Below are 57671 nucleotides of genomic sequence, written 5' to 3'. Positions count from 1 at the left end.
CGATGTCGATGAAAACCCGCTGGCAGGAGGGGAATGAGCAGCGCGAAATGACATCGCCGCTGTCGCTGGTGATCACCGCTTTTGCTCGCATAGAAGATGTTCGCCGCACCGTGACACCACAATTGCGTATAGATAAAGGCGATAACGCGCTGTTGTTGATCGATTTGGGCGCGGGTCATAATGCACTCGGTGCAACTGCGCTGACGCAAGTTTACCGCCAGTTAGGTGATAAACCCGCGGATGTCCGTAACGTGCAGCAACTGGCTGGCTTTTTCAACGCCATGCAGCGTTTAGTGGCTGATCAACATTTGTTGGCGTACCACGACCGCTCCGATGGCGGCTTGTTGGTTACGTTGGCCGAAATGGCCTTTGCTGGTCATTGTGGTGTAGAGGTTGATATTCAGTCCTTGGGTAACGATGCCCTGGCTGCATTGTTCAACGAGGAGTTGGGGGCGGTGATTCAGGTACGTGCTGAGCAGTGTGCCGAAGTGGAAAAACTGCTGGCAGACCACGGTCTGGCAAATTGTGTTCACTATCTGGGGCGTGCGGTTGCGGGCGATATCTTTGATATTCGCAGCGGTACTGACGTGGTGTATAGCGAGAAACGCAGCACTCTGCGCTTGTGGTGGGCAGAAACGAGCTGGCAAATGCAGCGTCTGCGTGATAATCCGGATTGTGCGGATCAAGAACATCAGGCTAAACAGGATGAAAGTGATCCCGGCCTGAATGTGAAACTGACTTTCGATCCCGCTGAAGATATCGCAGCACCATTCATTCTCAAACAGGCGCGGCCAAAAGTTGCTGTGCTGCGGGAGCAGGGGGTTAACTCTCACGTTGAGATGGCTGCTGCTTTCCACCGTGCCGGGTTTGATGCTGTCGACGTGCATATGAGTGACCTACTGGCGGGTCGCACTGATTTGCAGTCCTTCCAAACATTGGTTGCTTGTGGCGGGTTCTCTTACGGTGACGTCTTGGGGGCCGGTGAAGGTTGGGCGAAATCCATTCTGTTCAATGCTCGTGTTCGTGATGAATTCGAGGCTTTCTTCCATCGTCCAACAACATTGGCGCTTGGGGTTTGTAACGGCTGTCAGATGATGTCTAACCTACGTGAATTAATCCCAGGTGCGGAACATTGGCCACGGTTTGTACGTAACTTATCCGATAGCTTTGAAGCACGGTTCAGTCTGGTTGAAGTGGCAAGCAGCCCGTCACTGTTTATGCAGGACATGGTTGGTTCACGTATGCCAATTGCTGTTTCACATGGTGAAGGGCAGGTCGAAGTCCGTGATGCGGCACATTTGGCTACTCTGGAACAGAGCAATCTGGTGGCGTTACGCTTTGTGAATAACCGCGGGGTTGTCACCGAGCAATATCCGGCTAACCCAAATGGTTCCGCTAATGGTATTACGGCGGTGACCAGTGTTAGTGGGCGAGCCACGGTAATGATGCCACACCCTGAGCGGGTGTTCCGTACGGTTAGTAACTCGTGGCACCCAGAAGAGTGGGGTGAGGATAGCCCATGGATGCGTATGTTCCGTAATGCGCGTAAGCAATTAGGCTAATAAGTTAGAGTGAGAAGGGTATTGAACGATACCCTTCTCTTTATTAATTTACGATGTTATCAATTTACGATGTTATCAACTCACTATGCGATTAACCCATAATAGCTAATTGGGAACATTGACTAACATAATGTTAAAGCTTTTAATCGCACTTTGCTGGTCAGGCGTTAATGCTGTAATGATTAATCGATAATTCCCTGCCTGGATGTTATTTAAATTCAACGTAACATTAATTGTCTGATTATCAATTACATTCGCTACTTTTACTTTCTCATTACCATCCAGATCAAAGAGGTAAGCGGTAACTATTAAGTCGTTTTGGGTTGTTATTACCAACTCAATCTTCCCTTGGTTGTTCTCAAGTAAATAATGTTTTTGGACTCCCTGTACGATAAAGTTATTAGATATATCATGGGTGCTATTTATTTTTTTTAGCGATGAAAATTCTGAGATAGCACTGTTTTGGATTAGGCTAAAGGGGAGTGAGTCGTCGTTTTGGGCCAAAACTGATAAACTCACTAGCATGGTATAAGAAATTATCATTCGATTTATTATCATATAAATACTTCCCTTGTTAAGATGAATTAGAATAGTGAATAGACATTAACTGTATATGGCTTGATTTTGTTTTTATTTAGACTTGACGATATTTATTTTATTACATGCTACTTTACATTGATCTGATATCTCTTGGTCATTGAATTCTGTACATTATTACAGGCCTCAATAACTAGGTTATAATTCCCCGCAGGGATATCTTCAATTTCCAGAGTAATATTTTTATGAGTTATTAATAAATCCAGAGGTTTCATGATAAATAATGTTTGTGCTATTGAATATAATAATTTGTTACTTGTTCCAAGCACATAGTAAAATCTATTTTTACTTTATTTTCATATCATTTTTCAAATGTTGAACTTCAACAAAAGGGGGCGTTCCATTTGCAGAGGCTAGGAGAAAAAGGGAGTTAATAGGTTGCAGGTCACCCGATTTTTGGCTCAATGTTATTATTCCATATTCTGTAGCGCGAGTATTGAGAGCGATAATGGTGGCACTGAGAGTAACAAGGAGGAATACGCTATTATATTTATTCATCATAGTACCTTGGCTGAGGGTTAATAATATATACCGGCCATACTTCAAGCTGCATGTGTGTTGGCTGCTTTCGTTACTCGGCCCATCCATGGGCTCACCTCTGGGAGGGCGCTGCAAGCAGAGTCCAAATCTGCTGCAGCGCTTAAGTGTTAATAACAGTTGTTACCCCAGTGACTGACTTATTGTTGACCTTAAAATAAATAATCTCCTGAGGATTTACTCAGTTACCGCCTTCCTGCAACCCGAATTATTTGGGGTATAATAGCATTAATAATGTTTTTTTATAAGTGCTGTTGTTTGACATTTAATATTTTCTCAAAGAGTAGCTCTCTCAGTAAATATTATTGTTTGGTTGTGGGTGATAGATATATTTAGTACGGATCCATTAAATAGGAAGAACTCTCCTGTTAGGTATGAAATTTGTATATAGGTGGCACGCTGTCTTTTTAGTTAATGACTAGCGTATCAGGGGAACGATGTCGGCTAAGGTTATATGGAAGGTTTTAATGGCGGTTTGATGGTCAGTGGCTAACGCTTTAATAACCAGTCGATAATTCCCTGCCACGATATTATCTAAGAGTAATATCAGATTTTTTGTTCGATTATTAATTAATGTTGCGGTTTGTGATTTTTCCTGGCCATCCATATCAAAGAGATAAGCGGTTATCAATAAATGTTCACGGGTTGTGATGGCCATCTCGATTTGTCCCTGCCCGCGAACAAGCGAATAACTCGTTTGGACTCCCTCTATTGAAAAATTGCCAGATATGACGTTATTACTGGTTATTAATGCCAGATCTGTTCGTTGCTGGGCTGAATTGTCAGGCTGTGTAAACCCAAAGGAGCTTGTCATCAAACAGAGTGGGTTAAATTGATTTTCAAGCTTAAGCCAAGTGGCCTCTGTGGGGGAGTTATATACCCAATAAATGGGAGAGGATGATGAGAAAAGGGGATTTTGTGCCAGCGATGATGAGCTAAACAGCACAGCATAGGCAATATGGATTGTTTTCATGTGAATATCCTTCTTATAAGGGGCGAAATTTGCAGCAGGCACTCACAGAAATCTTGTATCAATGAACGCTTGTGGATGCCACTTTTTCGCGATCTGCTCTTTGGCTGTGTTTTAAATCAGCACCAGAGTCAGGTCTACAGAGTTACTTATTCTTGATGGTTATGAAATCTCATAATTTATAGCGTAATGGTGATTTTAGTAGTCACTCAAGAGGTCGCGTTGCGAGAGGGGGATAGATAACACTAATATTAAAAATCAGGAAATAATTTTTTTAATTATTTGATTTAAAATGGTTTTTTATGTTTTGTCGGTAAGTTGCGACAAGAGGTAAAGTTTTTGTCTCAAATGGGAGACACTTAACAAATTGATTTCTATGTCTTTTTATTTTATAGCGATTAAGTGTCGGGGAACAGCGACAAAACATCAGTTAATGACACCTTATTCTGTTTTTTATTGATAATAACCTTAATGAATATTTTTATTTTACTTTAAAATCAATAAATTAATATTTTTAATTTAAACTTGGCACGCTAACTGCATTATCAATACCAGTTGCTCATTCACCTTTTTATGATAGCCCCGCAGTTATGCGGATTATGCGCTTCATAAGCCTCCGAATGATGCCTAAGACTGGTGCCTATCGTCCACCTAAACCGACATTGTGTGAAAACACATTATCAAACATCGGACGACACGTTGAGTGAGGCACCGCCTATGTCCTGCTGTGATGAATTGTTCATCAATTTTGGACATATCTGGATGCTATTCGTCTCATCCTCCCGATGATTGCTTAGGCTTCATCAAACTGGAGACGATGCTTAAGGGCATCCACATATTCTTGCAACGGGGCAATTTATTGCCCCGTTGATCAATGTTTAGTTATCTATCCCCATCGAAACACACTATAACAAGCAAGTTTAATACAATAACAAGCAGGTCTGATGATGATGCTGACGGTTTGGGATCAACAACCTTTAAAAAAGCACTTTGCTCTCAGCAAGTGCTTTTTTTGTTATTTCAACCAAAGGATGCTGTGATAGATATGGCAGCATAAATTGGGGAGCAGGCATTGTAATCTTGGCTGAGTCAGTTAGCATCACATCAAAGTGATAGGTAATGAGATGATTTCGTTGAAAAGATGGCGTTTATTCCCCCGTTCTTTACGTCAATTAGTACTTATGGCATTTCTATTGGTGCTGCTACCTTTATTGGTGCTGGCATATCAGGCCTATCAAAGCCTTGACCATCTGAGTACTCAAGCCGCCGATATTAACCGTACAACGCTTGCAGATGCTCGCCGTAGTGAGGCAATGACCAGTGTCGCGCTTGAGATGGAGCGTAGCTATCGTCAATATTGTGTGTTGGATGATGCAACACTGGCGACGTTATATCAGCATCAGCGTAAGCAATATACTCAAATGCTTGTGGCCCACGCCCCTATACTCCCGGATGCCCGCTATTATCAAACGCTGCAAGGGTTATTGAATCAGCTTACTGATATTAAATGTAAAAACAGCGGCCCTGATAAAGAGGCATCAATTCTATTAGAGCAGTTTTCTCGCTCAAATGCCGAAATGGTACAAGCCACTCGTGATGTTATTTTTTCTCGTGGTCAACAGTTACAGAAAGATATCGCCGAACGTGGGCAATTTTTCGGCTGGCAGTCCCTTTTACTGTTTCTGGTCAGTGTGCTGCTGGTGGTTCTTTTCACCCGCATGATTATCGGCCCCGTCAAAGGCATTGAGAGAATGATTAACCGCCTTGGCGAAGGGCGTTCTCTGGGCAATACGGCGCTGTTTAAAGGGCCTCGAGAATTACGCTCATTGGCACAGCGTATCATCTGGCTTAGTGAGCGTTTAGCCTGGCTAGAGTCACAGCGCCATGAATTTTTGCGCCATATCTCTCATGAATTGAAAACCCCCCTCGCCAGTATGCGTGAAGGAACGGAACTCTTGGCCGATGAGGTTGCCGGGCCATTAACACAAGATCAAAAAGAAGTGGTGGCAATCCTTGATCACAGCAGCCGCCATTTGCAGCAATTGATTGAACAATTACTGGACTATAACCGTAAATTAGCCGATGGCCCCGGTGAACCTGAACATGTTGATCTGGCCGAAATGGCCGGGAATGTGATTTCTGCCCACAGTTTACCCGCACGGGCGAAGATGATTCGTACCGAGACTGAGCTAGATGCGAGCATTTGCTGGGCGGAGCCTACATTATTAATGCGGGTATTGGATAATCTCTACTCCAATGCGGTGCACTATGGTGAGGAATCCGGTACCATTTGGATTTGCAGCCGTCAGGTGAATGATCGGGTACAGATTGATGTTGCGAATACTGGGGCACCAATCCCAACTTCAGAAGAAATAATGATATTTGAGCCTTTTTTCCAAGGAAGTCATCAGCGAAAAGGGGCTGTCAAAGGTAGCGGGCTAGGGCTGAGCATTGCTCAGGATTGTATCAGGCGTATGCAAGGTGATTTGCAACTGGTAACCGTTGACTACGCAGCAGTCTGCTTCCGTATTGAATTGCCATTAACCGCCGAGAATGAATGAATAATGTACAAATGGTCTATACGCTGTGTGATTAAAAAGACCGTCTCTTTGTCATATCCGATATCTGGTGGAGCCGTGAAGCATACCGGTCTCTCTGGCAGAGGGATTTTTTGGGGAGCGTTATTACTGACTCCGCTATTGCTCACCGGGTGTACTGATAACCGGGCTACTAGTCGCTTTTCCCAAGCGGTTCAGTTAGTGATACCAGAAACAAAAATCGTTGATTATCGTACGTTATCCTGCGATGTATTGTGGGGTCTGGATGACAAAGAGACACTGGAAAATTCCCTTTACTGGCTAAGATCGATGGATTGTGCTGAACGCCTTGGCTCGCCACAGGCGCGGGCGATGGCTAAGACATTGCCCGTGGCAACCTGGTCCTCAGCGTTTAAACAAGGTATTTTGATCGGCAGTGCTGAACCGTCAATGGCAGAGCGGCGGCAGGTGGTTGAACGTCTGAATAGTTATAGCCAAACCTTCCCTGTCTCAGTACGGCCACTCATTCAATTGTGGCGTGAGCAGCAGGTCTTGCGGATTTCCTTAGCGGAAGAGCGCCTTCGTTACCAGCGGCTACAGGATGAATCAGATTCTCAAATTGATCGTCTGCGGGAAAATCAGGTCCGGTTGCAATATAACTTATTGGACACCACCCGCAAACTGGAAAACCTGACCGATATCGAACGGCAGCTTTCATCGCGTAAGCAGTTACAAAATGAAATTCCAGAAACGGATGCAGAGGCGAAGTCAGCGTCAGAGGTTAAATCCGCTGAAAATCAGCCTGCAGCGGCTAAATCAGTAGAAATAAAACCGGCAGAAGCCAAACCTGTAGAGGCTAAGCCGAGTGAAAGTAAACCCGCTGAAACCAAATCGCCTAAAACTAAGCCGATTGAAACTAAGCCGATTGAAACTAAGCTGATTGAAACTAAGCCAGCAGAAATCAAACCAGCAGAAACCAAGCCAGCCGAAGCTCAACCTGTCGCCCCTAAGCCAACCGGAGTGAAGCCGGCAGAGACCAAACCTGAGGCGGCTCAGCCTGACAGTAAATCAGCACCGCACACGGTAGAAAAACCGGCTGAACCTCATACACCGCCTGTGGTTCGGCCAGCAGATGTACCACCTGCGTCTAATAAGGAATCTCATGACACCACGCAAACCGGCCAATCTACTGCTGGTTGACGACGATCCCAGCTTATTGAAATTGCTGGGGATGCGTTTAACCAGTGAAGGGTTTAATGTCACGACGGCTGAGAGCGGTCACGAAGCATTACGTTTGTTAATACGTGAGAAAATTGACATTGTAATCAGTGATCTGCGAATGGACGAGATGGACGGCATGGCGCTGTTCGCTGAAATTCAAAAATATCAACCGGGGATGCCTGTGATTATCCTCACGGCTCACGGTTCGATCCCTGATGCGGTTGCCGCGACCCAGCAAGGGGTCTTCAGTTTTCTGACCAAGCCTGTTGATCGCGATGCTCTATATAAGGCTATTGATGCGGCATTAGAACTTTCGATTCCTGCGGGTGATGATACCTGGCGTGAAGAGATAGTGACCCGCAGCCCGGTCATGTTGCGTCTGTTAGAACAAGCGAAAATGGTCGCGCAATCCGACGTCAGTGTGCTGATTAACGGGCAAAGTGGTACCGGTAAAGAGGTACTGGCACAGGCTATCCATGCTGCCAGCCCACGGGCCAAAAAAGCCTTTATTGCCATCAACTGTGGTGCCTTACCGGAGCAGTTGCTGGAGTCTGAATTATTCGGCCATGCTAAAGGCGCGTTTACCGGCGCAGTCAGCAGCCGCGAAGGGTTGTTTCAGGCTGCTGAAGGGGGCACGTTGTTCCTGGATGAGATCGGCGATATGCCGCTATCATTACAAGTAAAATTACTGCGGGTATTGCAAGAGCGTAAAGTTCGTCCATTGGGTAGCAATCGTGATTTAAGTATTAATGTGCGGGTGATTTCAGCGACTCACCGTGACTTGCCCAAAGCGATGGCGAAGAATGAATTCCGTGAAGATCTCTACTACCGTTTAAATGTGGTCAACCTAAAGATCCCCGCGCTACACGAGCGAGCGGAAGATATTCCATTGCTGGCAAACCACCTATTACGGGAGTCGGCTAAACGGCATAAGCCGTTTGTTCGCAGTTTCTCAAACGATGCGATGAAGCGGTTGATGACGGCCAGTTGGCCCGGTAACGTGCGCCAACTGGTCAACGTGATTGAGCAATGTGTGGCGCTGACCTCGGCACCGGTTATCAGCGAAGCGCTGGTTGAACAGGCGCTGGAGGGTGAAAATACCGTATTACCGACGTTTGTTGAGGCCCGTAATCAATTCGAACTAAACTATTTGCGTAAGTTATTGCAAATTGCCAAAGGTAACGTTACCCAGGCCGCTCGTATGGCGGGGCGTAACCGTACTGAGTTCTATAAATTGTTGTCTCGCCACGAGTTGGATGCCAACGATTTTAAAGAGTAATCATCGTTAGCTACTGACAACGATACCCAATAGATTTCAAGATGCAGGCAGGCGGCCTGGTAAAGGCGAGGCCCGTGACGGGCCAGCCAATGCCCCTGCGGTTTTGAAAGATGAGGGTATATTATTCCCTGACAATGCTGAAACAGAGTTTAAACACCAATGAGCAGATCACTTTCCATTGCGTTAGCCCAGTTGAATTGGCTGGTCGGCGATATTGAAGGCAACACTGAACGTATGTTGCAAACCCTAAATGAGCAGCAGAAGGCGGGTGCCGATCTGGTCATGTTCTCCGAGCTGGCTTTGTCCGGTTATCCACCGGAAGATCTTCTGTACCGTGATGACTTTTATCAACGTTGTGAAGTGCAACTTGAGCGTTTGCAAGCGGCGACCCAGCAGATTGCCGTGTTGGTGGGCCACCCATGGCGGGAAGGGGATAAGCTGTATAATGCACTGTCGCTATTTGCACAAGGTAAACTGCTGGGGCGCTATTTCAAACAACAACTGCCTAATTACGGCGTATTCGATGAAAAACGCTATTTCTCCGCAGGTCATCAAAGCTGTGTCGTTGAGCTGAAAGGCTACCGGCTGGGTCTCCTGATTTGTGAAGATTTATGGCTTGATGGCCCGATAAATGCGGTGAAAGCGGCAGGCGCAGAAGTGGTATTGTCGATCAATGCCTCGCCTTATAATCGTGAAAAACCCTATATTCGTAAAACGCTGATGGCCGCTCATTGTCAGCGTACGGGCTTACCACTGGTGTATCTCAACCAGATTGGTGGGCAGGATGAGCTGATTTTTGATGGCTGCTCCAAAGTCTTCGATGCGGCGGGTAACATGACCCATCGTTTGGCTGCATTTGCAGAGCAAACCACGCTGTTGCAGTTAAATGAGTGTAACGTGATCCCGATGACGGCACCAGTGGCGGAGCTGCCTCCCCTGGCTCAAGTCTATGAAGCCTTGGTATTGGCGGTACGTGACTACGTCACCAAGAATGGCTTTAATGGGGCAGTGCTTGGTTTGTCTGGCGGCATTGACTCAGCATTGACATTGGCCATTGCGGTTGATGCGTTGGGCAAAGACAAGGTTCAGGCATTGATGATGCCATTCCGCTATACCGCAGATATCAGTATTGCTGATGCCAAAGAAGAAGCTGAAATACTGGGTGTCAAATTTGATGTGATGTCTATCGAACCCATGTTTGATGCTTTTATGGGCCAGTTGGCACCGATGTTTGCCGATACCGGGCGCGATACTACGGAGGAGAACCTTCAGGCTCGTTGCCGTGGCGTGGTACTGATGGCTTTATCGAATAAGCGCCGCAGTATCGTATTAACTACGGGTAACAAAAGCGAAATGGCCGTGGGTTACGCGACGCTGTACGGTGATATGGCGGGGGGCTTTGATGTCCTGAAAGATGTACCGAAGACGTTAGTATTCAAATTAGCGGAATACCGTAATACGGTCTCTTATGTGATCCCGCAGCGCGTGATCACGCGTCCGCCTTCAGCCGAATTGGCACCTGATCAGAAAGATGAAGATAGCCTGCCTCCTTATGATATTTTGGACGCTATCCTTGAAGGATATGTTGAACAGGATAAGTCAGTGGCCGAACTGGTGGCTGACGGTTTTGATGAAGCTATCGTGCGTAAAGTCATCCGCCTGGTCGACATCAATGAATATAAACGCCGCCAGTCAGCTGTAGGGCCACGTATTACTGCCCGCAGTTTTGGTAAAGATAGACGCTATCCGATCACATCAGGCTTTGGCCGTAAGAATTGGTAAAACAGGGATTCACCATGAAAAAAATTGACGCGATTATTAAGCCATTCAAACTGGATGACGTACGTGAAGCGCTGGCTGAAGTCGGTATTACCGGGATGACAGTGACAGAAGTAAAAGGTTTTGGCCGCCAGAAAGGGCATACTGAACTCTACCGTGGCGCTGAGTATATGGTGGATTTTCTGCCAAAGGTAAAAATTGAGATTATTGTTGCGGATGACATCGTCGATACCTGCGTAGAAGCCATTATGCAAACCGCACAGACGGGTAAAATTGGCGATGGTAAAATCTTTGTTTTTGACGTCTCCCGTGTCGTGCGTATTCGTACCGGAGAGCAGGATGAAGAAGCGATTTAATTAATCTGTCGGCTTTATTCTCTTACGCTGAATAATAAAAGCCCGTTCGTTGCCAAAACGATGCGGGTTTTTACATATAATTCAAAATAATACAATCCAACATATATAACCCAACGTTCTCTGGCTAATGTATCTATTCACTATTATTAATCTATTAATATCGTGGTTCGACTACCCCACTCTGTACCGCTCGTTGATGGCGCAGTAACTGTGTTTGATTAATGCCTCTTTCCAACAGTAGCTTGATCGGATAGTTATCTGGGCGGATAAGGATAACCGCCTGTGACGCTTGAATATAACGTTCATCACCCTGTAATTTTATGGACTGTAAATGTTCTGACGAGACAATCTGCTCCTGATTCCAAATGACGGCATCAATATCGCCACGGATAAGATGTGGGATGCAGTTACTGTAAGATAATTCGACCCGTTCGATTGGTTGCCCGGCAAACTTAATTTCAGTCAATAAACATTGGTCAGGTGAGCGTGAGTCAAACCCAACCCGGCGAATTTTTTTCTGCTCACCACGGCGAAAAATAAGTTGATGACCATCGACATAAGAACCGCGGCCTAAATTTAGCGCTAGCGTGACTTTTTCTTGCTTAAGGTAACTTTTAGCGGCCAGATGTGACACGACTGCCATATCGTAGACTCCGTCTATCAGGCATTCTATACGGACTTCAGCACCTCGCATATGGGCAAAGTAAAGGGGGAGTAAGGTGAATTGTTCTTTTAAACCACTGGCTAAGCCTTCATAAAGTTTGGTATAGGGTAGCGGCATAGCACACACCATATTGCCTAAATCGGCTTGTTGCAGCAGAAGCGTCATGTCCAGGTCGAGAAGCAGCGTGCCATTGCGGCCTCGGCGTTCAACCACGATAGCCCCGTCCGCTTCCAGTACTTTCAAGGCGTGTTGAATCACACCGACTGAAATACCAAAATCATCTGATAGATCATCAATAGTTTTAAGTCGATTACCTGAGCGTTCGCCAATTAAATAGCGCGCCATAGATACTAATGCTAACCCTTCTTTTTTTATGAATCTTTTACTCATGATGTAGCGATCTAGCCTTATGTTACCGGGCAATATACCCGTCGTCCTTCAAGATGCAGGGGGGGAACTGCCCTTGCTCACCCCAGTCACTTTGTTATCTCAGAGACTGGAGATTAATGAGCCTCGTCCCTGAGGCTCACCCAGCGGGCAGCATAAATGCTGTCCAAATGAGGTCCCGCCCCATTTGTTACTCGGTTGCTGCCTACCTGTACCTCGAAGTAACGTGGGTATAAATAATAAAGATCATTCTGGCTGTTATTTAAATCTTCAATTATATGAAAATTTAAATAGCTTTTTATGAGATTAATCGTGGCAATAAATTGTGAGGACATACGAGATCTATGTCACGTTCCACGAAATGTAAATGTAATAAATGGGGGAATTGAAATAGCCGAAATGCTGATCAGGTATCATCCTGACCAGCGGCATCACATGCGTAGAGATAGGATAAAAATGAACAGTGAGGTTATTGACAAAGTGCCCGCGACGGAGAGAACAGGCAGATCGTAAAGATGCCGTAAATACATCCATGTAGGCTCGAGCCGCGCCATCCTTGGCGCGGACGCTTTACTCCTCTGCCTATCCTCACCGTTCAAGAGTGAGTCATCGGGGTTTGTCAGCAGTCTGAGTTAAATGACTTTGTGTGGACCGAAGCATTCGTAGTGAATCTGCTCAGGTGCTATCCCTTGGGCCAGTAATTGACGACCTATAAATTGCATAAATGGCAGCGGGCCACAGAAGTAATAATGTCGTTTAGGATCATCAGCTAACCACTGGTGCGAACTCAGATCCATCAACCCTTGGCTATGGTAATCCTCGGCGTGCTTATCCTGTACGTCTGGCTCACGGTACCACACATGGCGGCTTAGATTAGGCATATTGGCTGCGATAGCGCTAACTTCATCAGCGAATGCGTGTACACGGCCATTTTCAGCTGCGTGTAACCAATGCACGGGGGCCGCATGTTGCTGGCTATAGAGGGTATTGAGCATACTGAGCATCGGGGTTTGGCCCACCCCAGCCGAAATCAGTGCCACCGGAGTATCCGGTGATACATCTAAAAAGAAATCGCCACGGGGTGGTGCGATGCGCACGGTATCCCCTTCATTTAACTCCCGATGCAGTAAGTTTGAAACTGTGCCTTGTTCTTCACATTTTACTGCAATACGGTAAGTTTTACCATTGGGCGCGGTGGTCAGCGAATATTGACGAATCTCTTGGAATTCAAGGCTTTCATGCTCTATATAAATGCCTAAATATTGCCCCGGTTTATAGTGAAGCACTTGGCCGCCGTCTTCCGGTGCCAAGACAAAGCTGCAAATCACCTCGCTTTGTTGCTCTTTTTTTATAATGCGAAAGCGACGTAAGGTTCTCCAACCACCGGTTTCCGTCTCACCTTGCTGATAAATCTGGCTTTCACGTTGAATAAATACATCAGCCAATACACCATAGGCCTTAGCCCAGGCATCTAAAACGGCCTCACCGGGTGAAAACAGTTCCTCCAGAGTAGCGATTAAATGCTCACCGACAATAGGGTAATGCTCTGGCTGAATATTTAAACTGGTATGTTTTTGGGCAATACGTTCAACCGCGGGGAGTAGCGCGGCAAGATTTTCGATATTGGTCGCATAAGCACAAATAGCATTAAACAAGGCTTCGCGTTGATCACCACTCGACTGGTTACTCATATTAAAAATATCTTTGAGTTCAGGGTGATGCTTAAACATGCGCTCATAGAAATGGGCTGTCAGTTTGGGGCCGGTGGCAGCAAGCAAGGGAATGGTAGATTTAACGATAGCGATGGTTTGGGTATCCAGCATAGTGGCTCCTTAAGTGTTTTAATAATATACAAACTAATACATGTATTTTAAATGCATCTTATGATTTTCTCTTCTCTTTGTAAATGTGCTTTTCACCTGTAGGGGGATTGCATCAACACGCTTACTTGCTGAAGATGAAAGATTCACATAGTGAATATGAGGTTATTGACAAAGTGCCCGCGACGGAGAGAACAGGCAGATCGTAAAGACGCCGTAAATACATCCATGTAGGCTCGAGCCGCGCCATCCTTGGCGCGGACTCTTTACTCTTCTGCCTATCCTCACCGTTCAAGAGTGAGTCATCGGGGTTTGTCAGCAGTCTGAGATTCACATAGTGAATATGAGGATAATTCCGTTGCATTGAATGAAGTCTGAACAGCTCAAAGCCTTACGCTATCCGGAGCCAATCGTTTGCGTAAAAACCTCTGCTAAGGCCTATCTTCAGGAGGGGGAAACAGTTTACACTGTGTGGCAGAACCCAAACGGGTGTTCCATTATACCCTTCGTACTTGAAGCTGCAGCGATGTTCGCGGTCTCGTTATTTGGCCTATTCATGGGCCTCACAGAGGCCGCTGCAAGCTGCGTTCAAATCTGCTCCCGGCAGATTTGTCACCCGAATCACTGACGCAGTCAGCTCATCGGGACTCGTTCATTGGCTGTCTGGCTGCAACTCCAATGACGTTGGGTATAGGTATATTTAGTTAGCTAAGTCAGGAGAGCCGGATGTTAAAGCGTGAAATGAACATTGCCGATTACGATGCAGATCTGTGGCGTGCAATGGAGCAAGAAGTCGTGCGTCAGGAAGAACACATCGAACTGATTGCGTCTGAGAACTACACCAGCCCGCGTGTTATGCAAGCGCAGGGATCTCAGTTGACGAACAAATATGCTGAAGGCTATCCAGGCAAGCGTTATTACGGTGGCTGTGAATATGTTGATGTTGTTGAACAATTGGCAATCGATCGCGCTAAAGCGCTATTTGGTGCTGATTACGCAAACGTTCAACCTCATTCTGGTTCACAAGCTAACGTTGCTGTTTACTCTGCGTTGCTGAAACCCGGTGACACTGTATTGGGGATGAATCTGGCACACGGCGGTCACTTGACGCATGGTTCACCAGTGAATTTCTCCGGCAAACTCTATAACATCGTCCCTTATGGAATTGATGAGTCGGGTCAGATTGATTATGAAGATCTGGCACGTCAGGCGGAAAAACATAAACCAAAAATGATTATCGGTGGCTTCTCTGCCTACTCTGGTATCGTTGATTGGGCAAAAATGCGTGAAATTGCCGATAGCATTGACGCATGGTTCTTTGTTGATATGGCTCACGTTGCCGGTCTGGTTGCCGCAGGCGTTTACCCTAACCCGGTTCCACATGCCCACATCGTTACCACCACGACGCACAAGACTCTGGCTGGCCCACGTGGCGGTTTGATTCTGGCGAAAGGGGGCGATGAAGACTTGTACAAAAAACTGAACTCTTCTGTTTTCCCTGGTAACCAGGGTGGCCCATTGATGCATGTTATCGCGGGTAAAGCGGTCGCGCTGAAAGAAGCAATGGAACCTGAGTTTAAAATTTACCAACAGCAAGTGGCTAAAAATGCGAAAGCCATGGTGGCGGTGTTCCTGGAACGCGGTTACAAAGTGGTTTCTGGTGGCACGGATAACCACCTGTTCTTGCTGGACTTGGTAGATAAAGACATCACCGGTAAAGATGCTGATGCGGCTTTAGGCCGTGCGAATATCACGGTGAACAAAAACAGCGTACCTAACGATCCGAAGAGCCCGTTTGTGACGTCTGGTGTGCGTATTGGTAGCCCAGCTATCACCCGCCGTGGCTTCAAAGAAGCGGAATCCCGTGAATTGGCTGGCTGGATGTGTGATGTGTTAGATAACATCAACGATGAAGCGACCATTGAGCGTGTGAAACAGAAAGTTCTGGCTATCTGCGCTCGTTTACCGGTTTACGCATAAGACGGCTATCACAGTCCTGGCCTCCTGGCCGGGGCTTTGAGTTCATCGGGATAGGCTAAAAACGCGCCTATCCCGCGACTAAAATAATTCCTTTCAATCGTATCAACTCGAAATACCTCCCCCCGCGAAGAGCCGGCGCTGCAACATTATTTTGGCATTTACCGATCATCTGGCGCTGCAACATTATCTGGTCCGCAAGGTCAATGGGGCTATTGATTTCGAATTTATTCCGCGATGCAGTCGTCCATTCCTATTTGTCACGGCAATGGTCGCCCGGCTAGCGCCTATTTTTCTGTTCAACATCGCCCTGTATAAACCGAGAAAATGTGTGTAATGGAATACTGTGTGTAATGGAATACTGTACTAATGTCCATGTTTTCATATGTCAAATATTTGTTAATATTTGGTTGGCCACTTCAGTCATGTGGTTACTGTATTAGGTATTGTTATAACAATCTGGATGGTTTTTATGAATAAGACATTACTGGTCTCTTCTTTAGTTGCATGTTTATCGATTGCGTCTGTCAATGTGTATGCCGAAGGCGAAAACAGTATTTCTGTTGGATATGCTCAAAGCCACGTCAAGGAAGATGGGTACAAGTTGGATAAAGACCCAAGAGGTTTTAACCTGAAGTATCGTTATGAATTTAATAATGACTGGGGAGTGATAGGCTCGTTTGCTCATACTCGCCGGGGATTCGAGGAATCCATTGGTAGACTCAAACTTATTGATGGTGATTTTAAGTACTACTCAGTGACTGCAGGGCCTGCTTTCCGCATTAACGAGTATGTTAGCTTGTATGGATTATTGGGTGCTGCTCGTGGAAAGGTTAAATTTTCCTCAATATTTGGCGAATCAGAGAGTAGAAGTAAAACATCTCTGGCATACGGTGCAGGATTACAATTTAATCCACATCCAAATTTTGTCATTGATGCTTCATATGAGTACTCCAAACTCGATGATGTGAAAGTGGGTACTTGGATGCTTGGTGCGGGTTACCGGTTCTAACGTCCTCCTAACCATAAAAACCCACCATAAATGGTGGTTTCAGATTACCGACAAAGTCCTGGCCTCATGGCTGGGGCTTTAAACTAATAGGGGTAGGCTAAAAAACGAGCTTATCTCAAAGCCAGTGCCAATTCATGTAAAGCCCAAAACAGACTCCAACCAGCGAAATCCAGTGCGTATGTTGATACGTTGCATACTGCCATCAATGAATACCAGGTTGCCGATGGGCCCAATATACGATTTTGTAATGTGAGGCATGTCACAAAATATCCAGTATTGAGACGGTAAAGTTGCTAGCGGAGGAGGCCTCTGTCACAGTGACGGGCTGACTCCGGAGGAATCATGGTATTGCAATCAACACGTTGGCTATCACTTAGCTATTTCACCTATTTTTTTTCTTATGGTATTTTTTTACCTTTCTGGGGACTTTGGTTAGAAGGTGAAGGGATCCCCCCGGAAACCATCGGTATCTTGCTCGGTGCTGGCTTACTCTCCCGCTTTCTTGGTAGCCTGATTATTGCTCCGAGAGTAAAAGATCCTTCTCATCTGGTTACTGCAATCCGTATTCTGGCGCTTTTAACGTTAGCGTTCGCGGTCGGTTTTTGGTTCGGTAATGGCTGGGCTTGGTTGATGGTGGTTATCGCAGGTTTTAACCTGTTCTTTGGCCCACTGGTACCATTGACGGATGCTTTGGCTGCGACGTGGCAAAAACAGATCACCATGGATTACGGCAAGGTCCGGCTATGGGGATCGCTGGCGTTTGTTATCGGCTCTGCATTGACGGGAAAATTGGTATCTATTTGGGGCCATCCCGCTATTCTCTACAGCCTGCTGCTTGGTGTGACAGCGATGTTGCTGGGGGCATTGCTACGGCCCAGTGTGATGCCGCAGGGTGAGGTTAAACATCGCAATGTCGCTGCAACACAATGGAAGGTTCTGCTATCTGAACCACAAGTTTGGCGCTTTTTGCTCTGTGTGACGTTATTACAGGGTGCCCATGCTGCTTACTACAGTTTCAGTTCTATTTACTGGAAAGATGCCGGTTATTCCCCCGCAACAATCGGCTATTTGTGGTCGCTGGGGGTTGTGGCCGAAATTCTGGTATTTGCGTTCAGTCACATCCTTTTCCGTCGATGGACGGCCCGTAGCTTATTACTGCTCTCAGCGGTAAGTGGGATAATCCGCTGGAGCTTAATGGCTTCAACGACTGAATTGCCTTGGTTGATTTTTATCCAAATCTTACATTGTGGTTCGTTTACTGTCTGCCATCTAGCCGCGATGCGTTTCATTTCGGCACGCAGTGGGGCAGATGTGATCCGTTTGCAATCAGTCTACTCTGCACTGGCGATGGGCGGCGGCATTGCGGTGATGACAGTGATCTCTGGCTTCTTATTTGAGAATTATCAGGGGGGGGTCTTTTGGGTTATGGCTCTCATTGTTATTCCGGCGCTGTTTATCCGGCCACGAGTGGTCGCGAACCCGAATGAATTAGCCAGCTAAGGTAGTTCCAATATGCGGCATAACTGAACACTTTGCGGCTCAGTTAATGGAAATGATATCTGGATCAGCGGCGGCGCTGATTCCGTTGATTGTAAAGCATAGGGGGTAAGTACCACCGCGGTGCCAGCGGGGGCCCCCGATTGCAGATAAACGTCATGAGACAAATGTTTAATATGTAACGGTAGTAAGGTCAGTTCACGGATCTGCTGCTCGACTTGGGCTTCTAACGTTGGGTTATCACGCGTCAATAATAAAATCTGCTTCTCCTGTAATGCATTCCCCTGTATTAACCAGGCACCAAAGCTGATGGCGATCAACACCACTTCTTCAATAGAAAATCTAATCTGGTACTCCTGCTCAAACTTGATAAGCGCCCGCTGTGTAGTACGTAGCAAACGGGGATACATATTACTGACTTCTTTGGGGAGTGAATGGTCGATCCCAATATTAAAATAGCAGCGCTCAATGGCGGGGGCGAGATGTGCGAATAACTGGCTGACCAGCGAGTTATCACTACTAAAAGGCATGCCGGAAAGGCGCTTAAAACGGTGAATTAATAGCTTGGTAGCGGCTATCAGGCGGGCATCTTCCGGTGATTGAGTACTGTGGTAACGGTGTGCTTTTATCATCGTCAGCATTAGAATCAGCATATCGCGCTCAATCAAACCCAACGGAGGGGTCAATAACTGGTTGAGTGAGTTGAATAAATGGTCAGCGGCAACCCGCGCAGGTTTTTGTTCTAACCATTGCCGCTGAGTCATTGATAATTGTGGCAGGGCGTACTGCTGGTTTTCCCTGACACAATACAGCAAATACAGTTGCAAAAACTGACGATCTTTTTCACTGAGTTGGCGGTTTAGGTGGGGTTCACACTGGTAAACTATTTGCCGTAGAGCCGATGACAGCAGGCCATCATCCCATGCTAACGCCTGATATAAGTAGGGGGAAAAATGGTGTTCAACAAAATCTGGGCAATAACGCAGCCCACGACGAAGCCAATGGATAAAACAGAGTCGTTTATCGAGTAGGCTCCCGCTAATCTGACAATAATCGTCGGCACTGGTATTAAGTTCTAAATGGTAGAAACGCTGGATTTCGCTGGCAACCTCGGCTATATCTTGCCGGGTAGTCGTAAGGTCGGCCCTGTTGAATCGGCTAATTGTGTCTAACTGTACCTTGTGTGCTGGCATAAATAACATCAGCAACATATGGCAGCGGCGTTGTTGGCTGGATAGCGGTTGATCATCAGATAACTGAGGCTCAGAGGGCGTGTTTAGGCGCATATAAATATCTTTGATGAATCATCGTTATTTATTTAAGCATAGCAAAAGAGATTCATTCGGTTCACGGGTCCTGCAGTTTTTTACATCGACTTACAACTTACATCACAGTAATTGTAGAATATCCAAGGGTTGAATAATGCGCCGCGTGTTATGTTATAACGATCTTATTGCAATTAGCCGGCTGATAACCTTGTTATTAACAGGGGCCGCGATGATTTACAGCCAATTGGCTCAAGCTCATCCCCACAGTTTTATTGATATGAAAACCACTTTCATCAGTGAAAAACAGATGTTGGTAGGAATGAAAATGGTATGGACCATGGATGAAATAACCTCTTCTGACCTGTTGTATGACGCAGAAAATGCCAAGAGTGACTCTAAAATCTGGAAAAAATTGGCCGCAGAAGTGATGGCTAATGTGCTGGGGCAGCACTATTTCACCGATATATACCGTGATGGCAAACCGGTGAAATATAAAAATTTGCCAACAGAATATCATTTATCCCGTCAAGGGCATCAGGCGGTACTCTCATTCGTTCTACCGTTGGCTGAACCTCAGCTATTAGTTGGCAAGCCTTTCATTATCTCAACCTATGACCCGACTTATTTTGTCGATATGGCCTATGCGGATCAAAAAGCGCTCAGTCTATCGGCTGAAATGGAAAAAAACTGCAAACTCACTTTGATTACTCCCAATCCAGACGCATCGCTACAGGCTTATGCGCTGTCATTGGATAAAAGTGACTCACCAGGAGACGATATGGAACTTGGAAAACAATTTGCACAGCAAGTGACGCTTCAATGTCAGTAGTTATTGCTCCGATTCCACGGCCAAAGCAGCGACATTGGCTGATCAATTTATGGCCTCTATTGCTGTTCTTACTCATATTGGTTAGTGCTGGGTATGTCGCATGGCTTTATTGGCCAGAATTGTTTTTTAAAACAGTAGCCTGGCAAAAAAGTATGCATCAGAAAATGGCCCAGTTGTTGCAACAAGTTAAAGCTGAACCGCACCAGGCGGGGTGGGTGCTGATGTTGTTTAGCCTGATTTATGGCGTGTTACATGCTGTAGGGCCGGGCCACGGTAAAGTGGTGATTGTGACGTATCTGGCGACCCATCCGGCACGGTTGAACAGTAGCCTGAAGCTGACTTTTGCCGCCTCAATATTACAAGGTGGCGTAGCGATTCTACTGGTAACTTTGTTGCTTGGGGTATGGCAGCTTTCTTCACGGTATTTGCATCAAAGCAGTTTTTGGTTAGAAAAAGGCAGCTTTCTGTTGGTTATTGGGTTGGGGATGTTGCTCTGTTTTCGAGCGGTAAAGCGGATCTATCGACAAATTAACGCCTTAAAATCACAGAAAATGACTTTTCAGCAGATTCAGCCATTACCGGCTAACCATGTCCACAACGATAGCTGCGGCTGTGGGCACCGTCATCTGCCCAGTGATAAAGAGCTACAAGCCGGTGATGATTGGCGCACCCGTTTGACGATTGTGTTGGCAATGGGCATGCGCCCTTGCTCCGGTGCGATTATGGTGTTGCTGTTTTCCAAGGTGATTGGCGTTTACTGGTGGGGGATTTTGTCGTCGATGGCGATGGCTTTAGGGACGTCGCTGACTATCTCGCTGTTGGCACTGTTCGTCCATTATGCACGGCGCTTAGCGGTATATTTAAGCCGTAAACGCGCCCCCGCCGCTTGGGGAGAGATTGCCTGGGCCACGTTGGCATTAACCGGGGGAATTATTCTGCTGTTTGTAGGGGTTCTGTTTTATTTGTCCAGTCAGCCGGAGATGGTTGGTGCTGTTCGCCCATTTGGTCGCTGATACCCTTCGTCCTTGACGCAGCAGGGGTGTTAGCTGCGCTCACTCACCCGAATCACTTACTAATGTAAGCTCATCGGGATTTGTTTGCTGGCTGCCTACCTGCAACGCCAATGGCTTTGGGTATACCCTTCGTCCTTGACGCAGCAGGGGTGTTAGCTGCGCTCACTCACCCGAATCACTTACTAATGTAAGCTCATCGGGATTTGTTTGCTGGCTGCCTACCTGCAACGCTAATGGCTTTGGGTATGTTTTTTGTCCTTGACGCAGCAGGGGTGTGCTTTCCCAATAAAAAAAGCCAGTCGGTTAACCCTGACTGGCTTTTTATGTGAAACCGCTATTCGCGTGGAATTAACGTTTTAATGCATCACTGATTTCGTTGCTCATGGCTTGAACGATAGATTTAACAATACGTGGATTACCAGCCACGATATTGCCAGAGCTGAAATGGTTATGACCGCCAGCAAAGTCAGTCACGATACCGCCGGACTCACGGACCAACAGCTCGCCACCTGCGAAATCCCACGGTTTTAAGCCAATCTCAAAGAAGCCATCAACACGGCCTGCTGCGACATAAGCCAGATCCAATGCGGCTGAACCGGTGCGACGGAAATCTGCACACTGCTCAAATAGCTTACCAATGACGCGGATATAAGCGGGAGCGTGTTGCTTCACTTTGAATGGGAAACCGGTTGCCAGAATAGTGCCATCTAAATCTTTAGCGTTGGTACCACGTAGACGATAACCATTTAACTGAGCGCCCTGACCACGGCTGGCGCTGAACAGTTCGTTACGCATTGGATCGTAAACCACGGCGACTTCTGTACGGCCTTTAATACGCACGGCGATAGATACCGCAAAATGGGGGAGGCGTTTGATGAAGTTGGTAGTGCCATCCAGTGGATCAATAACCCATTGTACATCATCATCTTCGCCGACCAACTCACCACACTCTTCACTAATAATAGTGTGTTTTGGGTAAGATTTACGGATAACGTCAATGATCAGATGCTCTGCATCACGGTCAACGTTAGTAACAAAGTCATTACTGCCTTTCTGGCTCGCTTCGACAGCGTCCGGGGTTTCATAATTTTTGGCAATCAGGTTACCGGCCTTACGCGCAGCGCGTATGGCGATAGTCAGCATCGGATGCATGGGTATCTTCCACTAGGATGTTAAAGAACGAGAAACGGCGCGTAGTATAGCAGGGGATCTGATAAATGCCTATGTCTGTGTTAGGATATGGCGATTATCCGTTATCCTCAGAGTTTGTATGCTACACAACATTCGTATTGTCTTGGTTGAGACTTCACACACCGGCAACATGGGCTCGACTGCCAGGGCCATGAAAACAATGGGATTAACCAATCTATATTTGGTTAATCCATTGGTAAAACCAGATTCTCAGGCCATTGCGTTGTCAGCCGGTGCCAGTGATGTTATTGGCAATGCCACTATCGTTGATACGTTAGATGAAGCCCTTGCCGGTTGTAGTTTGGTGGTGGGCACCAGCGCCCGTTCCAGAACTTTACCGTGGCCAATGCTGGAACCGCGTGAATGCGGTGTACGCAGTGCGCGCGAAGCTGAACATGCCCCGGTTGCATTGGTGTTTGGTCGCGAGCGTGTAGGTCTGACTAACGACGAGCTGCAAAAATGCCATTATCATGTGGCTATCCCAGCTAATCCTGAATATAGCTCCTTAAATTTAGCCATGGCCGTGCAAATTCTGGCTTATGAAGTGCGTGTGGCACACCTTGATCGTCAGCAGGCAAACGCACCTGTAGAAGAGGAAGAAGCGCCTTATCCTTTAGTGGATGATCTGGAGCGTTTCTATCAGCACTTGGAGCAGGTTTTGTCTCATAGTGGTTTTATCCGTCAGGCCCATCCGGGCCAGATTATGAGCAAATTACGGCGTCTCTTTACCCGCGCTCGCCCAGAGGCTCAAGAGCTGAATATTCTACGTGGAATGCTGACATCCATCGAAAAACAGGATAAATACCCACAACGCGGTACCGGTGATGTGGCGGGGAAGAGTAAGGATTAATGTCTTATATCAATTGGTTATTATAAATTCCAATTGATACTATTGAGCGTAGGTATGGTAATAATAGTTGAGTGAATTACTAGGTTAAATAGTTGACTAAAACACTCAAGAATGTCAAAATTCTGGTTCGTGTTCACCAACAGGTAACTTTAGCTATGAGACTGACATCCAAAGGCCGCTATGCCGTAACCGCCATGCTTGATGTGGCATTACATTCCCAGGACGGGCCCGTTCCTCTGGCAGATATTTCGGAACGTCAGGGGATCTCGTTATCCTATCTGGAACAACTTTTTTCTCGCCTACGTAAAAATGGCTTGGTCGCCAGCGTACGCGGCCCAGGCGGTGGTTATCTGCTTGGCAAAGATGCATCAGCAATCGCGGTTGGCGCTGTTATCACTGCCGTTGACGAATCCGTTGATGCGACCCGTTGTCAGGGTAAAGAAGGCTGTCAGGGCGGAAACCGCTGCCTGACACATACCCTGTGGCGTGATTTGAGCGAGCGTATCAGCAGCTTCCTCAACAATATTACATTGGCAGAACTGGTTAATAACCAAGATATCCTAGAGGTAGCGGATCGTCAGAATAACGATACGCGCCGCACGGCTAATGGCCGACCGCAAGAGACGATTAACGTCAATCTGCGCGCATAAGCAGAATTTGCGGAATTTTACGTTTTGGAAGTGATGTACGGAGCATAAGAGCAATGACCGAATCAAAAGTAAAGACACCGATCTATCTGGATTATGCAGCAACGACGCCAGTAGATCCGCGTGTCGCTGAAAAAATGATGCAGTATCTCACTCTGGACGGTATCTTCGGTAACCCAGCCTCACGTTCGCATAAGTTTGGTTGGCAGGCAGAAGAAGCTGTTGATATTGCACGTAATGACGTCGCCGCATTGGTGGGTGCAGACCCTCGTGAGATCGTCTTCACCTCCGGTGCGACCGAGTCTGATAACCTTGCCATTAAAGGTGCTGCTAATTTCTATCAGAAGAAAGGCAAGCACATCATCACTTGTAAAACCGAACATAAAGCCGTGTTGGATAGCTGTCGCCAACTGGAGCGTGAAGGCTTCGAAGTGACTTATCTGGCACCGCAGTCTAACGGTATTATCGACCTGAAACAGCTTGAAGCCACAATGCGTGAAGACACCATTTTGGTTTCTATCATGCATGTGAATAATGAGATCGGTGTGGTACAGGATATCGCTGAAATCGGCGAAATGTGCCGCAGTCGCGGGATCATTTTCCACGTTGATGCTACACAAAGCGTCGGTAAATTACCTATTGACTTGAGCAAACTGAAAGTCGATTTGATGTCCTTCTCTGCCCATAAAGTTTATGGCCCGATGGGCATCGGCGCGCTGTTTGTTCGCCGTAAACCCCGCATTCGTATTGAAGCACAGCAGCACGGCGGTGGTCATGAGCGCGGTATGCGTTCAGGTACCTTGCCTGTGCACCAAATCGTTGGGATGGGTGAAGCTTACCGCATTGCCAAAGAAGAGATGGAAAGCGAAGCTGCACGTCTGCGTTCACTGCGTTTGCGTTTGTGGAACGGCATCAAAGACATCGAAGAAGTTTACCTGAACGGCTCATTAGAGAATGGCGCACCTGGCATTCTGAACGTCAGCTTCAACTATGTTGAAGGTGAGTCGTTGATCATGGCACTGAAAGATTTGGCTGTCTCATCAGGTTCAGCCTGTACCTCTGCAAGTTTGGAGCCTTCTTACGTGTTACGTGCGTTGGGGATGAACGACGAACTGGCTCACAGTTCAATTCGTTTCTCTCTGGGGCGCTTCACTACCGAAGAAGAGATCGACTACGCCATTGCGCTGGTGCATAAATCCATTGGTCGTCTGCGTGATTTATCCCCATTGTGGGATATGTTCAAGCAGGGCGTGGATATCAGCAGCATTGAATGGTCCCATCATTAATTCCAGACTTTAAGACTCAGGAGAAATCACATGGCTTACAGCGAAAAAGTAATCGATCATTACGAAAATCCACGCAACGTGGGGTCGTTCGACAGCAAAGATCCTACTATTGGTAGTGGCATGGTTGGCGCACCTGCTTGTGGTGATGTCATGAAGTTGCAGATCAAAGTGAATGAAGCCGGTATTATTGAAGACGCCCGCTTTAAGACTTATGGTTGCGGTTCTGCTATTGCCTCTAGCTCTTTAGTGACGGAATGGATGAAAGGCAAGTCTCTTGAACAGGCTGAAGCGATCAAAAATACCCAGATTGCTGAAGAACTGGAGTTACCGCCAGTTAAAATTCACTGCTCAATTTTGGCAGAAGATGCTATTAAAGCCGCTATCGCCGACTACAAAAGCAAGCATACTGCCAAGTAATTGTGATATGTGATTTTTATACCCAAGTTACTTCGAGATGCAGCTAACATTCGTGCATCTTGAAGGACGACAGGTATATATAGATTATTAATAATTAGCTCATTTTTCACTTGGATATAACCCACTGAATTATATATCCACAAGATTTCAAGTTGCAGGAAGGCGGCAAACAAGAGGATCCCGACGAGCTTACATAGGCAAGTGATTTGGGGGAACGCGTACTACCAACGCACCTGTAGTTTGAAAGATGACGGAGATATGAGCTGGTTCTCAGAGTTGAGGTTGTTGTATGTCGATATCAATCAGCGACAGTGCTGCACAACGGGTCAGTGCCTTTTTAAATCACCGTGGCAAAGGCTTGGGTCTACGCTTGGGCGTAAGGACTTCTGGTTGCTCCGGCATGGCATATGTACTTGAATTTGTTGATGAAATAAACGATGACGATATCGTTTTTGAAGACAAAGGTGTGAAAGTGATCATCGATGGTAAAAGCATGGTCTATCTTGACGGTACCGAGCTGGATTTCGTCAAAGAGGGGCTGAACGAAGGCTTTAAGTTCAACAATCCAAACGTCTCAAATGAGTGTGGATGCGGCGAAAGCTTTAACGTCTGATCACTACTTTTGTTCCTACCCCAGATGTTTGTTGCTCTGTTCCGCTCTTTTTGCCAATAAGGGAGCGGAACAGATCTCAGCTTAGCCATTACAACAACTTCCAGAGCATGCTATGGATTATTTTACATTATTCGGGTTGCCGGCTCGCTATTTGATTGACGGCAACCAACTCACCACGCGTTACCAGGAATTGCAACGTCAATTCCACCCCGATCGCTTTGCCACCCAGCCCGAGCGTGAGCGCTTGGCCTCAATGCAACAGGCTGCAACCATCAATGATGCTTACCAAACGCTCAAGCACCCGTTAAAACGTGCCGAGTATATGCTATCTTTGCAGGGTTTTGATTTAGGCAACGAACAGCACACCATGCGTGATACCGCGTTTCTGATGGAACAGTTGGAATTACGTGAGGAGCTTGATGCCATTGAGCGCAAACCTGATGCTGAAACTTTACTGGCTGAATTTAGCCGCCGTTTGGCGCTGATGATAACAACACGCACGCAGCAAATGGTTGAACAACTTGATGAGCAGCTATGGGTGCAGGCAGCGGACACGGTACGCAAATTGCGTTTTCTGGATAAGTTGCAGCAACAAGTTGAGCAGTTGGAAGAGCGTTTGTTTGACGACTTTGCCTGATTCAAATATCTCATTTGATTAATTAAAAACAAATAAAATTCAAGTGATTAATTATTATATGCCCTTAATAATTGACATTGCAGATAGGTAGCAAGCAAATGACAAATCGGTCGAGAACTGATTTGAACGTGGCTTGCAGCGGCCTCGTAGAAGCGAGGCCCATGGATGTGCTGAGTAACGTGTGCAGCTAAACCTCCTGCAGTTTCAAATACGAAGGGCATAGACTCATGATTGATGGAAGCTCAACATGGCCTTATTACAAATTAGTGAGCCTGGTTTAACGGCGGCACCACACCAACGTCGGCTGGCGGCTGGTATTGATTTAGGTACCACCAATTCATTGGTGGCGACCGTGCGCAGCGGTAAAGCGCAAACGTTGGTCGATGAAAAACAGCGGGATTTACTGCCGTCAGTGGTTCATTATCACCCACAGGGTATTGATGTCGGCTGGAATGCGCGCGATCTGGCGGCATTGGACCCGGTTAATACCATCAGTTCAGTGAAACGCATGATGGGCCGCTCTCTGGCTGACATTGTACAGCGTTATCCCAATTTACCTTACCAATTCCAACCAAGTGAAAACGGTTTACCGATGATCCAGACGGTGCGTGGGTTGGTGAATCCGGTTCAGGTGTCGGCAGATATCCTCAAAACATTGGCTCAACGGGCGCAAGCTGCGTTGGCCGGTGATCTCGATGGCGTTGTCATTACCGTTCCCGCGTATTTCGATGATGCTCAGCGTCAGGGGACAAAAGATGCTGCGCGTCTGGCGGGGCTGCATGTCTTACGTTTACTGAATGAACCCACTGCTGCTGCGATCGCTTATGGCCTGGATTCCGGCCAGGAAGGGGTGATTGCGGTTTACGATCTGGGTGGCGGGACATTTGATATCTCCATTCTGCGTTTAAGCCGTGGCGTATTTGAAGTGCTGGCAACCGGTGGTGACTCGGCGCTAGGTGGCGATGATTTTGATCACCTATTAGCTGACTGGTTACGTGAGCAAGCAGGGGTTGCGACCCGCGATGACCACGGTATTCAACGGCAGTTACTTGATGCGGCAATTGCCGCCAAAATTGCGTTGAGTGATGCCGAGACTACGGCGGTTTCCGTGGCTGGTTGGCAAGGGGAGATTACCCGTGAGCAGCTTGAATCGCTTATTGCTCCGCTGGTAAAACGTACACTGATAGCTTGCCGCCGCGCCTTAAAAGATGCGGGCGTCACTGCTGATGAAGTTTTGGAAGTGGTGATGGTCGGCGGTTCGACCCGAGTCCCATTGGTGCGTGAGCAGGTGGGGCAATTCTTTGGCCGCACGCCGTTGACTTCTATCGATCCGGATAAAGTGGTCGCCATTGGTGCCGCTATTCAGGCTGATATTCTGGTGGGCAATAAACCGGACAGCGACATGCTACTGCTTGATGTGATCCCACTCTCCTTAGGGCTGGAAACTATGGGCGGTCTGGTGGAGAAAGTGATCCCCCGCAATACTACCATCCCGGCGGCTCGAGCGCAGGAGTTCACCACCTTCAAAGACGGTCAGAGTGCGATGATGATCCACGTGCTGCAAGGCGAGCGTGAATTGGTGAAGGATTGCCGTTCATTAGCCCGTTTTACGTTGCGTGGCTTGCCTCCCTTGCCTGCGGGAGGGGCACATATTCGTGTTACTTTCCAGGTGGATGCTGATGGCTTATTAAGTGTGACGGCGATGGAGAAATCTACTGGCGTTGAGGCATCGATTCAGGTGAAGCCATCTTATGGGCTATCTGATGATGAAATTGCCAATATGATTAAAGATTCCATGGCGAATGCGCAAAGTGATATCACCGCCCGTAAGCTGGCGGAACAACAGGTTGATGCCGCCAGAGTGCTAGAGAGCCTGCAAGGCGCACTGGCAGAAGACGCCGCGTTACTCAGTGAGCAAGAAAGTGCCGCGATCGCTCAAGCGGTTGCGTTATTACAGCAGCAGATGCAGGGCAGAGACCCGCAAGCCATCGAAGCTGCGATCAAAGCGTTAGATACACAAACGCAAGATTTTGCCGCACGCCGGATGGACGCTTCCGTTCGCCGTGCTTTAGCTGGTCATTCAGTGGATGAGGTTTAATCATGCCCAAAATAGTATTTCTGCCCCATAAAGACCTTTGCCCGGATGGTGCAGTACTGGAAGCAATACAAGGTGAGACCATATTAGACGTTGCTCTACGTAATGGGATTGACATTGAGCACGCCTGCGAAAAATCCTGCGCTTGTACCACCTGTCACTGTGTGGTGCGCGAAGGGTTTGATTCACTGCCAGAAAGCAGCGAGTTGGAAGATGATATGCTGGATAAAGCCTGGGGCCTGGAGCCAGAGAGCCGCCTAAGTTGCCAGGCTAGAGTGACCGATGAAGATCTGGTGGTTGAGATCCCGCGTTATACCATTAACCATGCCAGAGAACACTAAACCTATCGCAACAGGTTGAAAGGACTTTATATGAGTTTAACGTGGCAAGATACCCGCGAAATCGCCGAAGCCCTTTACGAAAGGTTCCCGGATACCGATCCCAAAACAGTCCGCTTTACCGATATGCATCAATGGATTTGCGATCTGGAAGGTTTTGACGACGATCCGCAGAGATCGAATGAAAAAGTATTGGAAGCGATCTTATTGGTCTGGTTAGATGAGTTTGAGTAAATACTGACTGGGCCGCGCAAGCGGCCTTTTTTATTTCGATCTGATATCTTATGCCCTACGTTATTGGCGTCGCAGCTAACGCCTCTGTGGCTTCAGCTAGTCAATGATTAGGGTGCGGGAGAGCATCCAACGCCCCTGCAGCTTGAAGTATGGCGGGTATACAGCAAAAATAATAATGACGAGGTCGGCTATGACAAAAGAAATAATGCAAATATCCCTGTCTCACAATCCGGCAGATGCCCGCTGGGGTGAGAAAGCCTTGCTCAGTACCAATGATCAAGGGGTGACTATCCACTTGACGAGTCACGATCAACTGGGCGTTATCCAACGTGCAGCCCGCAAAATTGATGGACAGGGCATCAAGCAAGTCAAACTGGCTGGTGAAGGCTGGGGCTTGGAACAAAGCTGGGCCTTTTGGCAAGGCTTCCGTGGGCCAAAAGGTCAGCGCAGCGTGGTGTGGGCAGAACTGCCAGCAGATGAAAAAACGGAACTGGAACAACGTTTAAAAATCATCGACTGGGTGCGCGATACCATCAACGCACCTGCGGAAGATTTAGGGCCAGAACAACTGGCGAAAAATGCGATCGATTTGCTGTGTGCGGTATCCTGTGATGCGGTCAGCTACCGTATTACTAAAGGTGACGATCTACGTGAACAGAACTATGCCGGGATTTATACCGTAGGCCGTGGTTCTGATCGTGCCCCGGTATTATTGGCGTTGGACTACAACCCAACCGGCAACCCAGATGCGCCAGTCATGGCCTGTCTGGTGGGGAAAGGCATTACCTTTGATTCCGGCGGCTATAGCTTAAAGCAAAGCGCCTTTATGGATTCAATGAAGTCCGATATGGGCGGGGCGGCAACCTTGACGGGGGCATTGGCGCTAGCAGCCGCGCGTGGGCTTAAAGAGCGCGTGAAGTTGTATCTGTGTTGTGCCGATAACATGGTCAGTGGTAATGCCTTTAAGCTGGGTGATATTATTCGCTATCGTAATGGCAAAACGGTTGAGATCATGAATACCGATGCTGAAGGGCGATTGGTCTTGGCGGATGGTCTGATCGATGCCTCCGAGCAAAATGCGCCGTTGATTATCGACGCAGCCACCTTAACCGGCGCGGCTAAAACCGCCTTGGGTAACGATTACCATGCCCTGTTCAGCTTTGATGATGAACTGGCACAAGCGCTACTCAACAGTGCGCACAGTGAGCACGAGCTTTTCTGGCGTCTGCCATTGGCAGAATTTCACCGCAGCCAACTGCCGTCTAACTTTGCTGAGTTAAACAACGTAGCCGGTGGTGCCTATAGCGCAGGGGCTAGCACAGCAGCGGCTTTCCTGTCGCATTTTGTGAAAAACTATCAGCAGGGTTGGTTACACATTGATTGCTCCGCCACGTATCGCAAAAGCGCCGTTGAGCAATGGTCTGCCGGTGCTACTGGTTTAGGGGTACGCACCGTTGCCAACTTACTGTTAGCGAAAGCAAAACAGTAATTTTATTGAATTGAGAAGACTCAAAGGGGCGCATTTGCGTCCCTTTGTTCATCTTCTCGACGTTTCTGGAGTACAAAATGAGTTTTCCGCAACCATCTGTTGATGATAACCCTGCTGTTGATGATAGTCCTGCCGCTGATAAGCGTCACGAGCATCACCATCATGACGAACATGGCGATGATCTGGAATCTTTGCTGAAACTGGCTGCCACCGCGTCTATTCATCGCACGGCGTTCTTCCGCGCGCTGTTGGACGCCACCGTCTTGGTGCTGGTGGGGGATTCAGAGCCGGTCAGTGACGATGGCGAAATGAGCTTCACCACCGCTAACGGGGTGAATATTTTGCATTGGGAAAAGCAGGATGGTGAGTCTGTCATTCCTTTTTTCACATCGGTAGAGGTCTTGCAGCAGGCGTTGGATCAAACTGATGGCGAGACAATCGGCAGTGAAAAACAGCCTTTCGTGGCGATGCCGGTGCGGGTGTTATTTGAAATGACACAGGGCGCACATCTGTTTTTGAACCCAAAATCTGAATATGGCAAAGAGTTCTGGCCGGAAGAAGTGGCGATGCTGCTGAAGAACGGGGGGTTGGTGCAACCCGCTGAAATGGTGGTAGAAAAAGAGAGCCAAATCTTACTGGGTCAGCCCGAGGAGTATCCCTCCGCGATGGTGGATGCACTGATCCAATTGTTTAGTCAGCGTAAACCAGTGCGGCGGGCTTTTTTGGCGCTGATGCATGATAAAAGTGTTGATGAGAAACCCAACCTGTTGATTGGACTGGAAGTGGATGGCACCGATGATGAGATTGAACAGTTGATTCAAGAGGCCGGTAATGTGGCCAGCGATCACGCCCCAGACAGTGGCCCGGTAGATTTTTGCCTGGTCAGTGAAAAAGAGCGAGGGGTCAGCCATTATCTCACCACTCATACGCAGGCATTCTATCAACGTAAATGGGGTAGTTGGCTGAGGAATGTTATTCCTTCGACGAGCCACTGATTAATATCTAAAAGGATAGGGAGCCAATAGAGGCTCCCTTCCATTTCTGCCACACCGTCATCTCTAAAAAATGATTTTATTCACTTAGAAGCGATAACCCACGTTCAGATTAACGGTCACTGGTGTTTTGATGTTTTTTCCGTTGGACAACTTTACTTCAGAACCGACAGACAGGTTAGGGGTGATGTTCAGGTTCAGGCCCGCTCCGGTGTTGATACGAGTGCCGTTCAGGTTATTATCGAACATCTCTTGGTTCACTCTGAACTTATTATTGGCAGCAAATTCGTGATCAACCGAGGCACTGACATAGGGCTTCATTTCTACGCCGTTTTTCAGCACGAAGCGGTAACCCGCATTCACCCCAATGGTACCCATCATCGAGCGGGTGCTGCTGCTTTGCGCCTCCATGCCGTTAGACAGTTTGACCGCGCTTTTACCGGAGCTAAAGGCGCTCATTGCAACATATGGCGAAACATACAAATTATTATGGTTGATATGTTTACCGGCTTTCACTGCCACCCCCATACCCGAGAAGTTAGTGTTGCCGCTGGCGCTATTATCGGCGCTGGTGACATGAATATCCTGATTGAATTTGTTGGCTTTCACCACACCATTCGCATAGTAACCGTTGTTGGCAAGATATTGGGCGTAAGCCCCCAATGAATGGCTATCGACATTCCCCTTGCTCTGATAGTCGGTCTTAATATTTGATGTGCTAGAGCTGGCGAACCCCCCCACACTCAATACGCCGTCCACCAGTACGGTGGCTTTATCGCCCCCCAGCGTCATGCCGTTTAATGTTTGGTCGAAGTTAGCGGCGCGGCCTTTCACTTCAAAGTTATTATGCAGGTAGGTGCCCCACATGCCGCTTTGGTTGGTTTCAGTGCTTTGCTTATCCAAACGCTGTTGAACAGAACTTAATTCAGCGTTAAAGATAACCGGCGTGGTGTTAGCCACCGCTAAGATACTGGCCGTGCTCGGTGTCACGGTCGATTCATTAGCCACCAGTGTTATTTTACCACTTGCATCTTTAACCAGGTTATACACGCGGTTGCCAAGGCCTATCGGGCCATCGGTTAGGGTAAAGCGCGCGTCACCGCCGCCGGTACTAACGACATTAAGGTTGGTTGGATCGATGCCGCTACCGTCTATCTGGAAGATAAAGTCGCCATCTGCGTTACCCGTGACATTCACCGGTGCCAAGGTATCTTGTTGCAAAATAGAACCCAGCTCGAAGGTGCCGTTGCCTGCCAGTGAATCCATCACCAACTGTGCATTTTTCACATTGCGTAAATCCAGTGTACCGCCGCTCATATTGACCTTTCTAAGGGTGAATGGTGCCGATAAACTGTTGTTGGCAGAACGAGCCGCCCGTGAGAACAGTGCTGCCGCTGGGGTAGCGTCGTCGGCGAATAACGCGACTCGCCCCGCCAGATTGAGATCCGCTTGTGCGGTATTTGCGTCTTGATAAACATTAAGCGCACTCCCTGCTCTGGAATGAATGGTGCCAGCTACTTCGGCACTGTTAGCAAAAGTGGTATTACCGCCGCGCAGTGTCACATCGGTCAGCTTGCCGGCGATCTGGGCTTCACCGTGCTCAATGTTCAATTTCATCGCCTGAGCGCGCGCTTGCAGGTTAAATTCACCGCCTTTTACCGTCACGTTCTCGGCGGTCGCCCCTTCGTTAACGTTAAATTGCCCGCCATTGACCTCGGTATTTTGAGCGATTGCGCCGTTGTTGAGGCTAAATTGCCCGTCATTAAGGGTGGTTTCAGTAAACAGAGCGCCGTCGTTACCCGTTACCGTACCAGCGCTGACCATCTTAGTGACAAGGGCATGGGTGCCAGCAGTTACGCTGCCACCTGCGACCACTGTCGCCCCTTCAGAGGTGGCAGCCGCTTCCTCGGTACCGTTGATCAGTAATTTGCCTTGTGCGCCCACCTGAGTATTCACATCATGGGCGCGGGTATTATTCAGCGTGCCGTTGATCAGTTGGGTATCGTGCGCCAGTGCATTGTCGCTCAAGTTAACTACGCCGTCCTCGGTGACCACGCTGGCTAATACAACACCGCCGGTGGTGACATTCTGCTCACCACCCGCCACCTTGGTTGCCATTACCAGCTCACCATCAGCAATAAGTTGTGCTTCGCCTTTGGCGAGGGTCTGTTGGCTGTTCACCTTGGGATCGAGGTTGTTCAGGGCATTATTCAGTGCCGCAAGGTTCTGGCTAATGTTTGTCAGTTGTTCCATTTTATTGGCTAACTGTAACTCAGCGTCCGCTTTAGCCAATTGGGCGGCTGTAAATTTAACTTCGGCCTCTTGTGCAATGGCGGCAATGACCGCGAGTTTTTGTTCTACTTCCTGAAGTAACTTCTCCGCTGCTGCGGCCTCTGCCATCGCTTGTTGCGCTGTTGTCGCGTCTTTCGCTTGTTGTGCGGCTTGTTCCGCTTGCAGTTGGGCATTTTTAGCCTGTTTAAACACTTCTTGTAGGCTGTTGGTTAGCGCAATGCTATTTATTTTTTGGCCAGCAAGAGCGGACTGTTTATCCATTAATGCAAACGTATTTTCTTGAGCGGTATTTAATTGCTCTTCTGCTGCGTCTATGGGGTCTTGAAGAACTTTAAGTTCCTGTTCATACACCTTTTTATTTTGTATCGCTGCTCTTTTCGCTAAACCTTCTGGGCCCTCAAGGTTTTTACTGGTTCGGTCATGTGCCGCTTTAGCGTCGGAAAGTTTAGAGTTAGGGTTTTTTTCAGCGTCCGCTAGCTTTTCTTCGGCTTGCACCAGTTTTTGTTGCAGTACAAGGGTGCCTGTTGTTCCATTACTCTCCGCATCAGCAAGGGCAGATTTAGTCTGTTGAATTTCTGCATCCAGTTGTTGGGCTTTGATTACTTGTTCTTGTTGATTGATGTCAGCGGTTTCAGTCAGTTTTATTTTTTCTGCTAAAATGGCCTGTGTCTTGCTCTCGCCATTCACCATTGCAGCAAGCTTTTTGCTGATATTTTCATCCAATACGCTCCAATTTTTATTGACTGCTTTAATCGCCTCGCTTTGCTTATTGTTAGCGTCAGCTAATGTAGCTTCGGTTGCCAATTTAGCTTTTTGCTTGTTGCTTAGCGCCTTATTAAACTGATCTTTTTCAATGCTGGTGGTTATTGCCTCCGTTTTTGCCTCTTTTTGTGCTTTTTTTGCCGCAGCCAGTTCTTGTTTCACCCGCGCTTCTTCTTCTTGGAGTTTTTCGGGGTTAATGGTTAAGCGCTTAATCAGTGTTTCAGCTTGTTCTGGGGTGATCACGCCTGCATTAGCGTAAGACTGTACTGTGATGAGGTCTTGATCCGATAGTTTCGCTGCTACTGAAGGCGCTGCCAGTACTGCACCAGATATTAATGAGGAGATTAAAATAGATAGTGGCAATAAACGCGTATTTAAATGATGATGAGATTTCATAGTCGATGTTCCTGAGTACAAATTATAAGATGATTAAGTTAAGAGTGAAAAAGGTCGGTAACGACAATTTATGGCCGCTAATATAATGGATAAAAAAGTATTGGCTATATGTTGAAAATACAATCAACTCAGATTGATATTAATTTCAATAAAAAATTGATTTTTTTCATTGTTATTTTTGTTGTTTGGGGTGGGTTTTTTTTGTATGAGTTTGTTTTATTTATTGTTTGTTTAATGAGGTGCAGTGCAGTGAGAATGTGATTTTGACGTAATAGACCACTATTAATAAAATATTAAAAATTATTTAAATGAACGTTTGTTTTACTGCATTCTGTTTTTTTTGATTTGTTCTTAGCTCAATAGAGAATATTTCCTAGACAAATATTGCTTTTTTATTTGCCTTTGGGCTGGCAAATAAAATGACAATTAATAAGGTAAAAAGCAGGGAGCCAATTGCAGCCCCCTGCGGTTTTTATCAGTCAATAACCCTTTATCAGCCAATACTCATCGTGACGATAAATTCGTATCAACAACTGGCTTAGAAACTGTAACCCACGTTCAGATTGATGGTTACTGGTGTCTTGATATCTTTACCGCTGGACAACTTCACTTCAGAACCGACAGACAGGTTAGGGGTGATGTTGACGTTCATGCCTGCACCGGTATTCACACGGGTCCCGTTCAAGTTATTGTCAAACACTTCCTGATTCACCGTCACTTGGTTGTTTTTTGCGAATTCATGATCCACCGCGAAGATAGCGTATGGCTTGAGTTCTGCGCCGTTGTTCATCACGAAGCGGTAACCTGCATTCACCCCAAGGGTACCCATCGCAGAGCGGGTGCTGCTGCTCTGTGCTTCCATGCCGTTAGACAAGGAGATGTTGCTCTTACCCGAGCTAAAGGCGCTCATTGCAACGTACGGAGAGACGTAAGCCTCATTGAAGTTGAAGTGCTTACCGGCTTTCAGTGCGATACCCATACCCGAGAAGTTAGACACGCCGCTGGCGCTACCGTTAATTGAGGTGATGTTAACGTCTTGGCTAAACTGGTTATTCTTCACTACCGCGTTCATGTAGTAACCGCTGTTAGCCAGGTATTGTGCGTAGGCACCGAATGAATGGCTATCCACTTTACCTTTGCTTTGATAATCCGTTTTGATATCAGAGCTGCTGTAGCTGGCGAAACCACCAATGCTCAACACGCCGTCTGCCAGTGCAGTGGCTTTATCACCACCCAATGTCATCCCGTTCAATTTCTGATCGAAGTTAGCGGCGCGGCCTTTCACTTCAAAGTTGTTGTTCAGGTAGCTGCCCCACATACCGCTTTGGTTGGCTTCTGTACTTTGCTTATCCAAACGCTGTTGAATAGAACTTAATTCAGCGTTAAAGATAACCGGTGTGGTGTTAGCCACGGCCAGAATACCGGCAGTGCCTGGTGTCATAGCCGATTTATCTGCGGTTAGGACAAAGTTACCGCTGGCATCTTTAACCAGGTTGGTCATGTAGTTACCTAAAGCAACCGGGCCATTGGCTAAGGCAAAGCGTGCATCACCACCGTGGGTATTAACCACATTCAGGTTAGTTGGTGCTTGACCGCTGCTATTCATTGCAATGATGAAGTCACCGTTCGCGTCACCGGATACATTCAATGGTGCGACTGAATCGCTTTGCATGACCGAACCGAGGTTAAAGTTCCCTGTACCATTCAGTGAAGCCATGGTCAGTTGAGCATTTTTCGCGTTGCTCATATCGACAGTGCCCCCCGTCATAACCACATCGTTGAGAGCGAACTGTGCAACTGGTGCGGCGGCAGGGACTGGCATTGCAGGGGCTGGCATTGCCGCACGTGCATTTGATAAGTCCATGGCCGCACGGGCAACTGGCTGAGCCACCGCCTGAGCAACATCGCTGGCGAGCAATTCAAGGCGGCCAGCCAGGTTCAGGTTTGCTTGTGCGGTATCTGCACCGCGGTTCATGCTGATCTGGCTATCAGTACTGACATCAAGCAGGCCAGAGGCTTTAGCGCTGTTGGCAAAATCTGCACGGCCATTGGTGAGGCTCAAGTTTTCCAGTGAGCCGGCTACCTGTGCCTGACCGCCAGTTAACGTGGTATCTATCGCCTTAGCACCGCTTGCGAGTGTGAAGGCACTGTCTACCAGTTGGATTTTGTTGGCCGTGGATTGATCTGCCATGACGAAGGTGCCGCTATTGACCGTGGTGCTGTCCGCGTGCGCGCCATCTTTCAGCGTAAACAGGCCGCTATTAAGGGTGGTGTTATTCGCTGTAGCATCGTTCGATACGCTGAATTTACCGCCATTCAGTGTGGTGTCATTCGCTGTGGCATTTTCAGCCAGAGTGAAGTTACCTGCGCTGAGTTGGGTGTCGTTGATCTTGGCTTTGCCTTTAACCGCAAATTTACCGCCACTCATGTTCGTCGCGGTGACCGCGGCATCACCTGCAACGGTGAAGGTACCGTCAGTCAGGGTGGTGTTGTTCGCGGTGGCTTTGTCAGCCAGCGAGAAGTCACTTGCGTTGAGTACGGTGTCTTCAATCTTGGCATTGCCTGTCACAGCAAATTCACCACCAGTCATCTTAGTCTTGGTGGCAGCGGTATCACCTGCAACGGTAAAGGTACTGCCAGTCAGGGTGGTGTTGTTCGCGGTGGCGTTGTCCGCCAGCGAGAAGTCGCTTGCGCTGAGTACGGTATCTTTGATCTTGGCATTGCCAGTAACAGCAAATTTGCCATCACGCATGGTAGTTGCGTTAACATCGGCATCACCTGCAACGGTGAAAGAACCACCAGTCAGTGTGGTGTTGTTCGCGGTTGTTTTGTCTGCCAGTGTTAAGTCACTTGTGCTGAGTAGGGTATCTTTGATCTTGGCATTGCCGGTAACAGCAAATTTGCCATCACTCATGGTAGTTGCGTTGACATCAGCATCACCTGCAACGGTGAAAATACCGCCGTTGAACGTGGTGTTATTGGCGGTAGCGGTGCCTGTCAGGCTTAATTTACCGTCATTAATGGTCGTATCACGCACGATGGCATTACCGCTGGCGGCCACGTCACCACTGCTGATCATTTTTTCGATAACGGAATGGTCACCTGCGGTCACTACACCACCTGCAGCAACCTTGGCACCGGTTGAGAGTGCGGTGGCCGTTTCGCTACCCGCCAGAGCTAATTTACCTTCAGCACCTACCACAGTATCAACATCAAGCCCGCCGTTATTGTTCAGCGTGCCTTTAGTCAGTTCGGTTCCTCTGGCGTAGCCTTCATTCAGGTTTACGGTACCGCCTTCGGTCACAACGCTATCAATCGCTTTACCGCCCTTGGCTACATTTTGTGTGCCACCAGCCACTTGGGTGGCAATGGCGCTGGTGCCCTCAGCGACTTCTTGTTTCTCGGTAGGCGCAATGGTCACATCAATGGTCGGCAGATCAGTTGAAGGAGAGACGTTATTTTGGGCGGTAACTAACTGCTCAAGGTCCTGTTTGGCGGTAGTCAATAAGCCATCTTTCTCTACTACAACTTTATCAGCGTCTTCTTTAGCTTTTTCAGCCTTTTCAAGGGCTGTTTTAGTTTGTTTCGCTTTTTCTGCGGCTTCTGCATGAGCTGCTTCTGTATCCTTGGCTGCCTTATCGGTGATTTTGGCTGCTTCGATAGCCTCTGCTGCTGCTTTAGCTAGTTTAGCTGCGCTTTCTGCCGCGTCGAATTCACCCTGTGCTGCGCCTTTATCGCGGTTAGCATTGCTGAGCGTAGAAGCTAAACCAGCTGTTTTGGCCTCTTCGGTACTTTGTTCTTGTTCGATCTTACCTTTATTTATTTCTAACTCACCTATCTTCGCAACAATTTCGTTAACTGCTTGTTGGGCATTGGCGATAGCATCAAGTTCTTGTTTAGCTGCTGTGTTATATTTTTCTTGATTCTCTTTTGCTGTGGCTAACTTCTCTGGCTGTCCTGAACCGTTATCATTTTCGGCAATTGCAAGGTCACCTTTGGTTTTTTCATGAGCGGTGAAGAGCTCTTTATACCCACCGTCTTTAGCGTCTTTAGCGTCTTTTTCGGTTTTAGCTTGTTGAACTTCATTAAGTTTATTATCCAACTGTCCCTTATCGGTATCTTTCGCTTGTGTTAAAGCTGCTACGACAGGTTCGAGCCGTTTTTCGATTTCTGCAAGCGCCTTTGTATTCTCTTCTTTCGCATCTAGGGCTTTTTGGGCTAGAGTTGTTTTTTCATCTAGAACAGCTGCTTTTTCTTCTTGTACATTTGTTGTATCGATCACGGCTTTGGTGACTATGCCAGCAATACCATTAGTAGCAGGATCTAATTTTTGGCCACTAACCTCGACGGCCTTAATGGCATTGTCTTTAATCCCATCTTGCTTGAGTTTTTCGCCAGCAGCTTCTTGTTTGGCTGTCTCTTTATCCTTAGCGAATTGCTGATAAGAGTCATTGACAATTTTTTTGGTTTTTTCCTGTGAAGCTGCTGCTTCGGCTTCTTTTTTGACATCATCAAGTATCTTCTGTGCGTCAGCTTGCGCTTTCACTTTTTCAGCTTTATCAGTAACGCTTTTTGCTAATTTATCGGCTTGTTCTTGAGTAATTTCACCCAACCCCAGCAGTTCTTTGACTTTATCAAGCAGGCCCGGTTGTTCAACAGCTGGTTCAACAGCAACAGCGCCACCATCAGCTACTGGGGTAGAGATGTTATCAACCAAACCATTGTTGCCGCCGTCGATGACTACTGGCGCAGCCATAGCCCCGCCAGAAACCAGCGATGAAATTAAAATAGACAGTGGTAACAGACGCGTATTAAGAGTATTACTGTTTTTCATATTCTGTGTTTCCTATTTATTTACTGTTATTTAAAGAGAAGGTTAAAGAGAAGGCGCATTTTAAATAATAAGTGACAAGATAATTCCGATAAAAAATATACCGACACAAAAACACAAAACCTAATTATTAAAATATGAAAATTTAATACATATATTATTTTAGGAGTTTAATTTATTTTTAATTTATTTTTAATTTTCATAACTAACTGATTTTTATTGATTATAATTTTTAGCGCGATGTTTTTTTATAACTTATAAAAATAACTTCCTGCTGTTATTTGTTATTATTTTTTTATTATCAATTCTTCGTTGACGGTTTTTTGATGATATTTAATTTTTTTTGAATAATATATTTTCTGTTTCTGCGGGTTTTACAATTTTCATATGAGGTCTGTTTTGCTCCCCATATTTATTTTTAGACGAATACTGCAATTCAATTATCAACTTCTAGCCCATCTCAACGAAGTGACAAAATAGGCGTCAAAATGGTTTGTATCACTTAGTACCAGGATTGAAATGAGTTTACTGACTTGCGTACTGCCGATGGTAAACCGGTAGCCACTCGGGCTATTAAAAAAGTAGATATCCTCAAACCCGATAATCAGGTGATCTGCTGCGTGGTCTGGCAGCCTGAAGATGGGGGGTATCATTAGCCAAGGCTAAAACTAAGACTCCATCCCTGAAGGGGGAGCGACCGATTTGTCTCTCGCTTGTCGCCTTGCCGTAACTCGAATTATTTAGGGTAGGTATAATTTTTTTTAGCGTAAAAACTTTATGTATTAATAAAAGACAATCAACTCAATATATTCGTGTTTGTATTTTAAATATATTTCTCATAATAAAGTCATTTGTAATAAAAAAAGTTATCAATAAATTATTTATTCTAATATAAAGTTTTTAGGTCGAAAAATAACAATCTATTATTTTAAAGTAATAGATGATTAATAGTAGCTTAAAAGGTATATATATTATGAGATATAATCGTAACCACATACTAACTTTAATGTTCTCTTTGTTGATTTTTGATGCGTATGCAGATGAACCAAAAGTCTGCTTTTATATGGATGATAACTATAATGGTGAGTCTCTCTGTACTACTCAAGGGAATTCAGTTGCCGACATTCCGGATCAATGGAATGATCGTATATCGTCAATTTCTGTTCCTCATGGTTTAATTGTAACTGTCTATGGTGATATAAATTTCGCGGGTGCTTCTCGAACGTTTGAAGCTGATGTGGATTTGGTCTCAGATAAAAGCCTGATGTATTTAAATGATAATATAAGTTCATTTGAAATAAAAAAGGCAGTTTGTTTTTATGGCGAAAGTAACTTTACAGGTGACTCGGTTTGCTTATCTGGTGGTGAGGAAATTGACTTATATAGAGGTGGCTATTCTGAAAGGAAAAAATCTCATTTGTTAAATACATTGAATGATGACGTATATTCAATAAAAATCCCTCCAGGAATGCAAGCTACAGTCTACGAGGACGATAACTATAATGGTAAATATTTTGTTTTAACAGAGGATTACACATCTGATGATTTATCGTTCATAAGAATGAACAATAAAATTAGTAGTATGCGTGTTTCTCAAAGTGAGAATTTCATTTGTGATCGTTTCTGTTCTATAAAAAATTCAATGCATTTTAAAGTACAAGATTTTTTTGGTCCCTATTGGAGTGACCCACGAATAAAATATAGAGATGTATTAATCGACTTTCAGTTATCTGACACGGATAATTATTCAATAAAGTTTTTTGAAAGTGGTGTTATTAGAGTTAAAGATTATAAGTTATTTTTCTTTGATGGTGATAAAAATAATGGTGATGGGTTGGATTTTGATTTATATGGAAAAAGTAGTAATTTATCATTTTTATTGCGTTTTAATGGTGGTTTTTTTCAAATACAATTTGTTGAATCATTAAATAATAGAATTGTTTATTCTTCTCCTTTGATTGGAACGTTAATTGATGTTGCTAATTCAGATATTATTTTTGATATAAATAATATGGATGAAAATAGCCCAATAGTTATCGATAAAATGGTATTAACTGTTGGCAAGGAGCATAACCGGACTGAGCGTAGTGCTCTGGGGCTAGCTGCTTGTTGGGCAATACCCTTACTCAGTATTTATAACTATATTGTTCAGGGGCATTGTAATCAGGTAGATAAATTTGTCCATAATACTGCCGATTTTTTTGGTAGCACGGCAGATAAAATATTACAAGTATTTGGCTCTTCGTTGCCGCTGGCAAAGGTAACGAATAATGAAACATTCGATGACGACGCTACATTACTTAATTTTATGTCAGATGTTAAAGGGCAGTTAACCTATATTACAACCAACATGGGCGAACATGCATTAACCGTACCGGCAACGGCACTTGCGTGCAAAGCCTCAATGAGAGATAAAATCCTGCCTCATCTGCGTAGCCGACGTGATCTTGCTCCAGGGTGTATCGATTGGACTCTGAATATCTTGACCGATTTTACCTTGTTGTTTGGTGCCAGCATTGAGTACTGGAATAGCGAAAATTTTGGGCGAGTAATAGAAAATATTGTTCGCGAAGGGGAGATCGGTTCTGCTGTGGCAGATGTGGAGACGGCATCACGTTTAGTCGAGTCAGTTCAGGCCCATGTGGCTGAAGCGACAGAGGTTGCAGATATCGTGCATCTCAAAACGGCATTCGATTTTTCTCAACTAAGTTATGTCAATTATTTACGTCATACTGAAGAAGAAGTGATACCGCCACAAGGAACGCAGGCGCTGCCCTTGGGGCGTTATGAACTGTCACTGGTGGATTACCATTTTATTGAGACGGTACCCAGAATTCGTCAGGATGGCCATTGGGTAGAACGCCCAGATCTGCATTTTGACATTGAAGTGATTATCGGGATGCCCGAAGAGACAGAAGAGAGCCGGCAGGCACTTTTGCCAATTATCGAAGATTGGCAGCGTAGATATCGTCAACAAGAATTGCTTTTTCAATCCTCTGAAATTCCTCCAGAAAGTGGCTTGGGTCGACATGAAATTGAGCCGTTGTTAGAGGCTTCACGACTGACTAGCGAAGTTGCAAGCAGTTGGTTAAGAACCAGCCGTGATGATTTTGTTTATGTCGTAGTCCGTTTGGAGGGCCAGGTTATTAGCGTCACTATGGCGGTCGATATTAATGATCATGATGCGGGGGTTGCCGGGTCGTTAACTAACCCAGATTATGTACTCGCACCCTATGCTGAAGGGGCCGTCAGAGGCGCGGGTACGGCGGCGACCCGAGCACTGGCCGACCACTTTAAGCGCAAAGGGAAAATATCCTTGGTCTCTTCTGTTATCAGTCAGCCATCGGCTATTGTGAAGAAAAAAGTAGGTTTTAGATTTATTGAAGAACTCTAAGGGTATTTGGCATTAGCTGCTTGGAGAAATAGATAAATTAAACGTTATTATATGCTTACTGCATATATCTTCTAAGTGACGGCAGATTGTTACTTAGAAGACGTTACGGTTTTTATACAAAATGTGAGATGTGTACAAAAATGAACGTTTAAGATGATTTTTTTTTAATGAAATGTTGCGATTCCCGTATGCAATTGCTACAAGCGCACCTATAATCGGCGACCACTTATACCCGGCATACTTCAAGTGCATGTGCGTTGGCTGCTCTCATTAATCCTTGAGGCTCACCCAGCGGGCTAGCATAAATGCGGGGCAAATCGGTTGTCGCTCAGTTGCTGCCTTGCTGCAACTCGAGTTATTTATATTTAGGGTATAGACAGATCGGCATCATTTTAGTGCAAAGGAACTGGCCGCCAGCGAAGCAAATACGCTTATCAGAGCAGGTTCCGAGTCCGGTTAATATTAGAAATCCAATAGAGGTTATTATGGCTTTAGAACGTACTTTCTCGATTATCAAACCAAACGCTGTTGCCAATAACGACATCGGTGCCATCTATGCGCGTTTTGAAAGTGCTGGCTTCAAAATCATCGCCGCAAAAATGTTGCACCTGACCAAAGAACAGGCCGAAGGTTTTTACGCTGAACATAAAGGCCGCCCGTTCTTCGATGGTTTAGTTGAATTTATGACCTCTGGCCCTATTATGGTTCAGGTTCTGGAGTGCGAAAATGCGGTACAGCGTCACCGTGATATTATGGGCGCGACTAACCCAGATAACGCGCTGGCCGGTACGCTACGGGCTGATTTTGCTGACAGTTTCACCGCGAATGCGGTACACGGCTCTGATGCTGTTGAATCTGCTCAGCGCGAGATCGCTTACTTCTTCGCAGCAGATGAAATTTTTTCCCGTAGCTAATGTGTTAATTTAAGTGGCTAGTGGGTTGATTCAATGCAGGAAGGTGGGGGGATTTAATCAACTGAAACAATAAAGTTGCCCAGACACCTTTCCATTCATGGAATCCGTGCTTTAAAATTTGTACAATGCCACGCCCCAGTAGAGACAGCTCTGCTGGGGCGTTCTATTATTTATACATTCTATTATTTATCGCCGTTTCGGAAGCCGTACCCGGTTTAAAGCGCAGCGCCGTAAAGTGTAATAACGAGGCCACGACAACTCATGTCTGAACAATTATTAACTACATCAACGCCAATTGATGCCGCACTTCTGTCTGACAATGCCGTTCAGACCGCTGTACCTACTACCAGTAAAATCAATCTGCTCGATTTAAATCGTCAGCAAATGCGCGAGTTTTTTGCCGAAATGGGGGAGAAACCTTTCCGGGCAGATCAGGTCATGAAGTGGATGTATCACTATTGCTACGACGATTTCGAGCAAATGACTGATATTAATAAAGGGCTGCGGGCGAAATTGCAGCGTGTTGCAGAGATCCGTGCGCCGGAAGTTGCAGAAGAGCAACGCTCTGTCGATGGCACCATTAAATGGGCAATTAAAGTCGGCGATCAACAAGTTGAAACGGTATATATCCCTGAAGCAGACCGCGCAACTCTGTGTGTATCGTCCCAAGTCGGTTGTGCATTGGAGTGTAAATTCTGTTCGACCGCACAACAGGGCTTTAACCGTAATCTTCGCGTATCTGAAATCATCGGTCAGGTATGGCGTGCGGCAAAAATTATTGGTTCATTGAAATCCACCGGTACCCGGCCCATTACCAACGTGGTCATGATGGGGATGGGGGAACCGCTGCTGAATCTGAATAATGTCGTGCCAGCGATGGATATCATGATGGACGACTTCGGCTTTGGTTTGTCCAAACGCCGTGTGACGCTGTCCACCTCTGGGGTGGTTCCGGCGTTGGATAAACTGGGTGATATGATTGACGTTGCATTGGCTATCTCGTTACATGCGCCTACCGATGATATTCGCGATGAAATTGTCCCCATTAACCGTAAATATAATATTGAAACGTTTCTGGCTGCGGTGCGCCGTTATTTGGATAAATCCAAAGCCAACGGTGGGCGGGTTACGGTTGAGTACGTTATGCTGGATCATATCAATGACAGCACCGAGCAAGCCCATCAGCTAGCCGAGTGTTTGAAAGATACGCCCTGCAAGATCAATTTGATCCCATGGAACCCGTTCCCTGGTGCACCTTATGGTCGTAGCTCAAACAGCCGGGTTGATCGCTTCTCTAAGGTGTTGATGGAATACGGCTTTACCACTATCGTGCGTAAGACCCGCGGTGATGACATTGATGCCGCATGTGGTCAATTGGCCGGTGAGGTTATCGATCGTACTAAACGCACCTTGAAAAAGAAAATGGCGGGTGAACCTATTGCGATTAAAACAGTCTGATTCACAAGGTTAATTTGTTACATAACTAATTGTTATTTAACTTATAATTTGTTGAAATCTCATCGCGGAAAGGTGGCTAAAAACCAGTAATGAGAATAACATGAGAGCCAGAATTTGGTGCTGATCTGCATATATAAGGACAATTGAGAAAGCATGAAGCTGATAAAACTGTGGAGAGTTTGTCTGGTCGTAAGTGTATTGGCAGGGTGCTCCGGTACACCACCGGAGAACACAAGTCAGGCAGTTGCAGGGCAGACACGCTTACAACTGGGTTTAGCGTATTTGGCACAAGGCGATCTTAATGCCGCGCGGAAGAACCTTGAAAAAGCGGTAGAGGCGGATCCACAGGATTATCGCACTCAATTAGGGATGGCATTTTATGCGCAACGTATCGGTGAAAACAGTGCCGCAGAGCAGCGTTATCAACAAGCAATGAAACTGGCTCCGGGAAATGGCACTGTACTGAATAATTACGGTGCGTTTCTGTGTAGTTTAGGGCAGTATGTATCGGCGCAACAACAGTTTAGTGCTGCGGCATTGCTACCTGATTACGGTCAGGTTGCTGATAGTCTGGAAAACGCAGGTTATTGCTTTTTACGGGCTAATCAGGATAAACAAGCTCGGGTCTTGTTGAGCCGGGCGTTGAAGTATGATCCGGATAAAGGCGAGCCTCTGCTTGCGGAAGCCCAAAGGCATTTTGGGGAAGGTAATCGCGCACAAGCGCAACTATTACTGGATGTTTACCAACATACGCTTCCAGCCAGTGCTGAGAGTTTATGGTTACAAATTCGTTTCGCCGCGCTGGCAGGCCGTCAAGATAGTGTACAACGCTATGGCAAGCAGCTTGCGCGAAGTTTTCCACAATCCAAACAGTACCAGCATTTTCTAGCTAATGAATACTGAAGCCTCCCAAGATCAAACTGTTACAGAGACGCCAGGTGTGCGCCTGCGTCAAGCCCGCGAGTTATTAGGGCTAACCCAGCAGACTGTTGCAGAACGTCTGTGTCTGAAAGTATCCACAATCCGTGATATTGAGGAGGATAACGCGCAAGCTAATCTCGCCTCGACATTCCACCGTGGTTACATTCGTTCTTACGCCAAGCTGGTTCATCTTCCTGAAGATGAATTATTGCCTATTTTGGAAAAACAAGCGCCAGTCAGAGCGGCAAAAGTTGCCCCAATGCAAAGTTTTTCATTGGGTAAAAAACACAAAAAACGTGATGGCTGGTTGATGAGTTTCACCTGGCTTATTGTGTTGGTTGTGCTAGGTCTGACCGGAGCATGGTGGTGGCAAAATCATCAGGCACAGCAAGCAGAGATTGCCAATATGGTTGATCAATCTTCTGCCCAACTGTCACAAAATGGCGGGCAACCTGTGCCGCTAACTGATGATAACAGCGATGCTATTGCGCCAACAGATGCCCCGGCACCGGTAGCCAATGGTCAGCCAGTACCACTGACAAATCATTCAGCTTCGGCAATAACTAATTCAGTTCCAACAACAAGTTCAGTTCCAAAAAAAAATAGTACCGAACCTGTAGACACGGCGAATGCAAATACCGTAACCACAACGGATCAGGAGGGGGCTGCGTCAGCGGCCGTTTCCCCAAGTCAGGTACCGCAACCTGGCATGACCACAGGCCAACCGCCATTACCTACAGCAGACGCTGGGGTAAGTGGTAGTGCGTCATCTGTGGGGGCGTTGGTGATGAATTTTACAGCAGATTGTTGGTTGCAGGTTGTCGATGCAACTGGCAAAACGCTGTTTAGTGGTATTCAAAAAGGGGGCGCGGTCCTTAACCTGGCCGGTAAAGCTCCCTATAAGCTGACTATCGGTGCACCCGGTGCTCTGACGATTTCGTATCAGGGTAACCCGGTAGATTTAAGTAAGTTTATTAAGGCTAATCGCGTAGCCCGCCTGACTGTCGGTGTAGAGTAGAATGATGGTTTTGACATGTACCATTGTAGTTTTGGTAAACACTATGATGGTTTTGACAAATATCATGTTGTAAGAACTACACGACCGTAAAGGAGAGTATGTAATGCATAACGGATCCCCTATTATTCGGCGTAAATCGACCCGGATTTACGTCGGTAAAGTGCCTATTGGTGATGGCGCACCTATTGCTGTGCAATCAATGACCAATACCAAAACCACGGATGTGGATGCCACTGTAGCCCAAATTAAAGCATTGGAGCGTGTCGGTGTAGATATCGTGCGGGTCTCGATACCGACCATGGATGCGGCTGAAGCATTTAAATTGATCAAGCAGCAGTCTACTGTTCCGCTAGTAGCAGACATTCATTTTGATTACCGTATCGCCTTGAAAGTGGCTGAGTATGGCGTTGATTGTTTGCGGATCAACCCCGGTAATATTGGTAATGAATCACGTATTCGTGAAGTTGTTGCCTGTGCACGTGACCACAATATCCCTATTCGTATTGGTATCAATGGCGGCTCGCTGGAAAAAGATATTCAGGAGAAATATGGTGAACCTACACCAGAAGCCCTGCTTGAATCCGCGATGCGTCATGTCGATATCCTTGATCGTCTCAATTTCGATCAGTTTAAAGTTAGTGTTAAAGCCTCCGATGTCTTCCTGGCTGTCAATTCCTATCGTTTGCTAGCGAAACAAATTAATAATCCTTTGCATTTAGGGATCACTGAAGCGGGTGGTGCGCGCAGTGGTTCGGTCAAATCTGCGATTGGATTAGGTTTGCTGTTATCGGAAGGTATTGGCGATACTTTGCGGATCTCTTTGGCCGCAGATCCAGTAGAAGAAGTAAAAGTAGGCTTCGATATTCTTAAATCACTGCGTATTCGTGCTCGTGGGATTAATTTCATCGCTTGTCCAACCTGTTCTCGTCAAGAATTTGACGTTATTGGGACGGTGAATGCCTTGGAACAACGGCTAGAAGACCTGATTACGCCAATGGATGTTTCTATCATCGGTTGTGTGGTTAATGGTCCGGGAGAAGCGTTGGTTTCGACGATTGGTGTCACTGGTGCCCGTAACCACAGTGGTTTTTACGAAGACGGGGTTCGCCAAAAAGAGCGCTTTGATAACAAAGCAATGATTGACCAGTTAGAAGCAAAAATTCGTGCCAAAGCATCAATTCTTGATGCGAATAACCGGATTGTTATCAACCAATTGGATGATAAATAGGCTCTGTTGGCAATCCTTGTGGTTGAGCAGAATCAAAGAGACGGGCTTGGCCCGTTTCAGACTGCTGACAAACCCCGATGACGCGATCTTGAACGGTGAGGATAGGCAGAGGAGTAAAGAGTCCGCGCCAAGGATGGCGCGGCTCGAGCCTACATGGATGTATTTACGGCGTCTTTACGATCTGCCTGTTCTCTCCGTCGCGGGCACTTTGTCAATAACCTCAAACCCGCCTAAATGGCGGGTTTTTTCGTTGCAATACTGCGGTTATTCAACAGATTGCGGTTTGGTCGCGGGTGCAGTTGCCTGAGTGGCCGCAGCATGCCCCCCAGCAGAGCCTTTACCTGAGAAATCAAAGGCTGGACGCTCCCAGTGACCTTTGGTTGTTGATTCAGGTGCGTAATCAGGGGCTGGCGCTTTGGTCATCGGCGCTGAGGCGAAGTGTTTGAATACTACGCCTTCCGGATGCGCAACCGCCGGTTGTTTGGCTACCGCAACCACATCAGTAACTATAGTGGTTTCAACCGTTGGTTCAGCAATGGTCCCCTGTTTAATAGTGGTCTCCTGCGTAACAATGTCTTTAACTGCAGGTTCTGCTATTGCTGTCTCTTCAACCACAGTTTCAGAAACGTTTGCCTCGTTAACTATTCTTTCTTCAACTATCGCTTCTTCAGCTATTGCCTCTTCAGCAATATCATTTTGTACGGTTGACGCAGTTTCTAGCGTAGTGTTAACCACTGTCGCAGCGACTATAACAGCCGTATCTTCGAGCGTAGGCGTTGATTCAACTGCTGGCGTAATGTCTACAACCGATGCTGTTTCTTCGACAGGAGCAGTCTCAATAGCTGGCTCGGCAACGACCTGTTCTGTGACATTCGGTTCTTCTGTAACAACCGGTTCCACAGCAGCCACCACCGTATCAATAGCGGCTTCAGTTGTAGCAACAACCGTTTCAGCAGCAGCCGTTTCAGCAACGACAGGCACTGCAGCAGCGATAGGTGCACGGCCTGGAACTGCAGCAGCCGAAGATGAAGAACCCCCCGGTTTGTGTTGTGGGGCCAGTGTTACCGTTGAGGTGGCAATAGCAACGGCTGGTGTTGTAATAACAGATGGCGGTGTAATAACCGCTGTAGTTGTCATAACCGCTGTAGTTGTCATAACCGCTGGAGTTGTACTCGACTCTTGTACTGCAACGGTGTTTTGTCCCTGCTCTACAGGCAATTGCTCAGTGACAATACTCTCTACACTGACCTGCTCGACGATGGCTGTTTGTTCAACGACAACCTGTTCACCGACTGGCGTTACCGGATAACGAACCCACACTTTACCGGATGCCATTTCTGGTGAGGCAAAAGCCCCTGCCAGAGGCATGGCCGATTGTGCCGGGTAACGTTCATCACGATAACGGCGACGGCGTTGACCACTGACACGAAGATGGCGTGGTGAACGACGGGAACGACGTGGCATACCATTTTCATTATTGGTAGTACGGTCATTAGCTCCGTCATCATCAGTTTGAGCCGTAACTTGTGGCAGTAACTTCACTTCTTCCTGTACTTCAGCCACCACCACCTGCGCGACAGGTGCACTTACAGGAGATTCCAACGTATTCAGTTCATCATTTGCAGATTGAATACGGACTTTCTGATTCAACTGGCGACGCTGACGACGTTGCATAACCTGTTGGCGTTCTTCTTGCTCAGGTTGTACCTCTTCTATAACAGCGACTTCTGCAACATCTACTTTGATTTCTTGTGGTGCCTGACGCTTCTCATCCTGACGACGACGCTGGCGGTCACCACGGCGCTGTGGTTGTTCTTCACGTTGTTGCGCTTTGTCGGCTTCAACAACCTCAGTTTGCCCTTGCGATGTCGCCGTTGGTTGAGCAGGGCGTCTATTGCTGCGGCGTTGATCCTCGCGGCCTTCACGATTGACGTTGTCGCGGTTAGTATTATCGCGGCCACTGTTGTCGCGATTGGCATTATCACGATTAGCATTATCACGAGTAATGCCATCGCGGTTGGCGTTATCACGGCCTTCGCGTGGTGTACGATCATTGCGCTCTTTACGGCCATTATTCTGGCGGCGAGGGTTGCGGCGATCATTACGGCGATTTTCGCTAGCGTCGGTTTTTACCACTTCAGCGGGTTGCACTTCTGCTTCAGCGGAAGCACCAAACATATTTTTTAAGCCACTGAACAAGCGGCTAAAGAAGCCTGGTTGCTCCACTGCAGTGTTAACCGCTGCTGGTGTTGCAACCACAGGTTTGGCCTTGGTTACTGTAGGGGCCTCCTCTGGTGGCACTTCTGTTGGCAGAGAGAAGGTGGCCAATGCCGGTTGTTCTGGGCGCTTACGTTCAATTGTGGCTTCTTCCAGCGGTTGAGCCATTTCTGCTTCGTGCAGTTGTGGCAATAGATAGCTGAGAGATGGGACTTCTTCGCCTTTGCGTACGCGCAGAACAGAGTAGTGCGGTGTTTGCATCTGATCGTTTGGCACGATCACGGCACGGACACCACCTTGACGCTTCTCAATGGCGTTCACTGATTCACGTTTTTCGTTCAACAGGTACGATGCAATTTGTACCGGCACGATGGCGTGAACTTCATGGGTGTTCTCTTTCAGCGCTTCTTCTTCAATCAAGCGCAGAATAGAAAGTGACAGCGATTCATTGTCACGTACGGTGCCGGTACCACTACAACGTGGGCAGACGTGGTGACTGGATTCACCCAGCGATGGGCTGAGGCGCTGACGGGACATTTCCAGCAAACCAAAGCGCGAGATACGACCAATCTGGATACGGGCACGGTCCTGACGGACGGCATCGCGTAAGCGGTTTTCAACTTCACGTTGATGGCGTACTGGGGTCATATCAATAAAGTCGATAACGATCAGACCACCGAGGTCACGCAAACGTAATTGGCGAGCAATTTCGTCAGCGGCTTCAAGGTTGGTATTAAACGCGGTCTCTTCGATATCACCACCACGCGTGGCTCGGGCTGAGTTGATATCAATCGCCGTCAGCGCTTCGGTTGTGTCGATAACGATAGAGCCACCGGAAGGCAAACGCACTTCACGTTGGAAGGCAGATTCAATCTGCGATTCAATTTGGTAATGACTGAATAACGGAATTTCACCGCTATACAGTTTGATTTTGCTGCTGAAATCCGGGCGACCAAGGGCTGCAATATGCTCTTTTGCCAGTTCGAGAACCTTCGGATTATCAATCAGGATTTCGCCGATGTCTGGGCGTAGGTAATCACGGAAAGCACGAACGATAACGTTACTTTCCTGATGGATTAAGAAGGGCGCAGGGCGACCTTCAGCCGCTTTTTTAATCGCATCCCAGTGTTTCAGGCGGAATGACAAGTCCCATTGTAGTGCGTCAGCAGATTTGCCCACACCCGCAGTTCGGACAATCAGACCCATGCCATCAGGTAATTGCAGGGAGGATAGGGCTTCTTTCAGCTCGGTGCGGTCATCACCTTCGATGCGGCGAGAAATACCACCAGCACGTGGGTTGTTTGGCATCAGAACCAAATAGCTGCCAGCCAGACTAATGAAAGTGGTTAATGCAGCACCTTTATTGCCGCGTTCTTCTTTATCAACCTGAACAATAACTTCCTGACCTTCACGTAAAACATCTTTGATGTTTGGGCGGCCATGGGAAGAGTAATTATTGGGGAAGTACTCGCGAGAGATTTCTTTTAATGGAAGAAAACCATGTCGTTCCGCGCCATAATCAACAAAAGCGGCTTCCAGACTAGGTTCAATTCGGGTGATTTTACCTTTATAAATATTCGCTTTTTTCTGTTCATGGCCTGGGCTTTCAATATCCAGATCATACAGCCGCTGTCCATCTACAAGGGCAACACGCAACTCTTCTTGCTGAGTTGCGTTAATCAACATTCTTTTCATCTTTAACTTACTCGTTATTTTTACATTGGCGTTAGAACTGCGGGCAAAATAACCTCATGACCGGATAAACCGATGGCCCCGAGTCTTCTAGCTAAGCCGTCAACCTCACGGTTGTCGCCTGCATAGGGGCGCATTATTTCGGTAAGCCTGTGTTTCGTTCTGAAAAACAGCGCTTTTATATAAAGGGCAGCTTCTGAATTTAAGACAACAGAGCTTTACCCACTTGCCGGCCAAGCTGCAACCCGCAGCCCGCTAATTGCTTGATTTCACATTACGTCTTACGCCATTGCCGCGTTTTTGTGTGATCAGGCAAAGTTTATTATTCCACAAGTCTCTTGGTCTAACGAGAATCAACGTAGAATTTGTAGCATTATTCCATTGCTGACACTGATATAGCAAGATGACTTTATCTGTCTACGTAAAGATTCTTTTACTGTATTCACAGTGTTGGCGGCTATCGTTGTCATATTAAACAACAAAAGTACGCAAACGTTATCCTCTAATAGCCAGATTGACAGTTAAGCACAGAAAAAGGGGTGGCGCTAATTCCTCGGTGTATTTAGAATCGCGCACCATGAAAACGAATAATCCAGTAGTGCAATTAATCACCATCTCTGCCGATGAAGCCGGTCAGCGGATCGATAACTTTTTACTCGCCAAATTGAAAGGTGTGCCAAAAAGTATGATCTATCGCATCGTGCGTAAAGGTGAGGTTCGCGTTAATAAAGGGCGCATTAAGCCAGAGTATAAACTGGCTGACGGTGATGTGGTGCGCGTACCACCGGTACGTGTGGCAGAACGAGAAGAGGTGCAGGTATCCGCCAAACTGGATAAAGTGGCCGCGTTGGCTGATTGCATCTTATTTGAAGATGATTACTTGTTGGTACTAAATAAGCCTTCAGGGACAGCGGTGCATGGAGGCAGTGGTTTGAGCTTCGGTGTTATTGAGGGATTGCGTGCATTGCGCCCTGAAGCCCGCTTCTTGGAACTTGTTCATCGTTTAGACCGTGATACATCGGGTGTCTTATTGGTCGCTAAAAAGCGCTCAGCATTGCGCTCCTTGCACGAACAATTACGCTTAAAGAGTATGCAGAAAGACTATCTGGCGTTGGTCCGGGGCCAATGGCAGTCTCACTGCAAAGCAATTCAGGCCCCTTTGCTGAAGAATATTATGCAAAGCGGTGAACGGGTCGTGAAGGTTAGCAGTGAAGGCAAACCCTCAGAAACACGCTTTAAAGTCGAAGAGCGTTTCGAACATGCCACGCTGGTTAAAGCCAGCCCGGTGACTGGCCGGACGCATCAAATCCGTGTCCATGCATTACATGCAGGCCACCCGATCGCCTTTGATGACCGTTACGGTGATCGTGAGTTTGATCAACAATTACAAGGTACTGGGCTGCATCGTTTATTCCTCCATGCCGCTGCACTACGTTTTGAACATCCCAATACCGGCGAGACGATGCGGATCGAAGCACCATTGGATAACCAGTTGCGCCACTGTTTGCTGGCTTTACGTAAGCACGCAACCGTAAAATAATCTGTTACGGCTTAATCTGTTACAGCTAAAGATGATAATAGAAGGCGGGGTGCACCATATGTGTCCCGTTTTTATTCGACTGTTTTTACAAATCGGGTGGTTTACAATTCGATTGGTTTACAATTCGGCTAGTTTACAGTCAGGGGATTCATGCCTTGCTCAATCAGCATTTGGGTAAGGGCAATTAAAGGTAACCCGATTAGCGTATTCGGATCGCGCCCGGCTAAACGTTCAAACAATGTGATACCTAAACCTTCACTTTTAAAACTTCCCGCACAATTCCAGGGTTGCTCCCGTAGTAAATAACCGTCTATTTCTGCTTGGCTCAGTGTACGGAAATAAACATCAAAGGTTTCACATGTACAATTAATACTGTTATTTGCCGTATTCAGCAGTGCGAGTCCAGTATAAAAAGTGACACATTGGCCACTTGCCTGCTGCAATTGTTTCACGGCATTTGAATATTGAAGGGGCTTGCCGGTTATTTTGCCATCAATCACACAGACCTGATCTGAGCCGATGATTAAATGTTGTGGATAACGCCCAGCCAGTGCCTGTGCTTTCGCTGATGCTAACCGTTGTACCAGCGCTTCTGCTGACTCCCCAGCGTGTGGGGTTTCATCGGTTTCAGGGGCATCAGTAATAAAGGGTAACTGGAGCTTTTCCAGCAAGGCACGGCGATATGAAGATGTTGAAGCAAGAACCAGTTGCGGCATAATATTTTCCATAAACCATGGCGTAATTTAATCAGGCATCTTAAACTGTTCGCCGCTTCGGAAGCGAATATTGGTGAAAGGTGCAGTAAAACGGCCTTTTTCTTTGACTCTATGTCGTTACAAAGTTAATATGCGCGCCCTATGCAAAAGGTAAAATTACCCCTGACCATTGATGCGGTCCGTACCGCTCAGAAACGTTTAGATTACGCAGGTATCTATTCGCCTGAGCAGGTTACACGAGTGGCCGACTCAGTGGTAAGTGTGGACAGCGATGTCGTGGCCTCATTATCGTTTAATATTGATAATCAGCGTCTGGCGGTTATTACAGGTCATGCAGACGTCGATGTAACATTGATGTGTCAGCGCTGTAATGGCACGTTTGCACACCATGTTCATACAACGTATTGTTTTAGCCCGATCGTCAATGATGAGCAGGCTGAAGCATTACCGGAAGCGTACGAGCCGATCGAAGTCGATGAATTTGGTGAAGTCGATCTGCTGGCTATGATTGAAGACGAAATTATTCTTTCACTGCCTGTCGTTCCGGTACATGATTCTGAACACTGTGAAGTGTCCGAGGCGGACATGGTATTCGGTAAACTGCCTGCAGAGGTAGAGAAACCCAATCCATTTGCCGTATTAGCCAGTTTAAAGAAAAGTAATTAAGGAGTAAGGTCAATGGCCGTACAACAGAACAAACCAACTCGTTCCAAACGTGGCATGCGCCGTTCACACGATGCACTGACCACTGCCACTCTGTCTGTGGACAAAACTTCCGGTGAAACTCACCTGCGTCACCACATCACAGCTGACGGTTTCTATCGTGGCCGCAAGGTCATCGGCTGAGTAGTACTTGCTAATCTTTAGCAAGGCGATACCTTGGCTTGTCTGACCCTAGCGTTAGATGCAATGGGCGGGGACTTTGGTCCCTGCGTCACAGTGCCTGCTTCATTGCAGGCACTGGCCTCTAATCCACAGCTTAAACTCCTGCTGGTCGGGAACCCCGACACCATCATTCCGTTACTTGCTAATGCCAATTCTTTGTTGCTGGAGCGGTTGCAGGTCATCCCTGCTGAGCATGTTATTGCCAGCGATGCTAAACCTTCACAAGCGATTCGCGCCAGCCGTGGTACTTCCATGCGTGTTGCCTTGGAGCTTGTTAAAAACGGTGAAGCCGCGGCCTGTGTCAGTGCAGGGAATACCGGTGCGTTGATGGGGTTGGCAAAGATGATGATTAAGCCATTGGAAGGCATCGCGCGTCCGGCGTTAATGACGGTTATCCCCAATCAACGGCGTAGCAAAACCGTGGTGCTGGATTTAGGGGCAAACGTTGAGTGCGATAGCACAATGCTGGTGCAATTTGCTGTCATGGGTTCAGTGATGGCAGAAGAAGTCGTTGGGATAGTCGAGCCTCGCGTTGCTTTGCTAAATATCGGCGAAGAGGAAAACAAGGGCTTAGATAATATCCGCGAAGCCGCCGCAGTATTAAAAAATACACCGGCGATCAACTATATTGGTTATCTGGAAGGCAATGATTTACTTACAGGTAAGACTGATGTAATGGTTTGTGACGGCTTCGTGGGTAACGTCACCCTCAAGACCATGGAAGGTGTGATAAGAATGTTTTTATCACTGCTCAAACCATCGGGCGAAGGCAGCAAACAGTCTTGGTGGCTTAAGCTCATCGGGCGCTGGCTGCAAAAACGTGTGGCAAAGCGGTTCGGTCATTTGAATCCCGACCAGTATAATGGCGCATGTCTGCTAGGATTACGAGGTATTGTAATTAAGAGTCACGGCGCAGCGAATCAACGCGCATTCGCCGTAGCTATCGAGCAGGCAGTGCAGGCGGTGCAGCGGCAAGTTCCTGAACGGATTGCCGCGCGCCTTGAAGCGGTATTACCCAAGAGTGACTGATCGTACATGTATACTAAGATTCTCGGTACGGGGAGTTATCTGCCCGTACAAGTGCGCAGCAATGCTGATTTAGAAAAAATGGTGGATACATCGGATGAGTGGATTGTCACTCGTACGGGGATCCGTGAGCGGCGTATTGCAGGCCTTGACGAAACAGTCGCGACTATGGGTTTCCAAGCGGCAGAAAAAGCGCTGGAAATGGCCGGTATTGATAAGAACGATATCGGGTTGATTATCGTCGCGACTACCTCTTCAAGCCATGCTTTCCCAAGCTCGGCTTGCCA

General features: G+C 46.9%; 45 protein-coding genes and 2 pseudogenes (2 of these 47 cut by a window edge). 35 read left to right on the top strand and 12 right to left on the bottom strand.

Features of this window, described 5'->3' with window-relative positions:
* Positions 1-1562 carry the 3' end of a phosphoribosylformylglycinamidine synthase gene (purL, locus tag AC971_RS03875; RefSeq protein ID WP_025380885.1) on the top strand. 2329 nt of this gene lie to the left of the window's left edge, so the window shows 1562 of its 3891 coding nt (coding positions 2330-3891); the start codon falls outside the window, past its left edge; it ends in the stop codon at positions 1560-1562.
* Positions 1563-1667: 105 nt separating this feature from the next.
* Here purL and AC971_RS03870 read toward each other — a convergent pair whose 3' ends face one another.
* The 3 genes from AC971_RS03870 to AC971_RS03860 form a co-directional block, all read right to left on the bottom strand.
* A complete protein-coding gene (locus AC971_RS03870; RefSeq protein ID WP_025380884.1) occupies positions 1668-2120 on the bottom strand; it encodes a hypothetical protein in 453 nt (150 codons plus the stop codon).
* Between the two features lie 324 nt (positions 2121-2444).
* On the bottom strand, positions 2445-2657 hold the full coding sequence (locus AC971_RS25020) for a hypothetical protein (protein WP_231572992.1): 213 nt from the start codon (positions 2655-2657) through the stop codon (positions 2445-2447).
* 457 nt (positions 2658-3114) lie between these two features.
* Positions 3115-3669: a hypothetical protein gene (locus AC971_RS03860; protein ID WP_025380883.1), complete on the bottom strand. Its 555-nt coding sequence runs from the start codon at positions 3667-3669 to the stop codon at positions 3115-3117.
* A gap of 1121 nt (positions 3670-4790) precedes the next feature.
* Here AC971_RS03860 and AC971_RS03855 point away from each other — a divergent pair.
* From AC971_RS03855 to glnB, 5 genes are all read left to right on the top strand, one after another.
* On the top strand, positions 4791-6227 hold the full coding sequence (locus tag AC971_RS03855; RefSeq protein WP_025380882.1) for a sensor histidine kinase: 1437 nt from the start codon (positions 4791-4793) through the stop codon (positions 6225-6227).
* Between the two features lie 18 nt (positions 6228-6245).
* Complete coding sequence (qseG, locus tag AC971_RS03850) at positions 6246-7403, top strand: two-component system QseEF-associated lipoprotein QseG (protein ID WP_269429544.1); 1158 nt, start codon at positions 6246-6248, stop codon at positions 7401-7403.
* Complete coding sequence (gene glrR, locus AC971_RS03845) at positions 7366-8703, top strand: two-component system response regulator GlrR (protein ID WP_025380880.1); 1338 nt, start codon at positions 7366-7368, stop codon at positions 8701-8703. Before qseG ends, glrR begins: the two co-directional genes overlap by 38 nt.
* A gap of 159 nt (positions 8704-8862) precedes the next feature.
* On the top strand, positions 8863-10485 hold the full coding sequence (locus AC971_RS03840) for an NAD+ synthase (protein ID WP_025380879.1): 1623 nt from the start codon (positions 8863-8865) through the stop codon (positions 10483-10485).
* 14 nt (positions 10486-10499) lie between these two features.
* On the top strand, positions 10500-10838 hold the full coding sequence (glnB, locus tag AC971_RS03835; protein ID WP_025380878.1) for a nitrogen regulatory protein P-II: 339 nt from the start codon (positions 10500-10502) through the stop codon (positions 10836-10838).
* 154 nt (positions 10839-10992) lie between these two features.
* Here glnB and yhfZ read toward each other — a convergent pair whose 3' ends face one another.
* The 3 genes and pseudogenes from yhfZ to AC971_RS25015 form a co-directional block, all read right to left on the bottom strand.
* Entirely contained in the window at positions 10993-11892 is a 900-nt protein-coding gene (gene yhfZ / locus AC971_RS03830) for a GntR family transcriptional regulator YhfZ (RefSeq protein WP_025380877.1), read from the bottom strand.
* A gap of 629 nt (positions 11893-12521) precedes the next feature.
* Complete coding sequence (hmpA, locus tag AC971_RS03825; RefSeq protein ID WP_025380875.1) at positions 12522-13712, bottom strand: NO-inducible flavohemoprotein; 1191 nt, start codon at positions 13710-13712, stop codon at positions 12522-12524.
* A 158-nt stretch (positions 13713-13870) separates the two neighbouring features.
* Positions 13871-13939 (bottom strand): annotated as a pseudogene (locus AC971_RS25015) (gluconate 5-dehydrogenase); the annotation flags it as partial.
* 496 nt (positions 13940-14435) lie between these two features.
* Between AC971_RS25015 and glyA the strand changes: the two are divergent.
* The 4 genes from glyA (at position 14436) to AC971_RS03805 (ending at position 18198) form a co-directional block, all read left to right on the top strand.
* Complete coding sequence (gene glyA, locus AC971_RS03815) at positions 14436-15689, top strand: serine hydroxymethyltransferase (RefSeq protein WP_025380873.1); 1254 nt, start codon at positions 14436-14438, stop codon at positions 15687-15689.
* A 151-nt stretch (positions 15690-15840) separates the two neighbouring features.
* The gene (locus tag AC971_RS21720) at positions 15841-16023 is read left to right on the top strand and encodes a hypothetical protein (RefSeq protein ID WP_038401968.1); all 183 of its coding nucleotides are present in this window, start codon (positions 15841-15843) and stop codon (positions 16021-16023) included.
* A gap of 126 nt (positions 16024-16149) precedes the next feature.
* On the top strand, positions 16150-16698 hold the full coding sequence (gene ail / locus AC971_RS03810; RefSeq protein WP_072081476.1) for an attachment invasion locus protein Ail: 549 nt from the start codon (positions 16150-16152) through the stop codon (positions 16696-16698).
* Positions 16699-17040: 342 nt separating this feature from the next.
* Positions 17041-18198 (top strand): 3-phenylpropionate MFS transporter, encoded by a 1158-nt coding sequence (locus tag AC971_RS03805; protein WP_025380871.1) that lies wholly within the window; start codon positions 17041-17043, stop codon positions 18196-18198.
* Here the strand turns inward: AC971_RS03805 and csiE are convergent.
* Positions 18195-19481 (bottom strand): stationary phase inducible protein CsiE, encoded by a 1287-nt coding sequence (csiE, locus tag AC971_RS03800; protein ID WP_025380870.1) that lies wholly within the window; start codon positions 19479-19481, stop codon positions 18195-18197. The two genes, AC971_RS03805 and csiE, sit on opposite strands and share 4 nt — an antisense overlap.
* Positions 19482-19617: 136 nt before the next feature.
* Between csiE and AC971_RS03795 the strand changes: the two genes are divergently transcribed.
* Together AC971_RS03795 and AC971_RS03790 are read left to right on the top strand one after the other, a co-directional pair.
* On the top strand, positions 19618-20292 hold the full coding sequence (locus AC971_RS03795; protein WP_025380869.1) for a DUF1007 family protein: 675 nt from the start codon (positions 19618-19620) through the stop codon (positions 20290-20292).
* Positions 20283-21305 carry a nickel/cobalt transporter gene (locus AC971_RS03790; RefSeq protein ID WP_025380868.1) on the top strand — a complete coding sequence of 341 codons (1023 nt, stop codon included), beginning with the start codon at positions 20283-20285 and terminating at the stop codon, positions 21303-21305. The genes AC971_RS03795 and AC971_RS03790 overlap by 10 nt, the downstream gene beginning before the upstream one ends.
* A 348-nt stretch (positions 21306-21653) precedes the next feature.
* On the opposite strand, the gene suhB is transcribed toward AC971_RS03790, so the two are convergent.
* A complete protein-coding gene (suhB, locus tag AC971_RS03785; RefSeq protein ID WP_025380867.1) occupies positions 21654-22457 on the bottom strand; it encodes an inositol-1-monophosphatase in 804 nt (267 codons plus the stop codon).
* Between the two features lie 118 nt (positions 22458-22575).
* Between suhB and trmJ the strand changes: the two genes are divergently transcribed.
* The 11 genes from trmJ (at position 22576) to sseB (ending at position 32097) form a co-directional block, all read left to right on the top strand.
* Positions 22576-23346 (top strand): tRNA (cytosine(32)/uridine(32)-2'-O)-methyltransferase TrmJ, encoded by a 771-nt coding sequence (trmJ, locus tag AC971_RS03780; protein WP_025380866.1) that lies wholly within the window; start codon positions 22576-22578, stop codon positions 23344-23346.
* 155 nt (positions 23347-23501) lie between these two features.
* Positions 23502-23996 (top strand): Fe-S cluster assembly transcriptional regulator IscR, encoded by a 495-nt coding sequence (iscR, locus tag AC971_RS03775; RefSeq protein ID WP_002222202.1) that lies wholly within the window; start codon positions 23502-23504, stop codon positions 23994-23996.
* A gap of 53 nt (positions 23997-24049) precedes the next feature.
* On the top strand, positions 24050-25279 hold the full coding sequence (locus tag AC971_RS03770) for an IscS subfamily cysteine desulfurase (protein ID WP_025380865.1): 1230 nt from the start codon (positions 24050-24052) through the stop codon (positions 25277-25279).
* 30 nt (positions 25280-25309) lie between these two features.
* A complete protein-coding gene (gene iscU, locus AC971_RS03765) occupies positions 25310-25696 on the top strand; it encodes a Fe-S cluster assembly scaffold IscU (RefSeq protein WP_025380864.1) in 387 nt (128 codons plus the stop codon).
* Between the two features lie 289 nt (positions 25697-25985).
* Positions 25986-26309, top strand: a complete 324-nt coding sequence (iscA, locus tag AC971_RS03760) for an iron-sulfur cluster assembly protein IscA (protein WP_002209834.1) — start codon at positions 25986-25988, stop codon at positions 26307-26309.
* Between the two features lie 112 nt (positions 26310-26421).
* A complete protein-coding gene (hscB, locus tag AC971_RS03755) occupies positions 26422-26946 on the top strand; it encodes a co-chaperone HscB (protein ID WP_025380863.1) in 525 nt (174 codons plus the stop codon).
* Positions 26947-27193: 247 nt separating this feature from the next.
* Entirely contained in the window at positions 27194-29044 is a 1851-nt protein-coding gene (gene hscA / locus AC971_RS03750; RefSeq protein ID WP_025380862.1) for a Fe-S protein assembly chaperone HscA, read from the top strand.
* Positions 29045-29046: 2 nt separating this feature from the next.
* Positions 29047-29382 carry an ISC system 2Fe-2S type ferredoxin gene (gene fdx, locus AC971_RS03745; RefSeq protein ID WP_025380861.1) on the top strand — a complete coding sequence of 112 codons (336 nt, stop codon included), beginning with the start codon at positions 29047-29049 and terminating at the stop codon, positions 29380-29382.
* Positions 29383-29412: 30 nt separating this feature from the next.
* Entirely contained in the window at positions 29413-29613 is a 201-nt protein-coding gene (gene iscX, locus AC971_RS03740) for a Fe-S cluster assembly protein IscX (RefSeq protein ID WP_025380860.1), read from the top strand.
* 190 nt (positions 29614-29803) lie between these two features.
* Positions 29804-31102, top strand: a complete 1299-nt coding sequence (gene pepB, locus AC971_RS03735; protein ID WP_025380859.1) for an aminopeptidase PepB — start codon at positions 29804-29806, stop codon at positions 31100-31102.
* Positions 31103-31179: 77 nt separating this feature from the next.
* Complete coding sequence (sseB, locus tag AC971_RS03730; protein ID WP_048677329.1) at positions 31180-32097, top strand: enhanced serine sensitivity protein SseB; 918 nt, start codon at positions 31180-31182, stop codon at positions 32095-32097.
* 84 nt (positions 32098-32181) lie between these two features.
* On the opposite strand, the gene yapB is transcribed toward sseB, so the two are convergent.
* Both yapB and AC971_RS03720 read right to left on the bottom strand, forming a co-directional pair.
* Positions 32182-35544, bottom strand: coding sequence for an autotransporter YapB (gene yapB / locus AC971_RS03725; protein ID WP_025380857.1), 3363 nt, complete (start codon positions 35542-35544; stop codon positions 32182-32184).
* A 538-nt stretch (positions 35545-36082) separates the two neighbouring features.
* A complete protein-coding gene (locus tag AC971_RS03720) occupies positions 36083-40378 on the bottom strand; it encodes an autotransporter outer membrane beta-barrel domain-containing protein (RefSeq protein ID WP_048677327.1) in 4296 nt (1431 codons plus the stop codon).
* 970 nt (positions 40379-41348) lie between these two features.
* Between AC971_RS03720 and AC971_RS03715 the strand changes: the two genes are divergently transcribed.
* From AC971_RS03715 to AC971_RS25010, 7 genes and pseudogenes are all read left to right on the top strand, one after another.
* The gene (locus tag AC971_RS03715) at positions 41349-43769 is read left to right on the top strand and encodes a peptidase inhibitor family I36 protein (protein ID WP_025380855.1); all 2421 of its coding nucleotides are present in this window, start codon (positions 41349-41351) and stop codon (positions 43767-43769) included.
* 485 nt (positions 43770-44254) lie between these two features.
* A complete protein-coding gene (ndk, locus tag AC971_RS03710) occupies positions 44255-44683 on the top strand; it encodes a nucleoside-diphosphate kinase (protein ID WP_025380854.1) in 429 nt (142 codons plus the stop codon).
* Between the two features lie 261 nt (positions 44684-44944).
* Complete coding sequence (rlmN, locus tag AC971_RS03705) at positions 44945-46141, top strand: dual-specificity RNA methyltransferase RlmN (protein ID WP_025380853.1); 1197 nt, start codon at positions 44945-44947, stop codon at positions 46139-46141.
* A 153-nt stretch (positions 46142-46294) separates the two neighbouring features.
* Positions 46295-47044, top strand: coding sequence for a type IV pilus biogenesis/stability protein PilW (gene pilW, locus AC971_RS03700; RefSeq protein ID WP_025380852.1), 750 nt, complete (start codon positions 46295-46297; stop codon positions 47042-47044).
* Positions 47034-48080: a cytoskeleton protein RodZ gene (gene rodZ / locus AC971_RS03695; protein ID WP_025380851.1), complete on the top strand. Its 1047-nt coding sequence runs from the start codon at positions 47034-47036 to the stop codon at positions 48078-48080. Before pilW ends, rodZ begins: the two co-directional genes overlap by 11 nt.
* A 103-nt stretch (positions 48081-48183) precedes the next feature.
* Positions 48184-49308 carry a flavodoxin-dependent (E)-4-hydroxy-3-methylbut-2-enyl-diphosphate synthase gene (ispG, locus tag AC971_RS03690; protein WP_025380850.1) on the top strand — a complete coding sequence of 375 codons (1125 nt, stop codon included), beginning with the start codon at positions 48184-48186 and terminating at the stop codon, positions 49306-49308.
* A gap of 153 nt (positions 49309-49461) precedes the next feature.
* Positions 49462-49539 (top strand): annotated as a pseudogene (locus AC971_RS25010) (gluconate 5-dehydrogenase); the annotation flags it as partial.
* 33 nt (positions 49540-49572) lie between these two features.
* Here AC971_RS25010 and rne read toward each other — a convergent pair.
* The gene (gene rne, locus AC971_RS03685; protein ID WP_081761351.1) at positions 49573-53220 is read right to left on the bottom strand and encodes a ribonuclease E; all 3648 of its coding nucleotides are present in this window, start codon (positions 53218-53220) and stop codon (positions 49573-49575) included.
* A gap of 574 nt (positions 53221-53794) precedes the next feature.
* On the opposite strand from rne, the gene rluC reads away from it, so the two are divergent.
* Positions 53795-54757: a 23S rRNA pseudouridine(955/2504/2580) synthase RluC gene (gene rluC, locus AC971_RS03680; protein ID WP_038402731.1), complete on the top strand. Its 963-nt coding sequence runs from the start codon at positions 53795-53797 to the stop codon at positions 54755-54757.
* A gap of 128 nt (positions 54758-54885) precedes the next feature.
* Here rluC and AC971_RS03675 read toward each other — a convergent pair whose 3' ends face one another.
* Positions 54886-55473 carry a Maf family protein gene (locus tag AC971_RS03675; RefSeq protein ID WP_025384214.1) on the bottom strand — a complete coding sequence of 196 codons (588 nt, stop codon included), beginning with the start codon at positions 55471-55473 and terminating at the stop codon, positions 54886-54888.
* Positions 55474-55614: 141 nt separating this feature from the next.
* Between AC971_RS03675 and yceD the strand changes: the two genes are divergently transcribed.
* The 4 genes in view from yceD to AC971_RS03655 are tightly spaced (at most 33 nt apart) and all read left to right on the top strand, a layout consistent with a single transcriptional unit that may run on beyond the window.
* Positions 55615-56139, top strand: a complete 525-nt coding sequence (gene yceD, locus AC971_RS03670) for a 23S rRNA accumulation protein YceD (protein WP_002210930.1) — start codon at positions 55615-55617, stop codon at positions 56137-56139.
* A 12-nt stretch (positions 56140-56151) separates the two neighbouring features.
* On the top strand, positions 56152-56319 hold the full coding sequence (rpmF, locus tag AC971_RS03665) for a 50S ribosomal protein L32 (RefSeq protein ID WP_002210931.1): 168 nt from the start codon (positions 56152-56154) through the stop codon (positions 56317-56319).
* 33 nt (positions 56320-56352) lie between these two features.
* Positions 56353-57387: a phosphate acyltransferase PlsX gene (gene plsX, locus AC971_RS03660; protein WP_025384213.1), complete on the top strand. Its 1035-nt coding sequence runs from the start codon at positions 56353-56355 to the stop codon at positions 57385-57387.
* A gap of 6 nt (positions 57388-57393) precedes the next feature.
* Positions 57394-57671, top strand: partial view of a beta-ketoacyl-ACP synthase III gene (locus AC971_RS03655; RefSeq protein ID WP_025384212.1) — the start only. 673 nt of this gene lie beyond the right edge of the window; only the first 278 of its 951 coding nucleotides appear in the window; the start codon lies at positions 57394-57396; the stop codon falls past the right edge of the window.

This window comes from Yersinia similis, assembly GCF_001053095.1.
GTDB lineage: Bacteria > Pseudomonadota > Gammaproteobacteria > Enterobacterales > Enterobacteriaceae > Yersinia > Yersinia similis.
The sequence above is the reverse complement of the archived record's forward strand: the minus strand, read 5'-3'. Positions and strand labels throughout refer to the sequence as shown.

Excerpts from the sequence above, each read along its gene's own strand:
- AC971_RS03870 (WP_025380884.1), bottom strand. The coding sequence starts at position 2,120 with ATGATAATAAATCGAATGATAATTTCTTATACCATGCTAGTGAGTTTA.
- AC971_RS25020 (WP_231572992.1), bottom strand. The coding sequence starts at position 2,657 with ATGAATAAATATAATAGCGTATTCCTCCTTGTTACTCTCAGTGCCACC.
- AC971_RS03860 (WP_025380883.1), bottom strand. The coding sequence starts at position 3,669 with ATGAAAACAATCCATATTGCCTATGCTGTGCTGTTTAGCTCATCATCG.
- AC971_RS03855 (WP_025380882.1), top strand. The coding sequence starts at position 4,791 with ATGATTTCGTTGAAAAGATGGCGTTTATTCCCCCGTTCTTTACGTCAA.
- glrR (WP_025380880.1), top strand. The coding sequence starts at position 7,366 with ATGACACCACGCAAACCGGCCAATCTACTGCTGGTTGACGACGATCCC.
- AC971_RS03840 (WP_025380879.1), top strand. The coding sequence starts at position 8,863 with ATGAGCAGATCACTTTCCATTGCGTTAGCCCAGTTGAATTGGCTGGTC.
- glnB (WP_025380878.1), top strand. The coding sequence starts at position 10,500 with ATGAAAAAAATTGACGCGATTATTAAGCCATTCAAACTGGATGACGTA.
- yhfZ (WP_025380877.1), bottom strand. The coding sequence starts at position 11,892 with ATGAGTAAAAGATTCATAAAAAAAGAAGGGTTAGCATTAGTATCTATG.
- hmpA (WP_025380875.1), bottom strand. The coding sequence starts at position 13,712 with ATGCTGGATACCCAAACCATCGCTATCGTTAAATCTACCATTCCCTTG.
- glyA (WP_025380873.1), top strand. The coding sequence starts at position 14,436 with ATGTTAAAGCGTGAAATGAACATTGCCGATTACGATGCAGATCTGTGG.
- ail (WP_072081476.1), top strand. The coding sequence starts at position 16,150 with ATGGTTTTTATGAATAAGACATTACTGGTCTCTTCTTTAGTTGCATGT.
- AC971_RS03805 (WP_025380871.1), top strand. The coding sequence starts at position 17,041 with ATGGTATTGCAATCAACACGTTGGCTATCACTTAGCTATTTCACCTAT.
- csiE (WP_025380870.1), bottom strand. The coding sequence starts at position 19,481 with ATGCGCCTAAACACGCCCTCTGAGCCTCAGTTATCTGATGATCAACCG.
- AC971_RS03795 (WP_025380869.1), top strand. The coding sequence starts at position 19,618 with ATGCGCCGCGTGTTATGTTATAACGATCTTATTGCAATTAGCCGGCTG.
- AC971_RS03790 (WP_025380868.1), top strand. The coding sequence starts at position 20,283 with ATGTCAGTAGTTATTGCTCCGATTCCACGGCCAAAGCAGCGACATTGG.
- suhB (WP_025380867.1), bottom strand. The coding sequence starts at position 22,457 with ATGCATCCGATGCTGACTATCGCCATACGCGCTGCGCGTAAGGCCGGT.
- trmJ (WP_025380866.1), top strand. The coding sequence starts at position 22,576 with ATGCTACACAACATTCGTATTGTCTTGGTTGAGACTTCACACACCGGC.
- iscR (WP_002222202.1), top strand. The coding sequence starts at position 23,502 with ATGAGACTGACATCCAAAGGCCGCTATGCCGTAACCGCCATGCTTGAT.
- AC971_RS03770 (WP_025380865.1), top strand. The coding sequence starts at position 24,050 with ATGACCGAATCAAAAGTAAAGACACCGATCTATCTGGATTATGCAGCA.
- iscU (WP_025380864.1), top strand. The coding sequence starts at position 25,310 with ATGGCTTACAGCGAAAAAGTAATCGATCATTACGAAAATCCACGCAAC.
- iscA (WP_002209834.1), top strand. The coding sequence starts at position 25,986 with ATGTCGATATCAATCAGCGACAGTGCTGCACAACGGGTCAGTGCCTTT.
- hscB (WP_025380863.1), top strand. The coding sequence starts at position 26,422 with ATGGATTATTTTACATTATTCGGGTTGCCGGCTCGCTATTTGATTGAC.
- hscA (WP_025380862.1), top strand. The coding sequence starts at position 27,194 with ATGGCCTTATTACAAATTAGTGAGCCTGGTTTAACGGCGGCACCACAC.
- fdx (WP_025380861.1), top strand. The coding sequence starts at position 29,047 with ATGCCCAAAATAGTATTTCTGCCCCATAAAGACCTTTGCCCGGATGGT.
- iscX (WP_025380860.1), top strand. The coding sequence starts at position 29,413 with ATGAGTTTAACGTGGCAAGATACCCGCGAAATCGCCGAAGCCCTTTAC.
- pepB (WP_025380859.1), top strand. The coding sequence starts at position 29,804 with ATGACAAAAGAAATAATGCAAATATCCCTGTCTCACAATCCGGCAGAT.
- sseB (WP_048677329.1), top strand. The coding sequence starts at position 31,180 with ATGAGTTTTCCGCAACCATCTGTTGATGATAACCCTGCTGTTGATGAT.
- yapB (WP_025380857.1), bottom strand. The coding sequence starts at position 35,544 with ATGAAATCTCATCATCATTTAAATACGCGTTTATTGCCACTATCTATT.
- AC971_RS03720 (WP_048677327.1), bottom strand. The coding sequence starts at position 40,378 with ATGAAAAACAGTAATACTCTTAATACGCGTCTGTTACCACTGTCTATT.
- AC971_RS03715 (WP_025380855.1), top strand. The coding sequence starts at position 41,349 with ATGAGATATAATCGTAACCACATACTAACTTTAATGTTCTCTTTGTTG.
- ndk (WP_025380854.1), top strand. The coding sequence starts at position 44,255 with ATGGCTTTAGAACGTACTTTCTCGATTATCAAACCAAACGCTGTTGCC.
- rlmN (WP_025380853.1), top strand. The coding sequence starts at position 44,945 with ATGTCTGAACAATTATTAACTACATCAACGCCAATTGATGCCGCACTT.
- pilW (WP_025380852.1), top strand. The coding sequence starts at position 46,295 with ATGAAGCTGATAAAACTGTGGAGAGTTTGTCTGGTCGTAAGTGTATTG.
- rodZ (WP_025380851.1), top strand. The coding sequence starts at position 47,034 with ATGAATACTGAAGCCTCCCAAGATCAAACTGTTACAGAGACGCCAGGT.
- ispG (WP_025380850.1), top strand. The coding sequence starts at position 48,184 with ATGCATAACGGATCCCCTATTATTCGGCGTAAATCGACCCGGATTTAC.
- rne (WP_081761351.1), bottom strand. The coding sequence starts at position 53,220 with ATGAAAAGAATGTTGATTAACGCAACTCAGCAAGAAGAGTTGCGTGTT.
- rluC (WP_038402731.1), top strand. The coding sequence starts at position 53,795 with ATGAAAACGAATAATCCAGTAGTGCAATTAATCACCATCTCTGCCGAT.
- AC971_RS03675 (WP_025384214.1), bottom strand. The coding sequence starts at position 55,473 with ATGCCGCAACTGGTTCTTGCTTCAACATCTTCATATCGCCGTGCCTTG.
- yceD (WP_002210930.1), top strand. The coding sequence starts at position 55,615 with ATGCAAAAGGTAAAATTACCCCTGACCATTGATGCGGTCCGTACCGCT.
- rpmF (WP_002210931.1), top strand. The coding sequence starts at position 56,152 with ATGGCCGTACAACAGAACAAACCAACTCGTTCCAAACGTGGCATGCGC.